General features: G+C 63.2%; 42 protein-coding genes and 4 pseudogenes. 16 read left to right on the forward strand and 30 right to left on the reverse strand.

All coding sequences use genetic code 11. The annotated features are described in order from the left end of the window. Window positions 1–1,094, forward strand: a 1,094-nt coding sequence (locus CG471_RS14095) for an ecdysteroid 22-kinase family protein (RefSeq protein WP_257211541.1), incomplete at its 5' end; no start/stop codon positions are given. Between the two features lie 55 nt (window positions 1,095–1,149). Here CG471_RS14095 and CG471_RS14100 read toward each other — a convergent pair. Further along, complete coding sequence (locus CG471_RS14100; RefSeq protein ID WP_099232239.1) at window positions 1,150–2,364, reverse strand: aromatic ring-hydroxylating dioxygenase subunit alpha; 1,215 nt, start codon at window positions 2,362–2,364, stop codon at window positions 1,150–1,152. A gap of 505 nt (window positions 2,365–2,869) precedes the next feature. On the opposite strand from CG471_RS14100, the gene CG471_RS14105 reads away from it, so the two are divergent. Then, on the forward strand, window positions 2,870–3,601 hold the full coding sequence (locus CG471_RS14105) for a phosphotransferase (RefSeq protein WP_257211542.1): 732 nt from the start codon (window positions 2,870–2,872) through the stop codon (window positions 3,599–3,601). Here the strand turns inward: CG471_RS14105 and CG471_RS14110 are convergent. From CG471_RS14110 to CG471_RS14120, 3 genes are read right to left on the reverse strand one after another with little or no spacing between them, the layout of a single operon-like run. After that, window positions 3,556–4,443, reverse strand: a complete 888-nt coding sequence (locus CG471_RS14110) for an SDR family NAD(P)-dependent oxidoreductase (RefSeq protein WP_099232240.1) — start codon at window positions 4,441–4,443, stop codon at window positions 3,556–3,558. The two genes, CG471_RS14105 and CG471_RS14110, sit on opposite strands and share 46 nt — an antisense overlap. Window positions 4,444–4,501: 58 nt before the next feature. Continuing rightward, entirely contained in the window at window positions 4,502–4,882 is a 381-nt protein-coding gene (locus CG471_RS14115) for a VOC family protein (RefSeq protein WP_099232241.1), read from the reverse strand. A gap of 16 nt (window positions 4,883–4,898) precedes the next feature. Next, the gene (locus CG471_RS14120) at window positions 4,899–5,711 is read right to left on the reverse strand and encodes an SDR family NAD(P)-dependent oxidoreductase (protein ID WP_257211543.1); all 813 of its coding nucleotides are present in this window, start codon (window positions 5,709–5,711) and stop codon (window positions 4,899–4,901) included. 159 nt (window positions 5,712–5,870) lie between these two features. On the opposite strand from CG471_RS14120, the gene CG471_RS14125 reads away from it, so the two are divergent. Then, entirely contained in the window at window positions 5,871–6,503 is a 633-nt protein-coding gene (locus CG471_RS14125; protein ID WP_099232243.1) for a glutathione S-transferase family protein, read from the forward strand. A gap of 4 nt (window positions 6,504–6,507) precedes the next feature. Here CG471_RS14125 and CG471_RS14130 read toward each other — a convergent pair whose 3' ends face one another. The 4 genes from CG471_RS14130 to CG471_RS14145 all read right to left on the reverse strand — a co-directional run bounded on the left by CG471_RS14130 (window position 6,508) and on the right by CG471_RS14145 (window position 10,003). Then, the gene (locus CG471_RS14130; RefSeq protein WP_099232244.1) at window positions 6,508–7,290 is read right to left on the reverse strand and encodes a hypothetical protein; all 783 of its coding nucleotides are present in this window, start codon (window positions 7,288–7,290) and stop codon (window positions 6,508–6,510) included. 33 nt (window positions 7,291–7,323) lie between these two features. Beyond that, the gene (locus CG471_RS14135) at window positions 7,324–8,166 is read right to left on the reverse strand and encodes an SDR family NAD(P)-dependent oxidoreductase (RefSeq protein WP_099232245.1); all 843 of its coding nucleotides are present in this window, start codon (window positions 8,164–8,166) and stop codon (window positions 7,324–7,326) included. Window positions 8,167–8,240: 74 nt separating this feature from the next. Next, window positions 8,241–9,614 carry a phosphotransferase gene (locus CG471_RS14140; protein ID WP_099232246.1) on the reverse strand — a complete coding sequence of 458 codons (1,374 nt, stop codon included), beginning with the start codon at window positions 9,612–9,614 and terminating at the stop codon, window positions 8,241–8,243. Further along, entirely contained in the window at window positions 9,611–10,003 is a 393-nt protein-coding gene (locus tag CG471_RS14145; RefSeq protein ID WP_099232247.1) for a nuclear transport factor 2 family protein, read from the reverse strand. The genes CG471_RS14140 and CG471_RS14145 overlap by 4 nt, the downstream gene beginning before the upstream one ends. Window positions 10,004–10,150: 147 nt before the next feature. On the opposite strand from CG471_RS14145, the gene CG471_RS14150 reads away from it, so the two are divergent. Genes CG471_RS14150 through CG471_RS14160 form a run of 3 tightly spaced genes read left to right on the forward strand, consistent with a single transcriptional unit; the run spans window position 10,151 to window position 11,703 of the window. Next, on the forward strand, window positions 10,151–10,852 hold the full coding sequence (locus tag CG471_RS14150) for a hypothetical protein (protein WP_099232248.1): 702 nt from the start codon (window positions 10,151–10,153) through the stop codon (window positions 10,850–10,852). Further along, window positions 10,852–11,433 (forward strand): cytochrome c oxidase subunit 3, encoded by a 582-nt coding sequence (locus CG471_RS14155; RefSeq protein ID WP_099232249.1) that lies wholly within the window; start codon window positions 10,852–10,854, stop codon window positions 11,431–11,433. The genes CG471_RS14150 and CG471_RS14155 overlap by 1 nt, the downstream gene beginning before the upstream one ends. Window positions 11,434–11,445: 12 nt before the next feature. After that, the gene (locus tag CG471_RS14160; protein WP_099232250.1) at window positions 11,446–11,703 is read left to right on the forward strand and encodes a cytochrome C oxidase subunit IV family protein; all 258 of its coding nucleotides are present in this window, start codon (window positions 11,446–11,448) and stop codon (window positions 11,701–11,703) included. A gap of 5 nt (window positions 11,704–11,708) precedes the next feature. On the opposite strand, the gene CG471_RS14165 is transcribed toward CG471_RS14160, so the two are convergent. The 5 genes from CG471_RS14165 to CG471_RS14185 are packed head-to-tail and all read right to left on the reverse strand — an operon-like array spanning window position 11,709 to window position 15,508. Then, complete coding sequence (locus CG471_RS14165; RefSeq protein WP_099232269.1) at window positions 11,709–12,149, reverse strand: nuclear transport factor 2 family protein; 441 nt, start codon at window positions 12,147–12,149, stop codon at window positions 11,709–11,711. Between the two features lie 41 nt (window positions 12,150–12,190). Further along, complete coding sequence (locus CG471_RS14170) at window positions 12,191–12,997, reverse strand: SDR family NAD(P)-dependent oxidoreductase (protein ID WP_099232251.1); 807 nt, start codon at window positions 12,995–12,997, stop codon at window positions 12,191–12,193. Window positions 12,998–13,048: 51 nt separating this feature from the next. Beyond that, on the reverse strand, window positions 13,049–14,107 hold the full coding sequence (locus CG471_RS14175) for a hypothetical protein (RefSeq protein WP_099232252.1): 1,059 nt from the start codon (window positions 14,105–14,107) through the stop codon (window positions 13,049–13,051). Next, window positions 14,100–15,122, reverse strand: a complete 1,023-nt coding sequence (locus tag CG471_RS14180) for an LLM class flavin-dependent oxidoreductase (RefSeq protein WP_099232253.1) — start codon at window positions 15,120–15,122, stop codon at window positions 14,100–14,102. The genes CG471_RS14175 and CG471_RS14180 overlap by 8 nt, the downstream gene beginning before the upstream one ends. An 11-nt stretch (window positions 15,123–15,133) precedes the next feature. Continuing rightward, window positions 15,134–15,508: a limonene-1,2-epoxide hydrolase family protein gene (locus CG471_RS14185; protein ID WP_257211544.1), complete on the reverse strand. Its 375-nt coding sequence runs from the start codon at window positions 15,506–15,508 to the stop codon at window positions 15,134–15,136. Between the two features lie 217 nt (window positions 15,509–15,725). Between CG471_RS14185 and CG471_RS14190 the strand changes: the two genes are divergently transcribed. Genes CG471_RS14190 through CG471_RS14200 form a run of 3 tightly spaced genes read left to right on the forward strand, consistent with a single transcriptional unit; the run spans window position 15,726 to window position 19,607 of the window. Continuing rightward, window positions 15,726–17,102: a hypothetical protein gene (locus CG471_RS14190; protein ID WP_099232254.1), complete on the forward strand. Its 1,377-nt coding sequence runs from the start codon at window positions 15,726–15,728 to the stop codon at window positions 17,100–17,102. 16 nt (window positions 17,103–17,118) lie between these two features. Continuing rightward, a complete protein-coding gene (locus tag CG471_RS14195; RefSeq protein WP_099232255.1) occupies window positions 17,119–18,531 on the forward strand; it encodes an acyl-CoA reductase in 1,413 nt (470 codons plus the stop codon). Window positions 18,532–18,539: 8 nt separating this feature from the next. Beyond that, a complete protein-coding gene (locus CG471_RS14200) occupies window positions 18,540–19,607 on the forward strand; it encodes an aldo/keto reductase (protein ID WP_257211545.1) in 1,068 nt (355 codons plus the stop codon). Here the strand turns inward: CG471_RS14200 and CG471_RS14205 are convergent, their stop codons facing one another. From CG471_RS14205 to CG471_RS14255, 12 genes and pseudogenes are all read right to left on the reverse strand, one after another. Further along, on the reverse strand, window positions 19,608–21,005 hold the full coding sequence (locus CG471_RS14205) for an amidohydrolase family protein (protein WP_257211546.1): 1,398 nt from the start codon (window positions 21,003–21,005) through the stop codon (window positions 19,608–19,610). It lies immediately after the preceding gene. A 218-nt stretch (window positions 21,006–21,223) separates the two neighbouring features. Then, window positions 21,224–22,267, reverse strand: a complete 1,044-nt coding sequence (locus CG471_RS14210) for an IS110-like element ISShsp1 family transposase (protein ID WP_010336579.1) — start codon at window positions 22,265–22,267, stop codon at window positions 21,224–21,226. A 79-nt stretch (window positions 22,268–22,346) separates the two neighbouring features. Beyond that, window positions 22,347–22,724, reverse strand: a pseudogene (locus tag CG471_RS14215) (amidohydrolase family protein); the annotation flags it as partial. Window positions 22,725–22,739: 15 nt separating this feature from the next. After that, on the reverse strand, window positions 22,740–24,197 hold the full coding sequence (locus tag CG471_RS14220) for an acyl-CoA reductase (RefSeq protein WP_099232257.1): 1,458 nt from the start codon (window positions 24,195–24,197) through the stop codon (window positions 22,740–22,742). Window positions 24,198–24,205: 8 nt separating this feature from the next. Next, window positions 24,206–25,621 (reverse strand): hypothetical protein, encoded by a 1,416-nt coding sequence (locus tag CG471_RS14225; protein ID WP_099232258.1) that lies wholly within the window; start codon window positions 25,619–25,621, stop codon window positions 24,206–24,208. Between the two features lie 157 nt (window positions 25,622–25,778). Continuing rightward, window positions 25,779–26,666, reverse strand: coding sequence for a helix-turn-helix domain-containing protein (locus tag CG471_RS14230; RefSeq protein WP_099232259.1), 888 nt, complete (start codon window positions 26,664–26,666; stop codon window positions 25,779–25,781). Window positions 26,667–26,750: 84 nt separating this feature from the next. Further along, a pseudogene (locus CG471_RS31810) lies at window positions 26,751–28,128 on the reverse strand (spinster family MFS transporter). Window positions 28,129–28,409: 281 nt separating this feature from the next. Further along, window positions 28,410–28,658 carry a hypothetical protein gene (locus CG471_RS14240; RefSeq protein ID WP_099232270.1) on the reverse strand — a complete coding sequence of 83 codons (249 nt, stop codon included), beginning with the start codon at window positions 28,656–28,658 and terminating at the stop codon, window positions 28,410–28,412. A 164-nt stretch (window positions 28,659–28,822) separates the two neighbouring features. Continuing rightward, window positions 28,823–30,640: a TonB-dependent receptor gene (locus tag CG471_RS14245; RefSeq protein ID WP_257211548.1), complete on the reverse strand. Its 1,818-nt coding sequence runs from the start codon at window positions 30,638–30,640 to the stop codon at window positions 28,823–28,825. 75 nt (window positions 30,641–30,715) lie between these two features. After that, entirely contained in the window at window positions 30,716–31,255 is a 540-nt protein-coding gene (locus tag CG471_RS31355; RefSeq protein WP_257211549.1) for a Plug domain-containing protein, read from the reverse strand. A 292-nt stretch (window positions 31,256–31,547) separates the two neighbouring features. Further along, on the reverse strand, window positions 31,548–32,942 hold the full coding sequence (locus CG471_RS14250) for a phosphotransferase (RefSeq protein WP_099232260.1): 1,395 nt from the start codon (window positions 32,940–32,942) through the stop codon (window positions 31,548–31,550). 116 nt (window positions 32,943–33,058) lie between these two features. After that, the gene (locus CG471_RS14255; RefSeq protein ID WP_099232261.1) at window positions 33,059–35,431 is read right to left on the reverse strand and encodes a TonB-dependent receptor; all 2,373 of its coding nucleotides are present in this window, start codon (window positions 35,429–35,431) and stop codon (window positions 33,059–33,061) included. 338 nt (window positions 35,432–35,769) lie between these two features. On the opposite strand from CG471_RS14255, the gene CG471_RS14260 reads away from it, so the two are divergent. From CG471_RS14260 to CG471_RS14270, 3 genes are all read left to right on the forward strand, one after another. Further along, window positions 35,770–36,681 carry an SMP-30/gluconolactonase/LRE family protein gene (locus CG471_RS14260; protein ID WP_099232262.1) on the forward strand — a complete coding sequence of 304 codons (912 nt, stop codon included), beginning with the start codon at window positions 35,770–35,772 and terminating at the stop codon, window positions 36,679–36,681. Between the two features lie 92 nt (window positions 36,682–36,773). Beyond that, window positions 36,774–38,396, forward strand: a complete 1,623-nt coding sequence (locus CG471_RS14265; RefSeq protein WP_099232271.1) for a GMC family oxidoreductase — start codon at window positions 36,774–36,776, stop codon at window positions 38,394–38,396. Next, on the forward strand, window positions 38,393–39,883 hold the full coding sequence (locus CG471_RS14270) for an aldehyde dehydrogenase family protein (protein WP_099232263.1): 1,491 nt from the start codon (window positions 38,393–38,395) through the stop codon (window positions 39,881–39,883). The genes CG471_RS14265 and CG471_RS14270 overlap by 4 nt, the downstream gene beginning before the upstream one ends. 9 nt (window positions 39,884–39,892) lie before the next feature. On the opposite strand, the gene CG471_RS14275 is transcribed toward CG471_RS14270, so the two are convergent. From CG471_RS14275 to CG471_RS31360, 4 genes are all read right to left on the reverse strand, one after another. Further along, window positions 39,893–40,642, reverse strand: a complete 750-nt coding sequence (locus CG471_RS14275; RefSeq protein WP_099232264.1) for an SDR family NAD(P)-dependent oxidoreductase — start codon at window positions 40,640–40,642, stop codon at window positions 39,893–39,895. A gap of 105 nt (window positions 40,643–40,747) precedes the next feature. Then, entirely contained in the window at window positions 40,748–41,926 is a 1,179-nt protein-coding gene (locus tag CG471_RS14280) for a hypothetical protein (RefSeq protein WP_257211550.1), read from the reverse strand. After that, the gene (locus CG471_RS14285; RefSeq protein ID WP_257211551.1) at window positions 41,913–43,058 is read right to left on the reverse strand and encodes a sulfotransferase; all 1,146 of its coding nucleotides are present in this window, start codon (window positions 43,056–43,058) and stop codon (window positions 41,913–41,915) included. The genes CG471_RS14280 and CG471_RS14285 overlap by 14 nt, the downstream gene beginning before the upstream one ends. Before the next feature lie 136 nt (window positions 43,059–43,194). Next, the gene (locus tag CG471_RS31360; protein WP_257211552.1) at window positions 43,195–44,106 is read right to left on the reverse strand and encodes an AraC family transcriptional regulator; all 912 of its coding nucleotides are present in this window, start codon (window positions 44,104–44,106) and stop codon (window positions 43,195–43,197) included. Between the two features lie 183 nt (window positions 44,107–44,289). On the opposite strand from CG471_RS31360, the gene cysD reads away from it, so the two are divergent. The 3 genes from cysD to CG471_RS14305 are packed head-to-tail and all read left to right on the forward strand — an operon-like array spanning window position 44,290 to window position 47,926. Continuing rightward, window positions 44,290–45,207, forward strand: coding sequence for a sulfate adenylyltransferase subunit CysD (gene cysD / locus CG471_RS14295; RefSeq protein WP_099232266.1), 918 nt, complete (start codon window positions 44,290–44,292; stop codon window positions 45,205–45,207). Further along, complete coding sequence (gene cysN / locus CG471_RS14300; protein ID WP_099232267.1) at window positions 45,207–47,126, forward strand: sulfate adenylyltransferase subunit CysN; 1,920 nt, start codon at window positions 45,207–45,209, stop codon at window positions 47,124–47,126. The genes cysD and cysN overlap by 1 nt, the downstream gene beginning before the upstream one ends. 23 nt (window positions 47,127–47,149) lie before the next feature. Further along, on the forward strand, window positions 47,150–47,926 hold the full coding sequence (locus tag CG471_RS14305; protein WP_099232274.1) for a 3'(2'),5'-bisphosphate nucleotidase CysQ: 777 nt from the start codon (window positions 47,150–47,152) through the stop codon (window positions 47,924–47,926). A 106-nt stretch (window positions 47,927–48,032) separates the two neighbouring features. On the opposite strand, the pseudogene CG471_RS31365 reads toward CG471_RS14305, so the two are convergent. Next, a pseudogene (locus tag CG471_RS31365) lies at window positions 48,033–48,203 on the reverse strand (integrase); the annotation flags it as partial. Between the two features lie 61 nt (window positions 48,204–48,264). Here CG471_RS31365 and CG471_RS14315 point away from each other — a divergent pair. Next, window positions 48,265–48,393: pseudogene (locus tag CG471_RS14315) on the forward strand (transposase); the annotation flags it as partial. Between the last annotated feature and the right edge of the window lie 105 nt (window positions 48,394–48,498).

The following is a 48,498-nucleotide window of genomic DNA, read 5'->3' on the forward strand; positions in this document are numbered from 1 at the left end:
GCCCCTATCCCGCCCGCACCGCGCCCCTGCCCCATGGCCGATTCACGCCCGACGCCGCATGGCTGGGATCGCTGCTGGCCAACAAATATCCTGGCGTCGTCGCGCAATCGCTGGAGGTCGTGCAGCTGTTCGACAGCCACACCACGAAATTGCGCGTCGCGGTGGACTGGAACGCGGCCGGACGGGCCGCCGGTTTGCCGCGCAACCTGTGCATCAAGTCGAACTGGTCGGGCATGTTCGACGACGTCGATATCCATGCGCTCGAAGCGCGCTTCTATCATTTCCTGACGAACAAGCTCACCGCCAACACGGCCACCTGCTATTATGCCGACTGGGATGATGACGGATCGGCGCACGGCGTCATCGTGCTGGAAGACCTCATCGATCGTGGCGGGAAATTCGGCCATTCGACCCAGCATGCCGGTGTCGACGGAGTCGCGAACGCGCTGGCGGACCTGGCAAAGCTGCATGCGGGCCTGTGGGAAAGCCCGTTGATCACGCCCGAAGCCGCGCCCTGGCTACCGACATCCATGGCGGTGCCGGTCGACTATGACCAGGTCCGCATCATGTGGCACTGGATCGAGGAAAATCTGAAAGACCCCAATTTCCGCGCTATCGCGCCCAGACATTATCTGGACGACGCGCGCCGGGTCGAGCGCGCCTATGACCGGCTGGTCACGTTCGAACGCGCCTTCGACGCGCCCTATTGCATCATCCTGGGCGACTGCCACCAGGGCAACACCTATATCGAGCCCAATGGCGAGCGCATGTGGGTGGACTGGCAACTGGGCCGGCGCGGCCGGCCATGGCGCGACCTCACCTATTTCACGGTCGGATCGCTGACGATCGAGGAGCGCCGGCAAAATCATCGCGACCTGATCGCCCATTATCGCGACTGCCTGATCCGGGAAGGCGCGACCAATGTCATCGATCTCGACACCATCTGGAATGAACAGGTGCCGCGCTGGGTGATGTACGGAATCCAGGCCTGGGTGGCGAACATGGACTATTGGGGCCAGAACGGCCTGCCGATGAACGAGCGCTTCTTCGCCGCCGGCGAGGATCTGGGTAGTTGGAAGCTGCTGGGCGAATGACGGCCAGCCCCCTCTGCCGCGCGCAGCCGCGGCAGAGGGGGCTGTTGCGGCACGATCAGGCGCTGCGCGGCGCCATGAAGGACCCGATGCGCGGCTGGACGCGCAAATCGGCCGGCACCCGATCCGGCCCGATGCGCCGATCGATTTCTTCCTCGAACCAGTACAGCGCGCGCTCCTGATAGCCCGCCCAGATCGACGGGATCGTCCCGTTGCGCAGCGACTGCTGGATATTTTCGAACAGGCACAGATCTTCCGACAGGATATGCTCGGTCGCCGTGCGCATCCCCTGCCAGTAGAGCTTGTCCTCCTCGCTGTCGGTCGCCCATCCCATCTGACGCACTTCCATCACAGACCGGTCGGACCCCATCGGCCAGAAACATTGCAGGTTGAATCCCACCGGATCGAGCGAGAAGAAGCTGTTGGGGAAGGTCGGCAGCGCGACCGTATTTTCCAGGAAGACCGGCGCGATGTCATCAGGCTTGACCGGCGGCGTCTTGAACAGCGACTCCCCGCCTTTCTTCCGCGTCCCGAACCGCATGTGGCCGCCCTCGTAAAGCGCGATAACGAAACTGCGTGAATCGAGATGCGGCGCCAATGTCTTGGGGTGGACCGTGTTGACATGGTAGATCTCAAGGAAATTATGGTATGCGATTTTCCAGTTGCACGCCATTTCGACGAAGAAATGATCCTTCACGACCATGCGTTCCAACGGATAGCCTTCCGTCAGCGCTACGAACTCTCCCAGGAAATCCTGCAACGGTTCTGCGTCATCGTCGAAATTGACGAAGATGAAACCGCGATAGGTCTCGCATTTCACTTCAATCAGGCCGTTTTCCGCCTTGTCGAGGCAAGCAAAATCATGCTGGCTGGGAACCGATTTGAGCGCGCCCTCCAGGTCGTAACCCCAGGCATGATAGGGGCAGATGAAGCGCATGGCGCGCCCCTGCGGCTCCAGCAGAAGCGGCGATCCCCGGTGCCGGCAGGCATTGTGAAAGGCCCGGATGCGGCCATCCTTGCCGTGGGAGAGAATGACCGAGCGGTCCAGATGCTGAAACAGCCGGTATGAACCCGGCGTGGGCAGGTCCGATGCAATGCCGGCCAGCAGCCAGGTGCGGTTCCACAGCCCGTCCTTTTCCAGCGCCTCGAAACGCGGATCGGTATAGCGACCGGCGGGGATCGGAGGGAGCGCGGGGAAATCGCTGGGATGTTCGGATCGCTTCAACTGCTCGTCCATCGTCCGGTTGAGCAATTCCAACGCAGCTTCACGCATCCTCGTCTCTCCTGCACCAAAGCCCATGGCTCTTCTTTCGGCCAGACTGGCAAGGTTCCGGATCAAGGAACCTGCAATTGGATAGGGTCTCTGCCGCCCGGCTACCGCCAAGCTGACCGCCCCCAGTCCCGACGAGTATGCCCATGGCCCTGACACATCCCACATCCACGGACGGCATCACGGTCGATTATATCAACCAGCTGCTGGCCACGGCGAGCACCGGCGCGACCGTCACCGACTTGCGCATCATCGACGCGAAGACCTATGGCGAGCAGATGGTATCGACCGCCGGACGCGTGGCGATCGAGGTCGACTATGGAGGCGCCACGCACCCTGACCTGCCCAATCGGCTGGTGCTCAAGCTCACCCGGGCTGTCGATGAGATCATGGCCCCCTTCTACGCCAATGAAGTAGCCTTCTACCGGGGCATCCGGCCGGACTCACGATCGAGGCGCCGCGCTGTTACGGCGGCGACTTTGATGCCGCCACCACGCATTTCGGCCTGTTGCTCGAAGATCTGGGCGTGCGGGGGGCGACCTTCCCCAATACGACCGTGCGGACCGGGCCGGACGATGTGCGGGCCTTGCTGGATCAACTGGCCCGGCTGCACGCCCGCTTCTGGCAGTCGCCCCGGTTCGGCGCGGATCTGGCTTGGGTCGAAACCCATGTCGAAGGCGCGGTCGCGACGATGATGAACGAACTGGCGCCCGCCTATATCGCGCATGAGGTCGAGGCCGAGAATTTCAAGCGGGAAATGGTGCAGCGGCTGCGCACCACGCCGGACAGGCTGCTGGCGGGCGTGCAGGCGGTGCAGCGCCATCAATCTACCCTGCCCCAGACACTGCTCCATGGCGACACGCATCTTGGCAACAGCTACCGCCTGCCCGACGGCACGGCCGGCCTGCTCGATTGGCAGCTGATGGTGCGCGGCTATGCGATGCACGACGTCAACTATATCGTGACCACCGGCCTTTCCATCGCCGACCGGCGGGCGCATGAGCGCGATCTGCTGGGCTATTATCTGGACCGCCTGGGGCAGGAAGGCGTCGCGCGTCCGCCCGCCTTCGACAGCGCCTGGGTCGAATATCGGCGGACCCTGATATGGGGCGTCTATATCGGCTGGCTGACCACCCCGGTCGTCAACTATGGCTGGGAGATCAACGTCATGAACCATCTGCGGCTGACCACCGCCTATGAGGATCTCGAAACCGCGAAGCTTGTCGACGCGTTCTTTTGACGGCGCGCCGACCGGCTATAGCTGATTGCTCCCCGATGCCGCAAACAGCCGCTGGAAATCACCATCGTGGGCTGGTGCGCGGTAAAGCCGCCGTCCACCGGGATCATCGCGCCGTTGATGAAACGGGACTCGTTCGACGCCAGGAAGGCGACGACATGGGCGATGTCGCGCGGGCTGCCCAGCTCCGGGTTGAGATGATGGTCGAGCAGCACGTCCTTGACCACCTGCGGCGTCGTTTCGACGGCCGTGTCGCTGAGGACGAAGCCGATCGCGATGACATTGGACCGGATGCCCTGCTTGCCATATTGGGTCGCGAGGAAGCGACTGAGGTTGATAAGCGCCGCCTTGGAGGCGCCATAGGCCGTCAGCGTCATTTCCCCCAGCAGGCCGAAACCGGACGCGGAATGGATGAGCGATCCGCCGCCGCCCGCGATCATCACCGGCAGCGCATGTTTGCACAGCAGCATCGGCCCCCGCGCATTGACGGCGAAGGCCTTGTCCCAGGCGCCGGTGTCGAGATGGATGACATCGCGATCGAGCCCGCGCTGCTCGACCGTCTGATAGGCGGCATTATTGTGGACGATGTCGATCCGGCCATGCCTGCTTGCGATCCGCGCGACAGCGGCAGAAACGCTGTCCTCGTCGGTCAGGTTGAACGCCTCAGCTTCGCCTTTGAGCCCTTTGCCGCGCAGCGAGGCCGCCGCCGTCTCCACCCGATCCGCCAATATGTCGGCGAGGATCACGGTCGCGCCCCTCTCGGCCAGCACGGTCGCGACCTCCAGCCCTATGCCCTGCGCCGCGCCCGTCACGATCGCCACGCGACCGTCCAAAGATCCCACCATTTCGCTTCCTTCTATCCACCTGATAAACGCTGGGCGCCGACCAGCGATACCTAGCCGCCTAGGGCGGATCGAAACAATAGGCGCAGATCTTGTTACCGTCGGGGTCCAGCAGATAGGCGCCATAGGCATGGGGCACCGCTCCACGGGGGCCCGGCGGCCCGGCATCTTCCCCGCCCGCCGCCAAACCCGCGCGATGAAAATCATCGACCGCACGGCGATCCGGCGCCTTCAAGCCCAATGTCGCACCATTGCCGCATGCTGTCGGGCCCTGGAGCGGGCGAAGGATCAGCAATTCGGGAGCCCGTCGCCCATAGCCGATGCCCTGATCCAGAAATGGGCCGAGGTTGACGATCCCCAGCGGCGCAAGCACCGCATCGTAGAAACGGGCGGACCGTTCCAGATCGTTGCTGCCAAGGCAGACATGCGTGAAGATGCCCATAGCGCCCTCTGTCCGGTCAGTGCGCCCGGCTCATGCCTTCCAGCATATCGGCGACATAGGGCGTGTGGTGAACGATCCCGCCATCCACGCCGATCACCTGCCCGGTGATGAAGGCCGCGCCATCCGACGCCAGGAACAGCACCGCACCGGCAATATCCTCCGGCACGCTCTCGCGCGGCAGCAGGACATGCCGCTGGATCATGGCGATCTGGTCGGGGGTCATCATCTCCCGGGCCAGCGGAGAGAGCACGAGGCCCGGCGCCACCGCATTGACCCGGATGTTGAACCGGCCGAACTGCACCGCTGCATTGCGGGTCAGCGCGTTCACCGCCGCCTTGGATGCGGAATAGGACGGATTGTTGATGTCGCCGGTCAACGCCACGCCGGTCGAGGTATTGATGATGGAGCCGCCACCGCCCGCAATCATGTGCGGCGCGACCGCCTTGATCATCAGCATCGTGCCCCGTGCATTGACATGGAAGGCGCGATCCCAGGTCGCGGCGTCGAGATCGAGAAGCGACCCATCGGCCGCCATCTGCTCCAGTCGCGTGTCGGCGGCATTGTTGTGGAGGATGTCGATGCGATGATGCTGCCGCATCACCTTTGCGACCAGCGCCGTGATGCTGTCCTCCTGCGCAAGATCGAGGGCCATCCCCTGTGCCTGCCCGCCCGACGCCTGGATAGACCGGGCGACGGCTTCTGCCCGTTCAGCCGCGATATCCGCCAGGATCACTGTCGCGCCCGCCTTTGCCAGGGCGCGCGCGCAAGCTTCCCCGATATTGGCGCCCGATCCGGTGACGATAGCGACGCGTCCCGATAGGTCCGTCATGGGCATCTTCTCTCCTGTCTCTCATGAATGCGGGGCCGCCAGGCTTCCACCACGGCGCAACGCTGCCACGACAGACGGTCGGCGATACCTAGATAAAGATAGGTTTGGCTGCATAGATTAGTGGCGCATCCATGGCGCTCCTCAAGCGGAGAGCCCTTCATGAGCGTCACCATCTTTCAACTTGACCGGTCCCGCTCCGAGCGCGCGGTCTGGCTGATGGAGGAGCTGGAGTGCCCCTATGACATCCGCTTCTATGCGCGTCTGGAAACACTCTCTGCCGAACCGGCCTACAAGGCCTTGCATCCGCTGGGCTCTTCGCCCGTGATCGAGGCCGATGGCCACCGCATCGCCGAAAGCGGGGCGGTCATGGACTATCTCGCCACGACGCAGGGAAACGGCGCGCTCCGCGCCGATGCCGGCGACGCGGACTATGCGGACTATCTTTTCTGGTTCCATTTCGCCGAATCCTCGTTGATGCCGGCGCTGGTGACGGAGATCATGGCCGAACGCGCCGGCATCGCGCAGGATCACCCTTCCCGCGTCGCAGGCCGGGCTCATGCGGCGCGCCTGCTGACCCTGGTCGATGATCGGCTGACGCATGCACCCTATATGGCGGGCGACCGGTTCACGGCGGCCGACATCATGATGACCTTTCCCTTCACCACCACGCGCCTGTTCATGTCCGTCGACGTGGAGGGACATCCAAACATCGCCGCCTATGTCGGGCGGATGGCGGCGCGTCCGGCCTATCGCCGGATGCGCGCCATCGTCGATCGCGTTCCGACCGCCTGAAGGATCAGGTCATAGCCAGCTTTTCCGCGCCGCCGGTGCGGACGCGGTCGCCCATATGGGCCCGGGCGCGCTCCTCCTCCGCCAAGCCGACGGCGGTCGGATGCTGGACATCGTCCTTGGTGAGGCGCGGTGTCACGCGATCCCATTGGGTGATACGCAACCCGTCCGGTTGCAATAGACCGCGGTTCGCCAGCAGGGCGTCGGCGCCTCTCCATGCGTCATGCGCCGCCGCCGGATCGTTGATCCTGTAGATCGCGACATAGCGATAGTCGGGCGTCATCGGGATCATCTGGCCAAAGGTGCGAAAGGTCAGGAAAGCGGCCGATTTGACGCCGGGTCGGGCGGCGGCCTCACGGAAATAGCGTTCCGCATAGGACCGTCTGAAATGATCGTCGCTGCCCGCAGGCGGATTGAGTTCCTCCAGGATGACGCCGCTGGAATGTGCGACGTCCGGATCATTGTCCTGAAACAGCAGCGGATAATAATGGAAGTCATAGAGCAGGCTGTCGTCGATGGCGTCCGACACCTGCATCCGTGACGTCAGCGCATTGTCCAGATGCTCGCGGCTGAAGCGCAACGGATCGAAGACGTCGTAGAAGGCGAGATACTGCCAGTCGAAGCCTTGGGGCGGACAGGGCTGCGCCCCGGCGAGCCGGAAGCGCTGCGCCGTGACCGATCCCCGGAAACGCAGCGCATCGCGAATATGGATGTTACTGTACCAATCCTCCATATCGGCCTCCCGGCCCGGAACGGCTTTGGTCAGCACGACCAGCACGGCATCGATCATCGCTCTTGCCTTCCTCTCCTGACGTCGATCCTCTCAGCCTTGCCGGACGGGCGACATGAAAGGCGTCGGCGCGCCCATCGTCGCCCGATAGGACAAAGGCTGTTTTCCGTCCGTATCCTTGATGCCGTAGCGCTCCCCCAGTTCCGCGCCGATCAGCGCCTGGCCCGACAGCGAAGCAAGTTCCGGGTCGTGCGCGAGGCGATCGAGGACGAGGCCGGAAAATTCCGGCGTCTCCCAATGGGGCATGGCGGCGCGCAGGTCTTCGGGGATCATGTCGGGCGGCATGGCCTTCACCGCATCGGTCAGGATGAAGCCCGGCCAGAAGGAAATGGCGGATACGCCGTGCGGCGCGAGATCGACGGCCATGTCGGCGGTCATCTTGTCCGTCCCCGCTTTGGCCGCGCCATAGGCCGGTCCATGAAAATAGGACACCGCGCCATAGAAGGAAATGCTGGCGATCAACCCCCTGCCCGCCGCGATCATCAACGGCGCGGCATGATAGGCCGCAACATAGCTGGAGCGCAGGCCGACCGCGATCATGTCCGCGAGCCTCAGCGGCTTTTCCCAGAAGCCGCACGGCGCGACCAGTTCCGGTCCGTAGACAGCGGCGACATTGTTGACGAGCAGGTCCAGCCTGCCGTCCGTCCGCTCCGCGAACTGCGCGAACGCCCTTTCGACCGCATCATCATCGCGGTGATCGCACAACAGCGCGATCCCCTTGCCGCCCGCCCGCTCGATTTCCTCCACGACCTCCGCGAGTTGCGCCTCGTCGCGGCCGGTAATCGCCACCACATGGCCGCGCGAGGCTAGGCCCCGCGCCATGCCGCGTCCCAGCCCGCGCGTCGCGCCCGTAACCAGCACTATCCTGTCGCTCATATCCCTCTCCTGTCCTCATTATCGGCATGACAGACAGGGACGTAACCTGTCCGACACCAAGAGCGCGGCGCCCGTCAGTCCGGAAGAGTCGCCGGCAGGACGACATGGCATGCCGCCTCGCCCAGCTTCGTCGGCCCGAACAGTTGCAGCCGCCGCTCCTCGATGGTCGCAAGCAAATTGATGAGCACGGCGTCCTCCTCCGGCCCCGCTTTGAGGATATGCGCCTCCAGCGCCTCGGCGGCGTCGGCCCAGCGATCGAAGCGGCGGCCGAGCAGCGCGGACACGTCCGCGATGTTGCGCGCGATCATCTCCGCCCCATGATCGTCGGCCCTCTGCACCCATTCGATCAGTTCGGCGACCTGCGCCTTGTGCGCTTCCGCCGCCTCCCCCGTCACCGGCAGCGACCCGAGCGTATCGACCAGCTTGGCCAGCAGGGGCGCATTGTCGCCGGTACGCTGCTCCAGCGGCGGCAGTTCGGGCAGCGGATCGCCGGTCAGGTGCGACAGCGCCAGCAGGATGGAGCGGCGCAGCGCAAGATCGAACATGAGATAGACCGAATGCGGATCGCCGGGGCATGGCCTGCCGACCGTGCCGGTGAACTGCATCGTGCCGAGCAGGGAGAATTGCAGGACGTGGAAAACCACCGCGTCATGATCGACCGGCTCGCCCGTCGCCTCCTCATAATAGCGCACCAGGTCCGGCAGCGGGGCGCCCAGCGGCTCATAGCTGTTGCGCATCCCCATGGTGGCGATGTCGACCAGCGGATCGCCGATCATGGAGAATTCGAAATCATAGAGCTTGGTCATCGCGCCCTGATCGACCAGATATTGGCCGGAATCGAACTGGATGAAGCTGGCGCGGTCGCGGTGTCGGGGCACGTTGCGGCGCAGCCAGCCGATGACGAATTCCAGCAACGGCTCGGGCCGGCTCTTCGTCCGCCGATAATGCGGCATATAGGCGTCGAGGCCGACCAGCGCGATCGCCTCGGCGCCCTCGGGCCGGTGCACGCCGGCGACCGCGAAAGGTTCGACCGGCAACCGGTGCATCGCGGCGACCGCCTGCATGTATACGCGGCCGATGGCGCTTTTCGTCGCGGCATCAAGCGCCGAGAAATCGCGCGTCCCCTCGATCGCCTCCATCACGATACAGGGCGGATCGGCGAGATAGCCGTAAATCTCCGGCACGGGCAGCCCTTGGCTATGCAACAGGGCGATGACGTCCGCCTCGCGCTTGAGGTCGGGGAAGATCGACACGTCGCCGCCCCGGTCGCCGCGCAGGTGCAAGCGGCGGACCGTCCCCTCGCTTTCGACGTCGACGAACCAGGAGGGGCGCCAGCGGACCAGGCGCTCCAGCGCGACGACCTTACCGCCGGTCAACTGTTCGACAAAGGCGGTGATCCGGCCGACCGCCTCGTCGTCATAATTGTTGAGCGGCGCGGCATTCGTCACTGGCCGCCCTCCGCCGCCGAAAAGGCCTCGGCCACGGCGCGCGTGTCCATATATTCCTTGCCGGAAACGATCTGCCCGTCCCGGATGATCAACAGATTATGATATTCGTTGCGATAGACCCGGTCCGGAAACACCATTTCACCCCGGACTTCCACCGCCACCCGATCCCCTTCGGCGGTGATCGCGATCACTTCGGCCGTGCGCTTGCGCGCACTCAGCAGTCCGCCCTTCACGCTGGCGATGAAGTCGGCCCGGCTCATGTCGCCATGGCCCAATATCCACCACTGGCAGTCGGGATGCTGAAGCGCCTCGATCGTGTCGACATCGCCTTCTTCCACGGCCCGCATATAGCGGCGGGCCACCGCCTTGTTCGCCTCGATATCGCTCATCACCCTCTCCGATGCTCCAAGGCCCATGGCCTTGGATTGCCCTTGTGCAGGCGAGATCGCCGTCAGGAACCCTATCCATGGGCGGGTGGCCTCGGCGCGATCGCTCCACAATCTCCGCTCGTACAAGAAAGCGGAGGGGGAGAGCGCATGACGACCAAGAGCATGACGATGAAGCTATGCACCTATATGGGCGCGATAGCCGGGACGATGATGTTCGTCGGCATATGGCCGGTCGCGCACATGTTTCCACCGTTGGACCCATCCATGCCCGTCACGGAGGTCGCTGCCTATTATCGCAGCCATCAGATCGGCATATTGGCAGGCGCCATCCTGATTGCCTCTTCCTCGGTGCTGTTCTTCCCCTTCCTCGCCGCGGTCGCGACGTTCATGAAGAAGATCGAAGGGCCGGTTTCGCCTTTGACCTGGGCCTTCGTGATGGTCGTGGCCTTCGGCTTCGTCACCCTGTTCTTCGCCGGGTTGATATTCACCGCCGCCGCCTATCGGCTTGATCGACCGGACGCCGTGATCGGCACGCTGAGCGATATCGCCTTTCTGCTGTTCGTCATGCCGGCCGTGCCTGCCTTCGTGCAGAATTTGCTGACCGGCTTCGTCATCCTGGGCGACCGCCGCCCGCAACCCATCCTGCCGCGCTGGCTGGGCTATATGAACCTGTGGACCGGCGTGCTGCTGCTGCCCGGATTCGCGATCGGCCTGTTCAAGACCGGCCCCTTCGCCTGGAACGGCGCGCTGGCTTTCTGGATGCCCGCCGTCGTGTTCGGCATCTGGTTCAACCTGATGATCTTCGCCATGCTGGGCGCGATCAAGCGCGACGCGCTGGGCGGCGAATAATGGCGGCCTCGCAAGCCGCCGCGTCGCCTCCGCGCGGCCATGTGCCGGGCGAGGAAGGCGTATGGGTGTTCATCGGCGGCGATCTCATCGTCTTTGCCGTCTTCTTCGTCACCTATGCGCTCGCCCGGCAGCAGGAACTGGCGCTGTTCGAAAGTGCGCAGGCGCTGCTCGACCGGCGCCTTGGCCTCCTCAACACGCTGCTGCTGCTGACCAGCAGTCTGTTCGTCGCGCAGGCCGTTGCGGCGGTTCGCCGGGGCGACGCCAGGGCGCGCCGGCTGCTGCTGGGGGCGATCCTGCTCGGCAGCGGCTTCGTGGTCGTCAAGGCGTTCGAATATTCGGCCAAGATCGCCCAGGGCTTCACGCTCAACAGCAACAGTTTTTCGATCTATTATTATATGTTTACCGGCATCCATCTGGTGCATGTGCTGATCGGGCTGGGCGTGCTGTGCTTCACCCTGTCGCGCTTCGACGGGACCGGCCGGATGCAGGGCGGCGTCGCCCTGATCGAGGGCAGCGGCGCCTTCTGGCATCTGGTGGACCTGCTCTGGATCATCCTCTTCGCCCTCCTCTACCTGCTTTAGGAAAGCTGTTTCATGGCCATGATCTGGCGTAGCCGCATCACATGGGTCTGGGCGATGCTGATCGCCGCGACCTTCCTGTCGTTCGAGACGATGGCGTTGGGCAATGCCTTTCTGCTGCGCTCAGTCATCCTCGTCATCGCCTTCACGAAGGTTCTGCTCGTCGGGCGCGAGTTCATGGAGTTGCGGCACGCGCCGCGCTGGCTGCTCTGGGGATTCCAGGGCTGGGCGATCCTGACCTGCCTGATCCTGATCGCCCTGTTCCGCACCTGAGGCGATCAGGCCGGCACTTGCGTCCCGCCGGCTGCGGCCTCGTCTATGCCCATCTTGCCCGTGAGGTCGGCCATATCGAGATATTCGCGCCAACGCGCAATCAGCCCGTCTTCGTCGAACTCGTAGATGGCGACCATCTGGTGCGGACAGGGCCGTCCCATGATGATGGCGGTGTCGGACCGTTCCTGCATCACCATCCGGTCGTTGGAGAGGATATTCACCTCGTTGCACTTGTTGTTGGTGGCGAAGGCCATCTGCCGCTGAATTTCTTCGCGCAATGCCGTCTTGCCCTTCACGACGGGACCGCCGGGAACCCAGAGCTGCCATTCGGCATCCTCCGCCATCATCGACAGGATCTTTTCGACATCGGGCCTGCTGGCATCGCTGCCGTCGCCCCAGGCATCGCAAAATTCCCGCACCTTCCGTTCCAGTTCGATGCCCATCATCCTCTCCTCTTCCTGTTTTTCGTCCTGCCTGATTTTGCCATTCATCCGGGGGACAGGGCCCGCGTGACGCTGATGAACGGCACGGTGCAGCTCTGCCCGCCATCGACCGGATAGAGCATGCCGTTGACGTAGCGGGACTCGTCGGACGCGAGAAACAGCGCCATGGCGGCAATGTCTTCCGGCTCGCCGATGAAGGGGGTGTTGAGCACCTCCAGGAACAGCCGGTCCATTTCGGGCGTCGACCATTGCAGTTTGGCGGGCGTCTGCGTGGGGCCGGGCAGGATCGCATTGCTGCGGATGCCTCGTTTGCCATAGGTGGCGGCGATCGCCTGTACGAACCAGTTGAGCGCGGCCTTGGACGATCCATAGCTGTAGGCGGTGATATCCCCGCCCATGGAGCTGCCGGACGAGGTGGAGATGATCGACCCCGCGCCACGCTCCAGCATATGCGGAATGGCAAGCTTGCTCGCCAGGACCGCGCCCAGCACATTCACCCTCAGATTGGCGAGGAAGATGTCCGGGTCGAAGGCCAGGAAATCCATGTCGCGCAGGGCATGCTCCTGATTGACGTACAGGGCATTGTTGAACAGCACGTCGATGCGACCGAAGTCGGCGAACGTCTGGCTGACCATCTTCTCCAGATCGGCCTGTTCGCCGACATCGACGGTCATCGCACGCGCCGATCCGCCGGCGTCGACAATGGCCTGCGCGGTCGCCTCGGAGGCTTCGGCGCGGATGTCCGCGACGATTACCGTCGCCCCTTCCCGCGCAAACATCAGCGCGCTGGCGCGTCCGATGCCGCTCCCGCTGCCGGTGATGATGCAGATCTTGTCGGCCAGGCGGGTCATATTGTTTCCTTTCGCATTTTGCGCATGACCGGCTGCTGCCGTGCGCTGGGATCAGCGCAGATCACATTTCCGGATCGACAGGATCAGGATGAAGGCATGGCTGCGCTGCGGATCGGCCTCGACCCGGTTCGCCACCCGCTGCACCAGACTGGCCAGCAAGGCGTCCCGGTCCCGGGACGCATCGACCCGTGCCAGGAAGTTGGGGCCGTTGGCCGCGCCCATCATTGTCGCCCATTGTCGGCCCAGTTCGGCCGCATCGCCGCTCCGCTGATAGGCGTCCCAATAGGGATCGGGGGACGGGATCGCGGCGAGATGCTCCAGTTCCAGTTCGGGCACCAACTCGGCATCGAAAGGCGCGCGTATCTGATCGGTCGAACGCCCCGCCGAGGGCGCCGTCATCCTGAGCGTCTCGTTAGCGCTGAGCAGTCCTTTCTTTTCCATGTCGACGATCGATTGCCAGAAATTTCCGGCCATCCATTCGAACCCGTGGCTGTCGGGGCCCCGACCCATGAACTGGCAGATCAGGCGCCCGCCCGGCCGCAATTCGACGGCGCGCGCCTTCAGGAAGGCCAGCCAGTCCTCCGCCAGCACCGTCTCGACGGCGGCCCGTGCCTGCGCCGAGCGGCTGAAGATCCCCCAGCCATGATCCGCGACGTCGATCGGATTGCGGCTCATCCAGTGCAGCGCGTTGGACGACCAGCCCAGATCGACGCTGCCAGGCGGCAGGATCGCATCGAAATAGGATCGACCGATAGCGGATGGAAAAACATTCTGCCGGCCGTTCAGATAGCTGACCGGATCCTGGTCCAGCAGGCCGAACAGCGAGGTGAAGTCGTTGGAGGGCAGGTCTGTATGCACGACCTGCACCGGCAGCTGGGCGTCATCCGCGCGCACCAGATCGATGGCCGTCGCCATGGGCGCCATCGAATTGCGCCCCTGCGACGCGCCATAGTCGACGATGGTGACAGGACCGGCAGAGGCATCGCCAATGGCCCGCGCCGCCGCCTCCAGCAGGGGAAGCGCGGATTGCAGATTGGCCTGTTGCAGGCCCGAATGCCGGTTGTAGAGCCCGTCCCCCGCCATGGCCGCGACAGCAGTGGGATCAGCCATAGAACGTCTCCGCGATGCGCTGCGTGTAGATCGCGCTCTTTTCGGGCGACAGGCCATAATGTGGGATCACAGGTGTGATCGCGTCGGCTAGGGCGGCGCGCCGTGCGACCCGGCTGCGCACCTGGTCTGCCGTACCCACCACGGCGATGCTCTCCACCATCTCGTCGGTGCAGGCCGCCGCCATGCCGGCCATGTCGCCCTGCGCGAAGGCGGCCTGGATCGCCGAGGCCTCGCGCCCGAAACCGATTTCCTCGAAATAGCGCAGATATTGGGGCGACTGGCTGTAGTAGGCGACGGTCCCCCGACAATCCTCGATCGCTTCATGCCTGTCGTCGGAGATCGCCGTGAAGATCGAAATGTTGAGCGAGAAATCCTTGCGGGCCCGGCCGGCACGATCCAGCCCTGCCTTCACATGGGCAGCCACTTCACGCTCGATCCAGGCATCGTTCCACAGCGGGTGCCCGAGCAGGCCGTCGGCGATTTCCGCCGCCTGCGCGCAGGCCTTCTGGAACACCGCCGGCAAGACGATGGGAATGTCGCCGCGCACCGGCTTGTGCAGCAGGCGGAAGTGCGACAGGTCGAGCCGGTGATAGTCGCCCGCCAGTTCGGTCAACTCGCCCGTGTGCCCGCGCGCGACGATCGCGCGGATCATGCCCACGATCTCGCGCATATGGGCGAGCGGCTTGCCATAGGCGCTGCCGAACGATCCCTCGATCTGGCTCTGCGCGCTCGATCCCAGCCCCAGCACCACCCGGCCGCTGCTGATGAGGTCGAGGTCGATGGCGCTGCACGCGGTTTCCAGCGGGCTGCGCACGAACGCCAGCGCGATGCCGGTCCCCAGCTTGAGGCGCTGCGTGGCGGTCGCGACGGCGGCCAGCGTCGTGAAGGGCGCGCCGAACATCTGCGGCGCCCACACCCCTTCGACGCCGGCCGCCTCATAGCCCTGCGCCAGCGCAGACAGATCGGCGCCCGGCATCGGAACGATCTGCGCCCAGACGGCCTTGCGATCGGTCATGATGTCCCCCTTCAAAAGCCGCTTGTGTCGAAATAGTCGCGCCAGGCGACGATATGGGGCCCGTCCATTTCCAGCGCGCCCATCAGCCGCAGCGACAGCATTTCCTGCCCGTCCGACCCGTAGAAAATATCGCTGCGCTCGGTCAGCACGACATTGCCCGCAGCCGCCGCATGATGGATCACGACTGCGCAGCGTTCGAAGTTAATCCGGCCCAGAAACGCCTCGACGAACGCCCTTGCCTGATCGATCCCGACGGTCGTCGCTACGCCGACATTTTCCCAGTGCGTCTCCGCCGTAAACCGGCGCTCCATGGCGGACAGCATGTCTTCGCGCGACCCGCTGCTTTCCTGAAAAAACGCCAATGCTTCGTCCAGTGGACCGGGCATGTCATCCCCTGCTCCTGAGTTGTGCGAACATCATGGCGCGGGCAATCGGCCTTCTGCCCTGCCGAAAGATAGCAGACTGATTTTGGCAGGGATCGTCACGCCATCGGTCTGAAAGGTCATGCTGAGAATAGTATGTCCTCCCCATAACAGTGAATCGAGCGGCCAAATATCGGGCGTTGCCTATACTCACCGGCAAAGCTGAGAGGAGTTTTCATTGATGAGCGCCGTCGACGAATTGATCGCCCTTGCCAGATCGCCCGATCCTTTCCGGAACGCCCCGGACAATCTGGCCGAATTGCAACTGGAAGCGGCGCGCGAGCGCTTCTCGGAGCGCCGCCAGCAGATCAGGGTTCTCGACAAGCGGGCGAAAGAAGCCGGTATCGACAACATCGACAGCCTGGCCGACCTCGTCCCGCTCCTGTTCGCTCACACCAATTATAAGAGCTATCCCGAGGCGTTCGTCGACAACGGCCAGTGGAAGCATATGAACATGTGGCTCGGCACGCTGAGCAGCCATCCGACCGACAATATCGACGTTGCGGAGGTGCGCGACATCGACGAATGGCTGGATCGCGCCAGGGCGGCGGGCCACCATGTATTCGCGTCGAGCGGGACGTCGGGCAAATCCTCCTTCCTCAACCAGTCGACGCAGGACCGCGACCTGTCGGTGGCCGCCTGTCTGGCGGCCGCCGACCTGTCGACGCCGGCCTATGTGCCCGATCATGGCCGTTCGGTTTTCACCATGATGCCGCCGCGCGGCACCCACAAGATGATCGACTTCTGCAACGTCCATTTCCCGCGCTGGGCTGCGCCGGGCGAATTTCATCGCCTGAGCGACTATCCGATGCGCGCCTTCGACGCCATGCGCCCCGCCCAGTTGCGCCGCCTGCTGGCGGCCGGCAAGGTCGGTCCCGGCGAGATCGCCGCCTATGAGGCGGAGGTCGAGGCGCGCCAGCAAACGCGGGTCGGCGAGTTCGACGCCTGGATGGACCTGCTCGTCAGCCGCCGGGATCGCCCGCTCTATATCGGCGTCATGTATGGCGTCGCCTGGCAGATCGTGCAGGCGCTGCGCGCGCGCGGGATCAAGGACGGCGATTTCCATCCCGAAACGCTGATGAGCTTTGGCGGCGGCACCAAGGGGGCGGCTGTCCCTGCCGACTATAGGGAACAGATTATGGGCTTTTTCGGCATCACGCCGGACCGCATCACCAGTTCCTATGCCATGGTCGAAATGAGCGGCTTCTGCGCCAAGATCCAGCCGACCGAATCCTATGCGGTGCCGCCATGGATCATTCCCCTCATCCTCGACAAGCCGGGCGAAAAGCTGCTGGGCACGACCAGGGATATCGGCCGGGTCGAAGGCCGGATGGCATTTTTCGACATATTGGCCGACGGCCGCTGGGGCGGCATCATCTCCGGCGACAAGGTACAGGTGGAGTTCGGCTCCGGCCTGGAAGGCGTGAAGACGCCGATCGTCCATGCGATCGCCCGTTACGCCGATCTGGAGGAGGGCGAGGACAAGCTGAGCTGCGCCGGATCGATCGATTCCTATGTGCGCGGATCGATCACCGCACCTCAGCCGGTCGCGGCCTGAACGACAGGAGGCAGACATGCTGCATGAAATCATCGCCGATAATGACCGGCTGCTCGTTCCCCATGTGATCAAGGGCGTGGTCCAGCTCGACGGCGCCGTCGAGCATCGTTCGCGGGCCAGCGGCTCGACGGTCATGAACCCGTCGATCGATCTGGACTCGTTGATCTGGCCGCGAAGCCAGCCTGGTCCCGCCTTCGACACGCCGCTTGCGGAGATCGTGGATTTTCTCGTCGAAGTCGGCAAGGCGCTCGATTTCGACCGGAACATCTATCTCCAGGAAGCAGCGGCCTATAATCTGCGCTGCAACAGCCTGGGCGCGCGCATCCTGGAGAATTGCTATCGCGACATCGCCTGGTTCTTCACCCGCGACGCGGTCGAGGCGGAAGCCGAACAGTCGCTGGGATCGCTCGACTTCCTGGATGGCTGGGCGCGGCGCGACATTCAGGGCACGGCCTTCGACATCCGCGCCTTCCCGCCGCGCATGGTGCATGTTCTGGCGGGCAACGCCCCGATCGTGCCCCCGGTCACAATCGTTCGAGGGGCGATCAGCAAGGGCGTCCATCTGCTGAAAATGCCGTCCAACGACATGTTCACCGCTACCGCCCTGCTGCGGACGATGGCGGATGTCGGTCCCAACCATCCTGTGACGCGCTCCTTCTCCGCCGCCTACTGGCGCGGCGGCGATGTCAGCATCGAAAATCACATCCTGCGCTCGCAATATTTCGACAAGCTCGCCGTCTGGGGCGGCGAGGCGGCGGTGCGCCACGCCATGCAATATGCTGCGCCGGGCTTCGAGATCATGTCCTTCGATCCCAAGGTGTCCATCTCGCTGATCGGTCGCGAAGCGTTCGACGGCGTGCCCCTCGCGACCATCGCCGAGAGGAGCGCGGCCGATATCATCGCCTTCAACCAGGATGCGTGCAGTTGCGCCCGCTTCCAGTTCATCGAGGGATCGGACGAAGAGGTCGACCGCTATTGCGAAGCGCTGGTGGAGGCGATGGGCCAGGACATCCGCTATGGCGCCGGCCCCGACGGCCCGCTGCCGCCCGCCATGCTGATCGACGAACTGGACATGCTGGGCAATCTGGAGCCCATCTACCGCCTGTTCGGACATCCCGATGGCCGGGGCATGGTCATCCGCTCCAGCGAACCGGTGTCGTTCAATCCGGGCGGCAAACTCGTCAACGTCGTCGCAGTGGACCGGCTGTCCGATGCGATCCAGCATGTTACCGTCGCGACCCAGTCGGTCGGCGTCTATCCCCCCTTCCGCATTGCCGAAGTGCGCGACGGGCTGTCCTCGGCGGGCGCCCAGCGCATCGTCGGTCTCGGCAACATCAATACCGGAAAATTCGGCGGCCTGCCGCACGATGGGGGATGGCCAGTGCACAAGATGATGCACTGGGTCGTCACGGAAGCAGCGAAAGATTGAATCAGATCATGATACAGACGACCACTCAGCCGCTGTCGCTCGACAGCTATCGCCTGCTCGGCCGCTCGGGCCTGCGTGTTTCGCCGCTGGCGCTGGGCACCATGACCTTTGGCGAGGAATGGGGCGCGGGCGAAGAGGAATCCCGCCGGATTTTCGACAGCTATATCGACCAGGGCGGCAACTTCATCGACACGGCGGGCTATTATGCCGACGGCGCGTCGGAGATATTGACGGGCAAGTTTGCAGAGGCGAAGCGCGAACGGCTGGTCCTTTCCACCAAATATTCGCTGACCCATTCGGTCGGCGATCCCAATGCCGCCGGCAACAGCCGCCGCGCCATGATGCAGACGGTGGAAACGAGCCTCAAGCGGCTGAAGACGGACCGGATCGACCTGTTCTTCCTCCATGTCTGGGACGACACCACGCCCGCAGACGAGATATTGCGCGCGTTCGACGACCTCGTGACGCAGGGCAAAATCCTTTACTTGGGCCTGTCGGACACCCCCGCCTGGCAGATGGCCCGGTTGCAGACCATGGCGGAATTGCGTGGCTGGAGCCAGTTGGTGGCTTTGCAATCCGAATATAATCTGGTGGAGCGCACGGCCGAGCGTGACCTTATCCCCGCCGCCAAGGCGCTGGGTATCGGCGTCATGCCCTGGTCGCCGCTGGCGAGCGGCATGTTGTCGGGCAAATATGCGACGGGCGGCAGCGCGCATGCGGGCGAAACGGGTGGTCGCGGCTTCCTGCTCGAAGCGGGGGGCCGCGTCGATGCGCGCGTTGTGACCATCGCGGATGCGGTGAAGGCCGTCGCCGACGAGATGGGCGTCACCTCGGCGCAAGTAGCGATCGCCTGGACCTTGGCCAATCCGGCGGTCATATCGCCGCTGGTAGGCGCGCGGACAATGCGGCAATATACGGACAATGTCGCGGCACTCGGCGTCACGCTGGAGCCCGCACAGCTGGAACAGCTGGATGCGGTGAGCCGGACCCCGCTCGGCTTCCCACATGATTTCCTTGCCTCGCCCTTCATCCGCCATGGATTGACGGGCGGCATGAACATCCGGCCGCGCGCCTGATCAGGCGGCGCGGACCAGCCTTCCGGGACGCGCGCCGGTGTCGGCGCCGTCCCGCCGGGTGATGATCCCGCTGACCATCGTGGCGCGATAGCCGGCGGCGGGCTGCGCCAGGCGACGCCCGCCGCCCGGCAGGTCGTGCACGACATAGGGGGCATGCAGGCGCAGCGCGCCATGATCGATCAGGTTGATGTCGGCCTTCAGCCCCGGTTTCAGCCGCCCACGGTCGCGCAGTCCCAGGAAGTCGGCATTGTCGGCGCTCAGCGCCTTGACCGCCGCCGGGATCGTCAACTGCTCGCCGACGCGATCGCGGGTCCAGTAGGCCAGCATCGTCGTCGGATAGCTGGCATCGCAGATGATGCCATAATGCGCGCCCCCGTCACCCAGTCCCACGATGCTGTAGGGATCGCGCATCATGGCCAGGGCAGGATCGAGCGACTTTTCCGCATAGTTGGAAAAGGGCATCAGGATCAGCGCATGTCCGTCCTGCTCCAGCATCAGGTCATAGACCAGCTCGACCGGACTGACGCCCCGCTGCGCGGCCAGCGCGGCGATGCTCTGGTCTGGTGACGGTTCATAGTCCGGCTCGGTGCCGAGTGGATAGATATTGTCCCAGGCGCGCAGCAAGCGATGCAGCGGCGTCGGCGTCTCGTCCGGCTCCTCCGCGATCAGTCGCGCGCGGAAAGCGGGATCGCGCATGATGGCGACCTTTTCCGCCAACGGCCTGTCGGCGATCGCGCGATAACTCGCACAATGGCTGAACGCGTTGGCCGATGTAGACAGGCCGCACATCGCGCCCATCGGCCGGGGGAACACCTGCGCCAGCACCGGCCCCGCACCGCTGCGATTATGCTCGGCCAGCGCATCCATGGTCCGTCGCCAGCCCTGCGGATCGGTCGACCATTGGGCCAGCGAATAGGTCAGCGGACGCCCCGAGGCGCTGGTCATGCGCTTCATCAGGTCAAGATCGCTGGCCCAGTCGGCGGTATCGAGATTGGGGATCATCTGCAGCACGCCGCGCCCCGCATCCCCGACCGATCGGGCGATCGCCACCAGTTCGTCGCTATCTGCCTGGAAGGAAGGGATGAACGCGCCGTCACCGCGCCGGTGCACCAGCGATCGCGACGTCGCGAAACCGAGCGCGCCGGCCGCCATCCCCTCCGCTACCAGTTGCGCCATCCGCGCGACATCGGCCGCGGTGGCCGGCTCACGGTCCAGCCCGCGCTGGCCCATCGCATAGACGCGCAGGGGCGAATGGGGAATATAGGCGCCGACATCGGCGTCCCAGGCGCGCGCCTCCAGGGATTTCAGATAGTCGGGGAAGCTCTCCCAGTTCCATATGTGGACGGCTCCCTCTTGCAAGGGCTGAACGGAAAATTTGATCGGATCGCTTGCTTCCATATGTCCGGCCTTTCGGTGCGGTCGCACGTGACCGCTGGCCAAGATGGTTTCCGCGGTGTGTGTTCCCAACACGGCAGCGGCCTGTGATGGCCACTGGAACTGACGGAGTGTCACACGCCTCGGATCGATCGATCGCACCATCTGCTCTCTTCATGCAAGATCACGGATCAGCTCAGTACGATAGCATTGATATTCTGCTCATCGCTCCTGGCTAATTCTTATGCTGCTACCGCAGTAAGGGCGGGCGGCGCGACGCATTGGTATCGCTCGCCGCTCACCATGAGTTTCCACGCGACACGTGCGGCTTTGTTAGCAACGGCAACCGCAACGAGCTTAGGTGATTTTCGTCCAATCAAGCCGATAAGCCATGGTGTGAGATTCCTACCTCGCCCATTGCGGGCGTGCTGAACGACTGCGGTAGCTCCGACCACGAGCGTGCTTCTGAGAAGCTCATCACCAGCGCGAGTGATAACGCCGTGTCTTGTCTTGCCGGCGGTCGAGTGATCTTTAGGGGTCAGGCCCATCCATGCCGCAAAATCCCGACCGGATTTGAATAGATGCGGATCGGGCGTTTTCATCATGAGCAAGGTCGCGCCGATAGGCCCAACGCCGGGAATTTTGGCCAGTCGCTGACTACATTCGTCGTTGCGATGCCATTCCATCAGCTTCGCGTCGATCCGTTCGATCTCGCACTGGAGCTGCGCATATTCCTTTCCCTGCAGGGCAAAAAGTTCGCGCGCTAATTCGGGTATCGTTTCATCTGCCGCGATGCGCTCGAGAAGCGGTACGACGCGACATGCACCCGTCGCCGCAGTGATGCCGAACTCCGCGCCATAACCTCGTATAGCGTTGACGAGCTGGGTGCGCTTCTGGATGAGCCTTTCGCGCACCCCGACCAACATGAGCGCCGCCTGTTGTTCTGCAGTCTTTACTGGAACGAAGCGCATTGTTGGGCGGCTCACCGCTTCGCAGAGAGCTTCGGCATCCGCCGCGTCGTTCTTGCCGCGCTTGACGTAGGGCTTCGCTAATTGCGGCGCGATCAACCTTACGTCATGCCCGAGCGATCCGAGAAGACGAGCCCAATGATGTGAACTGCCGCATGCCTCGATAGCGACGACGGTGGGTGGCAGCTTTTCGAAAAACCGAACCATTTCCCGGCGCGTCAACTTCTTGCGCAGCACTGCCTTCTCCGCTGCATCGACGCCATGCAGTTGAAAAACGTTCTTTGACGTATCCATGCCTATGCGGGTAATTTGCTCCACGGGCGGCTCCCTTGATTGAGTCTTGCAACGCACTCACTCTGGCACATTGCGATGCCGTTGGGAGCCGTCCACCCCAACAGGGCAGCCCCTTGGCCATCACCGCTTCGGGAATGTCCTCCACCCCCTCCATGACATTGACCAGCGCCTCGCGGTCCTCCGGCCGGCACGGGGCGAAGCCGACCCCGCAATTGCCGATGACGACGGTGGTGACGCCGTGGTCGGCGGACGGCACCAGACTGTCAGACCAGGTGACCTGCCCGTCATAATGGGTATGGACATCGACGAAGCCGGGCGTGACGAGCAGGTCGCGGGCATCGATCTCCTCGCGGCCCCGTCCGAAATCGGCACCGATCGCCGCGATCCTGCCATCCACGACGGCGATATCCGCCTCGAACGGATCGCCGCCGCATCCGTCGACGATCGTTCCGCCCCGGATCACCAGATCAGCTTCCACCATGTCCTCGGCTCCCCTTCAGCCTGCGAGCGCGGCCAGCATCTCGCCCGATGCCTGTTCTTCCGTCACCCATTTCAGCATGCGGCGGACCGGTTCGATCGCGTCCTGCCGTTCCATATTATGCTGCATCGTCGCAGCGCCGCCCAGCGACACGATCCGCTGCGCGCCTTGGAAGGCGAGGCGGTCGCGCAGCTCGTCCTTGAGGCTTTCGGGAAAGATGCCGATCGTCTGGGTATAGGCGTTGACCGCGCTGACGGCCGTTTCCCGGCTGTCGATCGGCACGATATTGCCCACCCGGCAGGCGAGCGTGCGGGAGAAATCGACCGGATATTCTTCCTGGCTGACGATGACCGCGCCTTCGTTGGCGCGGCCGCCAAAGATGCGATAATCCTCGTCATTGAGACGGATGCCGTCGATCTCGGCCTTGAGCGCGCCGTCGAAAGCCTTGTGCGGCGTGCTCAGATGATCGGGCAGGCGTTGGAGCGCGTCGAAGGTCATCTGCCCCAATCGGTTGGCCCGCTCCAGCCCGACGTCGTCCGTGCCGCATTCGACATAGATGACGCGCGCGGACACGCAGCCTTCCTGATTCTGCGCGCCGATGTCGAGCGCCAGACGGCGCGCCACCTGCCCCAGCGTCGCGTCATCGGCGAAGGCCTCGCGACCGATGATCGTTCCCGACAGCTTGGGATCCTGAGTAATAAGGTCGATCCCTGGTTGCAGATAGCGGGTGATATGCTTGACCGAATCGAACCCGCCCCAGGCGACGATCTTTTCGACTCCGCGCGGATCGTAGATCGCCGATTCCACCTGATCGTCGCCGCCCTTCCAATAGGCGACGGAGACATGTTTCGACAGCGGATGGTCGGGGTCCATCTCGACCATGGTTCGCACCAGCGCAGCGGCCGTCAGCGGATCGTTGGACGGCAACTTGATGATCGCGTCCGACCGGGTCAGCGCATTGCGGATCACCGTCAGGATCGACACGATGGGCGCATTTCCGGCGATGACATGGACCGTCCGCGCGCCGAAGGCGCGGGTGCGGGCGGTCAGGCCCGGAAATCTGCCGGCCCCCTGATCGACCCAGCCTTCCAGATAATCGACGCCGCAGGAGCGTTCCATCATCCGGCGCATTTCGGTGCGATCGAAGGCCGCGCCGATATGCTGGAAATGGACGCGCAATATGCTCTCGGACAGGCCGGAGGTCTGGCAGGACAGGCGAAACGCTTCCTGCAAATGCCGGTTCTGACCGAAATCGAGCCGCTGACCCAGGGCGACGAGGAAATCGAGTATCTCGTCAAAGCTCAGCGCATAGAGGTCGGCCATGGCCGAAGGGGTGCGCAGCGGCAGGCGCGCCACATGTTTGGCAATGTCGGGCGCAGAGAAACTAACGCCGCCCCGGCGGCCGCCATAGTCGACCTCGGCATCATCGATAATCTGGCCCCGGATGATCAGGGGCACGCGGAATGGATCGGTCATGGTTCTACTCACATCGACAGTTCGGCAAGAAATTCGAGGGCGCGGTCATGCGCTTCGGGGGCGCCGGCACACACGATGCGGTCATCGCCGCCTTCCTGCTCGCTGTAGCGGCGCACCGGCGGAATGACGTACGGCCCGGTGCGACCGCAGGCGCAGGGCTTTTCCCAGCCGGCCAGCGTGATCTCGTCCCCCGTCACCAGCCCGGCCCAATAGGTGTTGGGCATCAGGTCGAACGAGGCATAGCGGCCGGTCAGGCCATCCTTGCGCGGCAGGGGCTTTCCGGTCGCCGGATCGAGCAGGAACGGGATCTGGATGGGTGGGACGTGATAATGGCCATGCTCGCACATCATCGACAGACCCATCTGCTCTGATGTGGCGTACATTTCATAGATGGTGTCGAAACCCAGAAATTCGATCACGCGCTCGCGCCAGTCGTCGGGTAGTTCCTTGCCCTTCTTGCCGCCCCCGGTCAGCAGCACGCTGCCCTTGCCGAAGACGTTCTTGAGGCCGCGTTTCAGCCCCTCCTCCGCCCAGTCGTAGAGGATGGCCCACATCGCCGTCACATAGACGTCGCGTCCACCGAAGCGCCGCTGCGCCTCGCTGAAGAAATGCTTGAGGTCGTCGGGCCGGCGGCGCTCCAGTTCCAGCAGCGCCTCCCGCCGTTCCAGCAGGACCGGCGGAATGTCGATCATGCCGGCCTCGCCCCGCGCCTCCGCCGCGCGCAGGCGACCGCCCAGCGAGGCGATGTCCGCGCTGAACCGGGCGTTGGGGTAGAGGAACAGGGTGTTTTCCTCGCCCTTGGCATAGAGGTCGACCTGGATGCCGTTGCCGCGCTGCATCGCAGCAGCGCCGTAGCGATAGCCCGGAATGATGATCGGCATCCCGTCCTTCACGATGTCCGGACCGCGGTCCGGCCACCAGTCGCGGATGATGACCCCCGAATGGACGATGGTTTCACGCCACTGCTTCTTGCTGCGAGGGACGAAGCTCAGCTTGCCGGTGGTGCCGGACGTATGCTGGACGGTCAGGTCGGTTTGCGCGTCGAGCAGGTCGACCCAGTCGTCGATCGTCTCGATACCGCTGGCATCGACGTGGGAAATGTCGCTGGTCGTCAGGCCCGCGAGCCATTTGGTCAGCTTGTCGAAGCGGCTCCGTTCCAGATAGCTGATCGGATAGGATTTATAGACGGTGTGGGGAAACAGCAGCGGCGCCAGATCGTCGATCGTCTCGATCGCGTCGATGCCCTGCTCGCGCGCCAACTTGTCCAGCACGGACAGGCCGGGCCGCAACTCGGCAAAGCGCTTGCGCGCGCCTTCCAGATGCAGCCGGTCGATCTCCTCGCGACTGAGCGTGAAGGCCTGCGCATAGGGCGCGTCGTGGAAACTGGTGGGATCGGCGATCAGTCGATCGAGATAGCTGCTCATAAGAAAATCCGTCCTTCTTGATGGGACGGATTGTGGCGGCGGCGGGGCGTTCCCCGCAATGCCGATGCCTACAGCCGGAACGCTCAAACATCGTCAGGCGGACATGAAGCGCGATGCTTCACATCATATCGGATCGGCCATCCAACGCAGAACTGGTTCAGCGCGATGCACCACGCTCTTCGCGATATTCGCGCGGCGTCATGCCGGTCGCCTTCCGGAACGCCGCCGAGAAAGCGGCAGCGCTTTGGAAGCCGCAATTGCCGGCGATCACCTTGATCATCGCCTCGCCACGGACAAGCAGGTCTTGCGCACGCGCGATCCGGCGGCTGGCGATATAGTCGGTCAAGGTGATGCCAGTGGTGGCCCGGAAAGTCCGGATCAAGTGACGCGGGCTGGTGCGGATTTCGGCGGCCAGATCGGCCACCGAAAGCATTTCGGCCAGATCGGCCTCTATTTTATCCTTGATGCGACGCAAGCGCCAGCCGGGCATCTGTCCATGTACGCTGCGGTCATCATATTGGGCTTGGCGAAAATGCCGGCATAGTTCGACGACGAGCATCAGTGCCATGCTTTCGAGCAATATATCCTGTCCAAAGCCTGGATTGCGCAATTCCTCCACCAGCCGGGCAAGGCCTTGGCGCACCCGACCGATCTGAACATCCTGACATGCCGCCAGATCGGCGACGCTGTCATCCTCGAATAATTGCATCGCCCGGTCGTTTTCAAATGTCAGGCACAGCAGGCTGTGCTCACCCGGTTCGCTCAGGGTCGCAAATGCGCCACCCTTGGGCAGAAAGACGACATCGCCTGGCGGATCCGCCAGTTGGCGTTCGCTGTTGAAGAAACGAGCGCTGGGACAGCGCGGGCCGATGGAAAAATCCAGATAGTAGGAATCGGGTCGAAAAACCGATCGGCTGCTCTGGGTCCATCCGAAGTGACGGATATCAGCGAAAATACCGTTCGTATGGAACCGCCGTTCGACATGGAAATGCGACGCAGTGTGCGGGGCACAGAGCGGCAGACCAAGGTCGGCTTCAAGTCGCATCCTCAACCTCCTCGCCATCGATCGAATCTTGGCTCGATCCTAAAGCGCAGGACCATTATTTCCCTGTAGATCGCGAATGGCAAGTCAGTGCCGATCATGATCATGCACATCGGCGACAACCCATCGGCTTGCCAATGCAAACAGGCCGGCGGCCAGGATGAAGAAGCAGGATCCCAGGCTGAGCGATAGGCGCAGCCCCTGTGCGCTTGCCGCCTCACAGGCCGCGACGGCCCGCTTGGCGCATTCGGCCAGGCTGAGGCCTGCCGACACCCGGGCACTTTCCCCCAATATGTCGCTGGCAAGACCGATCAGCGGCGGACCCAATCCATAGCCCAATATGGAACTGGTAGCGATAATCACGGCGGAGGCCATGGCGCGCATATGCGGCGGCGCCACATCCTGTCCGTGCGCATACATGGCTGGCATGTAGAAATGCTGCCCCATGGATCCGAGCACCATCAACGCCACCGCAAGGCCAACTGTCGGAATTTGAAAAGCGGCGGCATATAGCGCGCCGCACCAGAGCAAGCCGAAGGAAGGCAGCCAAGCCTTGATCCGCGGGTAGCGACGCGCACCCAGGTCCATCATCGGGCCGCCCAACAGCGTGAAAACGATGCCGACGCCGCCGATCACAAGCCCCATCAGCACCGACGCATTGGCCAGGGACAGACCGTGCCCGCGCATGAGGAAGGACACCATATATTGTTGATTGGCATAGCTGCCGATCCCGGCGACGCCCCCCGCAACGGCCACCAGAGCAAAGCTGCGCCGGGCCAGCAACTGGCGGACGGTGGCGATGAAAGACGCGGCATGGTGCGATCGGGGCTGGCTGCGCGGCGGTTCCGGCACGGTGGCGCGGAACAGCAGAGCCATGACGATGCCGGCCATTCCGCAGATGAGGAAAGCCGTGCGCCAACCATAAGCGGCGATCAAAGCGCCCCCGCCCACCGCTGCGACGATGGCGCCGAAGGGGCCGGCGACCGAAGATAGCGATGGCGGTAGTTCGACGTTGCGCGGGGAATGCGTCGGAGATGAGCGAATGCGAGGCCGGCGTGCATCCCGCTTCGCCAATGCTGACGGCGGCTCGCCCGACGAGCATCTGGACGAAATTGGCTGCAATTCCGCAAAAGGCCGTCATGGCGCTCCACAATGTCAGCGAAATGGCGATGATCCCCACCCGGCGACCGCGGTCCGCCGCGCGCGCGATCGGGAAACTGAAGACCGTGTAGAGTATGGCGAATGCGGGTCCACCAATCAGGCCGAGCTGAAAATCGCTGAGATGGAGATCGACCTTGATCATTTCCTGGGCGACCGAGAAGAGCAGTCGATCAATATAGTTGAGGCAGTTGAGCAGAAACAGCGCGACAATCGTCCACGATAGCAACGATCGCCCATCGGCAGAAAGCGATGCGTCGTCCGGCATCGGTTGCGGACCTGCATCCACTATTGACGGATTGTGCATCACTCATCCTATTTCATTTTTATCGACTGTGACGAAGGCTATGCCAACAGCGCATCCCATGCCCCCGCCACGACTATCGCCGGGACGACAGATGTCGCGCAGGAGACATATTCCTTCCCCTATGCCTCCCCCGTCTATTCCCCGAATATTGCACAACAAACACAGGCAAAGCGGACGATTGACAATGATCGCAGCCCCCAGCCCGCTATTTCAGTCTGCGGGCCGCCGTTTGGCAAAATCGCGTAACGCAGCACCCCATCATGACCCTGTCGAGCAGTGTCTTACAGGCAGCGACGCCGTTTCCCGCCATATCGCTTCCCGCAATATTCGCCCAGGTCGCGCATATCCTTCGCTGCTGCCGCAGCCTGGTGTTGATCGCAGGGAAATTCCTTTTCGCGCGCCTCGACGCGCTCGCACAATTCCTCGATATCGCATCGTGAAAGAATGTTCTTTTCGCGCAAATAGCAGACTAGGCTCTGCAATATGATCAAAGCCTTGTCGCCGCTCTCCACCGATTGACTGATTTCCATTTTTCGACCCTCGACCTTGAAATACGACATAACTGCCCGTCTCTTGAACGGGCAGTTATGCAGCAAATCAACGACGGAACCCCTGACGAAAGATAGGATCTTTCACGCAGGCCGTATCAGGCCAATGGGTGAAGTGGGCGACGCCACCTCACCCATCCCCTATGTCAGAAGCGATAGGAAACCGTTGCGCCCCATGTACGCGGCGCTGCGGTAAAGCCGATCGCGGTGCCGAAGGTGCCATACCCATTGAATATGGCGTTGTAATATTTCTCCTGTGTCAGGTTGCGGCCCCAAAGGGTGAACTCCATTCCGCTGTCGAGCTTGAAATTCACGCTTCCGTTCAACACACCATAGGCCTTGATCCGACTGAAGCTGTTCTGCGTATCGATGAAGCTGATCGCCGCCGCACGTTCCGCCGCGTCGTTGACTCCGTCGTTGAACGCTGGCGTCGTCAAATCCGCGGTGGCATAGTCTTGGTAGACAGCAGATGTGTAGGCATAGTCGGCATGTAGCGCGATTTCGCCCCCTTTCACCGGGAAGCGCTGCGTTGCGCCGATATTCCATGTCCATCGTGGCGCGCGCGGAACGACCTCGCCGCTCCGATCCACCGTGCCGCCCAGGCCCGCCGCAGTGAATGATCCCGCAGCATATTTCGCCTTCAGCCAGGACAAGGCGCCACTTAATTCCATGCCCTGCCACGGAATGAGCGTGCCTTCAAACTCGACACCATAAGCCTTCACATCGCCTGCATTCTGAACGAACTGGGTCAGATTGACGCCAACCAGCGCATTGACGACATTCTGGGCGCCGTTCCGCCAAATATAGAAGCCCGCGAAATTGGTCCGCAGATGACGATCGAAGAAATCGCCCTTGAAGCCGATCTCGGCGTCCTTCACCTTTTCCGGCGCGAAGGAACTGGCGTCGGGCGGGGTCGGGCGCGAATTGAGACCGCCAGCCAGTGCGGCGCCACCCGTCTTTGCATAGATGAGCTTGCCGTCGCCCAACTCATAGTCGATGCTGGCGAGCCAGGCGGGATAATCAAATTTGGCAGTGACGGGATCAACGCAATTGGGACCGGGGGCGACCAAATTCGCATTAGCCCCCACGGCGCATAGTCCCGTAGCGGGCAGTGTGACCAATTGGCCGTTGGAGAGAAACGAACCAGAAAAACCTGGAATTCCGCCGATATAACCCATGCGGTTGATCGAACGCTTGTCCCAGGTATAGCGGAAGCCGCCGGTCGCGCGCAACCGTTCGGTCAGGCTGTAGTTGACCTGCGCGAACAAGGCCTTCGATTCCGATTTGTACGTGGCCAGGTTGGTATTGGCCGGGGCAAGGTTGAAGCCGAAATCGGTATCCTGGAAGACGAGCGACTGGGACTGCTCATCGCCCATTTCCTTGAAATAGAAACCGCCGAAAATGAATTCCAATTTCCCGAGGTTGCCGGAGAATTGCAGTTCCTCGCTACGCTGCTTTTGTGAATAGTCGCTCGCATAGGATGCGATCTTGGCAGGCGTGCCGTCAAGATCGGTACCATCCCCGGTGTCCGCCTCGCGATAGGCCGTTATCGATTTGATCTTAACGTCGCCCAGATCATATTCGATGGTCGCACGGACACCCCATGTCTTGTTATAATTATAGGGCGTATCGATATTGGCATTGCCCGTGTTGGGATCATTATAGGTTCTATAGAAGCGGCTCTTGCTCTGGAGGAAGCTAGCAATGTCGAATTGGCCGGAATAGAGTGCCAAGGCCGGTCCTGTCGGATTGATACCGCGCAGAGCGACATTATTGTACGTATCCTTGATATTGGCATAGTCGGCCGACAGGGATACAGTCATCGGGATCGCCGACGGCTCCCAGTTCAGCGTGCCACGGGCCGCGATGTCGTGATCGATACGAGCCGCATCAACCCCTCTTATGGGGTTGTCGCCAAAGCCCTTGCCCCTCTCGCCATAGCGCCCCGCCAAGCGCAGGGACAATTCGTCGCCCGAAATCGGCAGGGTCAGCGCGGATTCGATCGACCAGCTTTCATAGTTGCCGATACGTCCCGTGACCTAGCCGCCGAAATTGCCGTCCGGCTGCACGGTCGTCATGTTCAGAGCGCCACCCGTCGTATTGCGTCCGAACAAGGTTCCCTGGGTTCCGCGCAAGACCTCGACCGAAGCCAGATCGAGGAGCCCGAGATTTCCGGCGATGGGTCGCCCATAATAGACGCCATCGACATAAATGCCGACGGCAGGATCGGAGAATGAATTGGGGCTATTTTGCGCATTGCCGCGGATGGCGAGATATATCAGCGATGCGTTGCCGGTGCCGCCGGATTGCACCGACAAACCCGGCGCCGCGCGGCCCACATCCGCCACTTCGACAATCTGCCGTTCCAGCAGCGCGGTCGGATCGAGCGCCGTGACCGCCACGGGGACAGTCTGAAGATTTTCCGACGTGCGGCGAGCCGTCACGATGATATCGCGAACACCGCTATTGTCATCACTGCTCGCACTTTGCTCGACTGCTTCTGCCGCATGGCTTGCGCCTGCGCCACCGACACCCAATGCCGTGCCAGCCAGCAAGATTGCGCGAAATATTTTGATCATTTTATCCCCTCCACTATTAATATTATTAAATAACGGAATTTGATTTTGTTATTATGATTTCCGATATTATTTTTTTTATGATTTTAATAGAAGAAATACTGTATATTCATGATATATTTATCACCAGTACCAAAAATGCGATCTTAATAACTAGATCATCACGATATCAGGCAGTATATTAAACACCCTCCTGTTTTGCAGTTTCCGGGCATTTATACTCACCAGTTTTATCGTTTCATGCGGGGAGGACACATATCGTTGGATAGGTATCCTGACCCGGGGACCCACGCTTTTACCCCCGTAGCAAAGGCTCCATCGGCACCAGAACAAGATGATCGGCAGGCGCATCGGGACCCGCGATCACCAGGCACTGCCGCAGCATCCGTCGATGAAAGAAGCGTGTCAGGGCAGCGTCGTCGGCGGGCACGCTCTTTTCGATGAAGCGCATCAATGCGGCTTCACCCTCGGCGGCATCGACATGGACCGTACCCAGTAGCGCCTCGATATCCTTGCCATCCTCTTCTCGCAGCCAATCGCGGTAGCGCAACTGGTTGCGGAGATAGTGAGGGATCGAGGCAAGGATATTGCGTTGCCAGTTCTGTAGCGAGCCGCTTTCGGGCAGGCGTTCGATCTCCGCCTGCAATTTATCAAGTGCCAGATCATTCTGGTCCGCCGCGGCGGGCAGCGGAAGCGCGATGTCGTCGAGGGACACGCCCAATATTTCGGCCAAAGCTTCCATGCATCGCCGTCCTATCATCGACACTTGTACCGCTGCCTCGACCCAGTCGCCGCCGCGCCCCTTTTCGTGCACCCCAAACAGGGGACCGTAAATGGCTTCGGCCAGGAAGGACACGGTATGATAGGCGATCGCGTCAAAATCGAGCGGCACGCCGATCGCCGTTTCATAATGGCGGAACAGGGCGGCGACGTCGCCCATATTCTCGATCGGGTGACGGCCCCTGAAACAGGCCAGATCGCGCATGGGATCCGCCAGATGACCGATTTCCACGTCCAATATGCCGGTGACCTGGGCGCCCTCCGAAAGAAACTGGCCGCAGTCGCCCGTGACGAAGGAAATGGATTCCCGATGTCGGGGATAGTTGCGACGCAGCCAGCGTGCGCAAAATTCCAGCAGCGGATCGGTGATGCCCTGCTCGGCCGTCATGGCATGGAAGCGTTCGAAATTATGCAGGGCGATCTCGCGCGCGCCCTGCGGCAAATGGGCTCCGCCTTCAACGAAAGCCTGGCTTGGCAAGCGGTGGATGTCTGCCAATATCTCCATATAGCGCAGCGATGCGGCCCATCGATCGTCGGTCATGACCGACGCGCTTTCGATCGCCTGCTGGACCAGGCCGGGATCCCGCCCGCCTTCTATCCATTCCATCACGATGGTGTTGGGCTGGTCGCACATGCCCAATATGGCGGGTATGGGAATGCCATTTTCATGCAGCGCGCGCTGCATGCGCATTTCATACACGAGCGGATAGGGATGGGTCGGCCAGGTGCGATCGCCCTTCAGCAGAAAATCACGCTTCACGCTATTTTGCTGTGCCGTAGCGCGCCATACCGGACGCCAGCGCCGTTGCTTTTCGAGCTTGACCTCGGAACAACCCAGCCCATCCTCAAGCCATCGGCTGAGTTGTTCGCGGCTTTCCGCCTGATCCTGATCGGCTTCGGTCTGCGCCATCGACAGTCCTCCCTATCATTTTTCTATTCATTGCGATCGGTGCGTCACCGCCCCATCCCCAGGCCGGTTAGCCGCATCGACGGGAGGGAACCGACGCACCGCTCTCATTCTTGCTGTCAGTCGCCGAACCGATAGCGGACCTCCACGCCATAGGTGCGCGGCGCGCCGTAGAATCCGCTGAAGATCCCGAGCGCCGCCGATCCGACATTGCTCGACGCCAGATATTTCTTGTCGAACAGATTACGTACGAAGAAACTGACATCCGCCTTGCTGCCACCGACGCCATTCAGGTCCAGCCGTCCATTGACCAGGTCATAAGCGGGCAGCACCTGGTCGGAAGAGCGCACCTTGCTGGAATGATAATAGTCCAGGCTAAACACGGTTTCCGCCAGCGAGGGCGGCACCGGCAACGTCCAGCGCGCGCCGGCCGTGACCGTCGTCTTCGCGACCAGATTGAACGGCACTTTGAGCGCTGCAAGATAGGATTGGAGATCGGCAGGCACCGTCAGCGAGCGCGACTTGAGGTCGAGGAAGGTCGCACCGGCGTTGAAGGACAATGTCGACGTCGGCTGGATGCGGGTCGAAAGGTCGATACCCGCGACCCGGGTCTTGCCCGCATTGACCAGCAGCGTCCCGCCGCTCGGATCATTGCTGGCGTCGCAATCGCCGTCCGGTGATTTCGGCGGATTGGTTCCGCCCGGCGTAGTCGTACTGCAACTCGCCTGCGTATTGAGGCCCGAAATGGGCACCTGCACATTATTGTACCAGCCGACAAAGGGCGACGCATTGAACTGCAATTTGACGTCGCCCATGGTGAAGTCGGAGCGGATACCGACCTCTACATCCGTCACCTTTTCCGGCGCGAACGACTGGAAGGGCGTGAGCCGCCCGGCCAGCGTCGGGCTGTTGATCCCGCCCGCACGATAGCCCCGGCGCGTCACCGCATAGAGGAAGATCGCATCCGACGCCTTCCAGTCGACGCCTGCCTGCCAGGTCAGCGCCTTGGACGAGGTCTTGTTGACGCTCGAATTGCGGATGGTTGCCGCGCCGTCCGCGCATTCTTCCGGCGAAACGACGGGCTGGTTGTTCAGGCCGCCGCCGACGCAGGCCTCGATCTTGTCCCAGGTATGGCGCACGCCCAGATTGACGTGCAGCCCGTCCGCAATCTCATAATTGACATTGCCGAACAGCGCCCGGCTCTTTTCGCTGTAGAAGCTGTAGTTGAACCGCGCGTCCGTGATGCCGGGCAGGATGAAGACGGGGATGTAGGTGCCAGACGGCCCGAGCGGCTTGCTGTCCAGATAGAAGGCGCCGACCAGCCAGTCTAGGCGATTGCCGAGCGCCGACCCCTTCAACTGCACTTCGTCGCTGATCTGCCGGACGTCGGATGTCTGGCGCCCGCCCACAATCGTCACCGGAAGCCCGGCAGGAATCGCGCCGCTGCCATCGGCGATCAAGGTAGGCAGCCCATCCACGCTGGAATAATAGTCGACCTTGGTGCGCCGATAGCCGAAGATATTGACGAAGGTGATGTCGTCGGACAGATCGAACTCGGTCCGGCTGGTGATGCCAAAACGCTTGACCTTTTCAAACGCGTCGACGTCCGAATTGATCACGCGCGGCCCGCGCGCGCGCTGCAAGGCCAGTTGCGCCAGAGCCGCCGCCGCCGTGCCCGTCGCCGTCAGCCCGTTGGGACCGGGCAGCACATTCGTCAACACCGACGCGCCGCCGACTGCATCATTATGGTAATAATCGACGATGAGCGTGTTGCGGAACGCGGCGCTCGGCTCGAACAGGATAGACCCGCGGATCGCTTGCGAATTGAGGTCGTCGGGGTCGCCGCCGATGCCGATATTCTTGGTCCAGCCATCGCGCTTCTGGATCTGGCCGGCGATGCGGATGGCCAGCGTGTCGGACATCAGCGGTATATTTACGGCGGCTTCCAGCAGCCGGGCGTCGTAATTGCCGTAGGACGCCTTGGCATATCCCCCCAGCTTATAGTCCGGCGCCGTCGGATAATACAGGATCGCGCCGCCAGTGGTGTTACGGCCGAACAGCGTCCCCTGCGGCCCCTTGAGCACTTGAACGGACGAGAGATCATAGGTCGGAATGCTGGACCCGACCGTAGGAGACGGCACTTCGGCGAAATAGCTGATGACGCCGGGCGCGCTGTTGCCGGCCAGCGCCTTGGACTGGCCACGAATGGAGAAATTGCTGTTCTCGCGCCCGCCCGAACCCGCCAGGAATACGCCCGGCGTCTTGATCAGCAGATCCTGCGTATCGCGGATATTGGCCTGCCGCAGCGAATCCGCGCCGAACGCCACGACAGAAACCGGCGTCTCCTGGATATTCTCGGCAGTGCGGCGCGCCGTCACCACGATGTCGCTGCTGTCCACCTCTTGCGGCGCGGCGGGGGATGATTGCGCCAAAGCCACCTGGGACGTCGTCAGCAACAGCCCCAAGGGCAGGATGAAACCGGATGTCTTCATTCTTCTTCTCCCTGATGGCCAGATATGACCTTTGTCTTTGAGAGCCGGTCTGTTGCCGGCCTTTCCTGTTCATGGGATCGAGGATGGATGGCCGTCGCCCCGCGCCGCGTGCCAATTTCCGTCGATCGCGTTTTCGCGGCGGCTGAATATGCCGGTCTGCCTGCGCACTATGTCGCCATCCCCTCCGCATTCCCCCGATGGATCGGGTGTGCGGCGGATAAGACGCCAATCCGCGCCTTCAATTACCTCTCGAAAGGAGGGTCCGATGGCGGTTCATGCCGATATCCACCGGATGACGTACGGTCGGGAAAGGCTGACGGCCCATGGGAGAGGAAGAGATGACCCATTTTGCAAGCGGACTGTTGATGCCCGAAGGGCCGATCGCGCAGCCCGATGGAGGCCTGATATTGGTCGAGGTACTGGGCGGACGACTGTCGCGCTTGGGACCGGACGGCGTGCGCTCCACCATAGCCAATCTGGGCGGCGGCCCGAACGGAGCGGCGATCGGGCCTGACGGGCGAATCTATGTCTGCAACAATGGCGGCTTCGACAAGCTGATCCTGCCCGACGGCGGCCTTATGCCGATCGAGGCCCCTCTCGACACGCCCCCCGGCGCGATCCAGGTCGTCGATCCCGCCAGCGGTGCTTTTGAAACTCTGTACGCCTCCACCGACGCGACTCCTTTCTGGGGACCGAACGATCTCGTGTTCGATGAAGCGGGCGGCTTCTGGTTCACCGATTTCGGCAGGGATCGCGGCGCGGCGCGCATGCGTGGCGGGCTCTATTATGCCAAGGCCGACGGGTCGGAGATTCGGCGCGCTGCCGGACCGTTGGATGGGGCGAACGGCGTCGGCCTCTCGCCCGATGGACGCACCCTATACGTCGCACTCACCTATGAAGCGCATCTGCTGCGCTATCGATTGTCGGCGCCCGGCGTGATCGACACGACGGCGTCTCCGACCCCGGACGGACACAGCATCGTCGGGCGGGCCGGGCCCGGTCAATTTCTCGACAGCCTGGCCGTAGACAGCTCCGGTCGCATATGCTGCGCCTCGCCCGGCCAAGGCGCTATATTGATCTTCCCGCCCGAGGGGGGAACGCCTCTGCAGATCGAGACCGGGGATTTCCTCACGACCAACATCTGCTTTGGCGGCAAGGACGGGCGGGTGGCCTTCGTCACGTTGGGCAGTTCCGGGAAGGTCATATGCATCGATTGGGACGTACCCGGCCTGCCTCTGGCATTCGGCTGACGCCCATCGTCGACAGCACCACCCTGCCCGCCGACAGGTCAAGCAGACAGCCATTGCTGTTCCATCGCGCCATGCCCCAGAAAAGAGCGACCATGCCGGCTGATAGCTATGACTATATCATCGTGGGAGCAGGCTCTTCCGGCTGCGTATTGGCCAATCGGCTGTCGGCCGACCCCAATGTCACGGTTCTGCTGGTGGAGGCGGGACCGGACGACAGCAGCCCGCTGATCGCCATGCCCCGCGGCATCGGCAAGCTGCTGGCGCCGGGCAATCCCCATGTCTGGGACTATGCCGTCTCGCCCGGCGGCAACGCACCGCAGGAAATATGGCTGAAGGGCCGCGCGGTGGGCGGGTCCAGTTCGGTCAACGGCATGGTCTATGTGCGCGGCGCACCGGCCGATTATGACGGCTGGGAAGCGGCGGGCTGCACCGGCTGGGGCTGGCAGACCATGGGTCGGCACTTCGTCGCGCTGGAAGATCATGCGCTGGGCGCCAAGGCGTGGCGAGGCATCGGCGGCCCACTCAAGATCAGCGTCCATCCTGCGGGCGACCCGCTGTGCGAAGCCTTCCTGATTGCCGCCGGTCAGGCCGGGACGCAACGGGTGGACGACATGAACGACATGCCGGCCGTGACCGAGGGCGGCATGGGCTATCAGCCGACATCCACCTATCGCGGCAAACGCTTCTCCGCCTCCCGCGCTTTTCTGAAGCCTGTGCGAGGCCGACCGAATCTGGATGTTTTGCCGCAGACCGACGCTCTGCGTATCCTGTTCGATGGGCAACGGGCGAGCGGCATCCTGCTGCGCAACAAGGATGGCGAGCATGAGGTCGCCGCCCGGCGGGAGATCATCCTGTCCGCAGGCGCGGTGCAGAGCCCCAAGTTGCTGCAATTGTCCGGCATCGGTCCCCGTGCCCTGCTCGAATCGCTCGGCATTCCGATCGTTGTCGATGCGCCCGGCGTCGGCGCCAACCTTCGCGAACATCGCTATCTGGGCTTCAACTACCGAGTCCGGGGGAACAGCCTGAACCAGAAACTGTCCGGCCTGGGCCTCATCATGTCGGCTTTGCGCTATGCTTTCGGATCGAAAGGCCCACTGACCCATGCAGCGCATGAAGTGGGCGGTTTCGTCAAGACCGATGCCACGCTCGACCGGCCGGATGCGCAGGTTGGCATGGGCCTCTATTCCTTCCGCACGGACGACAAGGGGGCGGTGGCGCTCGATCCTTATCCCGGCATGACCGTCATCGCCTATTATATGCGGCCCGACAGCCAGGGCCATGTCCGGATCAGTTCGGCCGATCCGGACGTGCCGCCGGTTATCGACGCCAATCATCTGGCCGCCGATGCCGACCGACGCCATTTCGTCGCCCTGTTCCGCTGGCTCCGGCGCCTCGCGCAACAGCCCGCGCTCAAGGACTGGATCGTCGAGGAAACGGGCAAGACCGTCGGCATAGAGGCGGACGAGGATATTCTGGCCAACGCGATTACCCTTGGCGGCACATCCTTCCACATTTGCGGGACGTGCCGCATGGGCGCGGATGACGCCTCCGTCGTCGACCCGCAGCTTCGCGTGCGCGGCGTCACCGGCCTGCGGGTCGTCGACACGTCCATCATGCCGACGATCGTGTCGGGCAACACCAATGCGCCGGCCATGGCCATCGCGCTCAACGCCGCGGACATGATCCTGCGGCCCGATCAGGAACCTGTGATATGACCGTGCCATTCACCACCCTCGACAGGCTCTACATCGATGGCGTCTGGGTCGATGGCGGCAGCGAACGCGACGCCATCATCAATCCCGCCACCGAAGCGGTGATCGGCCACGCGCCCGTCGGCAATGCCGCCACAATGGACGCCGCGATCGCCGCCGCGCGCGATGCGTTCGACACGGGCATCTGGCCGCGCATGGCCATGTCCGAACGCGCAACCTACCTGCGCCGGATGCATGGCGCGCTGGATGCCCGCAGGCAGCAGATCGCGGCGCTGATCGTCGCGGAAGTCGGCTGTTCGCAGGGCATCACCCACGGTATGCAGGTCGCCAATCCGCTCGACCATCTGCTGGCCGCGCTCGACCATTCGACGCGCGACGACAGCGTCCGCCTACCGATCGACATCACCCCCGATCCCTTCAACCCCGACGGACCCAAGAAGATCGGCGGGACGACCGTGGTGCGCGAACCGGTGGGCGTCGTCGCGGCCATCACCGGCTATAATTTCCCCTTCCTCATCAATCTGGCGAAGATCGTGCCCGCGCTGCTCGCCGGCAATACGCTGGTCTTGAAGCCGTCGCCCTTCACCCCTTTTTCCGCGCTGCTGTTCGGCGAGATCGCCGAGGAAATCGGCCTGCCCAGGGGCGTGCTGAATGTCGTCACCGGCGGGCCGGAGGTCGGCACGAGCCTGACCAGCGATCCGCGCGTCGACCTCGTCACCTTCACCGGGTCCGAAGGCGTGGGCGCCGCGATCATGGCGCAGGCAGCGCCCACGTTGAAGCGCGTGCACCTGGAACTGGGCGGCAAGTCCGCGCTGATCGTCCGTCATGACGCCGACGTCGCCCGCGCCGCCAGCATGGCGGTCGCGGTCCTTTCGGTCAATGCGGGCCAGGGCTGCGCCCTGCTGACGCGCCTCGTCGTCCATAACAGCATCCGCAAGACCTTCGTCGAAACCGCTTGCGCCATCGCCAGCCAGTTCAGGATCGGCGATCCTGCCGATCCAACCGTGGCGATGGGTCCGCTGATCCGCGAATCCCAGCGGGAAAAGGTCGAAAGGCTGATCGCCATCGGCCGCGACGAAGGCGCACGGATCGTGCATGGTGGCGGGCGTCCGGCGGGCCTCGACAAGGGCTTCTTCACCGACATCACCATCTTCGACGATGTCGACAACAGGATGACGATCGCCCAGGAAGAGGTGTTCGGCCCGGTCGGCACCGTCATCGGCTTCGATACCGACGAAGAGGCGATCCGCATCGCCAACGACAGCCGCTATGGCCTGAACGGCGGCATCGAAACCGCCGACGCCGCCAAAGGCTATGAGATGGCGATGCAGATCCGCGCCGGCAGCGTCATGCTCAACGGCGGCACGGGGCGCATGACCTATGCGCCGATCGGCGGCTACAAGCGGTCCGGCGTCGGACGGGAATATGGTCCCGACTGGCTGCACGAATATCAAAATCAGAAGTCGGTCTTCTACCCCGTCGGCCGATAGAGAAGCCGCCTAGCCGGCGGTGATGCCGCCATCGACCGCCCAGCAGGCGCCATGCACATGGCGCGCGCGATCGGACGCGAGGAACAGGAGCGGTTCGGCCACATCCTCGGGCGGGCATGGCGGGCGCAGGCCCGTATAGCGCGCGAGCAGCCGGGGATCGGCGAAATCGGGGAAGGCCATGCCCTGCGTCATTTCCGTCCGCATCGGGCCGGGCGAGAGGATGTTGATCCGCACGGGACTGTCCATCATCTCCATCGCGAGCGACAGAGTCAGACCGACCAGTCCGAATTTGGAGGCGGCATAGGGCGCCAGATAGGCCTGTCCCATGAAACCGGCGGTCGATGCGACGCAGACGATATTGCCCCTGCTCTCGATAAGGTGCGGCATAGCCGCCTGCATGAGGAAAAAGGGTCCGGACAGGTTGGAGGCGATGGTCCGGTGCCATTCCTCCTCCCGAATGTCGGACAGGCGGTCGAACATGACGTCGGCGGCGATATTGCACAGCACGTCCAGCCTGCCGAAGGCCGTCATCGCGCCTTCGATCACCTTAACGCAGCCGCGCGGTTCGCCCAGGTCGCAAGCCAGTTCGACACATCGGCCGCCCGCATCGCGGATCAGACGCCCGGTCTCTTCCAGCTTCGCCCGCCTGCGCCCAACCAGGCACAGCGCCGCGCCTTCCCGCGCGAACGCTAGGCTCGCAGCCCGGCCCAGCCCCGATCCGGCGCCGGTGACCAGTACGACCTTGCCCGCAAAGTCCATGCGCTCCCCCCTTCCCAAAACGCGGCCGGGAAAATGCCGGGCCCTGTGTTCGTCATAGCGGGGCGGGCGTAGCGACCATCCTTTCGCCCGACGGGGTCGATCCCGTCACCAGCGCCGTCGCCATTGCGCGCCCCGCCGGCGGTGACGGATCACCTCGTCCCGCTCGTCCGGCGTGACCAGTGGCGTGTCGTCGGGAAGATGCGACCGAAGCTCTGAGGCCGGCACGATCCTGAGCGTCGGTTCCGGCCCGGAACTCGCGCCGGTCCAGCGCAGCATCAACGATCCTTCCCGGCGGCCGGCGGGATCGAGCCAGTTGGGCACGCCCGGATCGTCCAGGGCGATGACGGCGCGGAAGCGGCCGTCACTGTCCAGTCGCGCCTGCACGGCGTTGAGGCTGCTCTGATGGTTGATCCAGTCGATCGTGTTCCAAAGCGGATCGTTGAGCTGCACGTTCCAGTAGCGCACCGGGTCGGGCACCGCCGTATCGATGATCATCGCCTCGCCGGGTTCCAGCCGGAAGATGCCCTGATAATAATGCTGCCCGGCCACGCCGCCGCGACCGGCCCAGTCGTCATATTCCAGCCTGTTGACGAAACCCTGCGCCCGCTGCCGCTGGCCATAGCCCAGGGCAAATGTCGCATAGCGTTCGACGAAGGCCGACAGGCGGTCGAGCCGGTGGGTGATCTCGGCTGCTGGCACCGGGCCGCCGCCCACGCGCCGGTCGACCCGTTCGATCGCGATGCGCAGATCGCGCCCCGCGCCCCAGTCATAATAGGCATGGCGCAGGCCGATGGTGACGGCGCGCGGGTCGAGCGCGAACCAGTCGCCCGCATGACCCTCCGGCCGCTCCCCGCCCAACAGAATGTCGAAGCTGCCGTCCGGGCCCAATGTGCAGGCATCCAGATCGATCATGCCCACCGAAGGCCCCAGATCTTCCATCGGTCCCAGGCCGCCCGCGACCAGATCGAGGAACACGAACACCCCGTCCCCGCGCGTGCCGGACAGCCTGTAGACGCCGCCGCCGTCGATCCGCGCCGCGCCATAGATGAAGTCGGGATTGACCCCGACCGTGTTGAGGATGCTGCTGACCGACGGCGCGAAATCGGGATGGTCGGGATCGGAGAAGGCCGTCTGATAGCCGGTGGCCAGGATGGCGAACAACAGCCGATGCGCCTCCGCCCGGGCCTGCGGATCGCCGGGATCGGCCAGCCTGTCCAGCACGCCTTCCGCCCCGGCGATCCGCTCCAGCCAGGCGCGCCATTGCGACGGTTCAAAGATAGGCATGGTAGGTCTCGATATATTCCGCGAACCGGTCGCGCACCTGGTCGGCGGTCAGGCCATAATCGGCCAGCGTATAGCTGCGCGGCCCATGCTTGCCCGCCGGATTCTCCCGCAGCCAGCCCACTATGCCGGCCTCCGAGTCCGGCGTGAAATCCCAGCCGAAATGATCATAGGCGGCCCGGATGGTCGAGACCGGGTCCGCGACCAGATCCTTGTAGCGCATGTCGTAGATCGGCAGGTCCGGATGCGCCTTGCGATAGTCCATGCAGCATTTCACCCCGTCCCACCAGAGTTGCAGGAATTCGGCGCCCAGTGCGTGCAGGTCGAGCCGGTCGTAGGACGGCCCCCGGATGACACTGATCAGTTGCGAGATGGACGCGATGACGGTGGTCGGGTCGCGATGCGGCTGGATGAAGAGCGCATCGGGATAGACGCTGCGCAGCGCCGGGAGCTTGTACATATGCTCCTGTATCTTGAGCACCCAATGCCGGCCGGGATGGCGCCAGCCCAGATGCTGAAGCCACATCTTGTGGACATCGTAGCGGAAGGTCGCGTCGATGCCCTTGAACCAGTCGTAGAAGCGGGGAAGATGCTGGAACATGCAGGGATTGCTGCTCTGAAACGAGGTCGTCATGAACGACCCGCATTCCTGCGGTATCCTGGCGCCCAGCGGATGGGCCTTGAGCAGTTCGTCGGCACACCCGCCCAGTTGCGCGCGCAGATGTTCGTCGAAACGGGCGATGCGCGGGTCCGTATCGGCGGTAGCCGCTTCGGGCGGCGGCGATGGCTCGGCCACTTCCCACATCAGCGGCGTGCGCACCTGCGGGTCACCCTCCATCAGCGCGTGCAGGAAACTGGTACCGCACCGGGGCAGGCCGAGGATGAAGAGCGGCTGCCGGATTTCGACGTCGGCGATTTCGGGATAGCGCGCCCGGTCGTCGGCGATCGCCTTCAGCCGGGACAGGTCGTCGGCGATGATGTGCAGCGCCCGGGCATGCCCATTCGCGTTGAGCGCCCGGTCTTCCGCCATCGAAGCGAGCAGTTGCTTCAGCCCGGGCCGCACATTGTCGCGCAGATAATCGGGCAGCGGATATTGCGCTAGGAGCGCGTCCGCGTCCGGAAATCCAAATGTCATTGCCATCCTCTCTCAAACCGGTCTTACGACCATTTTCGCCAGGATGAGCGGTTCGTACACAGATGCAAAGCGCGGGTGGCGCGGATGTCGCCTATCGAAAACAGATGTCGGAAATTGCGGTCACATCGATCGGCGCTCAGTGAATCAAAAGCCGGTCACGGAACTGCTGCGGCGAGCAGCCTTCCATCTGGCGAAAGGCCACGCTAAAACTTGCCGTATTGGCGAACCCGCAACGATAGGCGATCTCCTTGACCAGAAGCGACCGGTTCATCAGCAGGTCCTTCGCCAGGGCCAGCATATGACGACGGCAAAAGGCCGCGGGACTTTCGCCCGCCGCGGCGCGGAACAGGCGTTCATAGTGCCGGACGCTGACCCCTCTTTCCATCGCTAGCTGCGCTATCTCGACCTTGCCGGGCTGCTCTCGGATATGGGCGACAAGGCTGGCCAGATAGCGCTGGTCCAACGCTGGACCCCTGGAGAAGTCCGATCGCGTTTCCGGGCCGAATTGCTGCACTATTTCGGCGGCCAATCCCATGCTGATCGAATCCAGGATGAGCTGCGAACATAGCCCTGGCGCCATCATTTCCTGCTGTGCCCGCAGCAAGAGCGCCCTGACATGGGGATTGCGCATATCGATGGTATCGCGCAGTTGTCGGTCGGACAGTTCCATCGACAATCCGGTAAGCGCGCAGACATCTATTCGACAAAAAAGCGATCTCTGTTCGCGCTCCTCCCAATGCATCTGGAACGGCCGCGCCCAGGGATAGAAGCGCACTTCTCCCTGGGCACAAAAGTCGGCTGCGGAAGCGAGGTAACGGCCCATGGAGGGAAAGCGTGTCACCTCGAAATAGCTGCACGGCGGCGTGAAAGCGATCTCCCTACGCTCCCGCCAGAAAAAACGGCGCACTTCAAAGCGCGCGCCCATCGCCGCGACGGCGGCATCGAGCGACGTCTCGAACTCCTGCGGAAATAGGAAATCCAGGCTTGCGCGATCCGCAGGACCGGAAGCCTCGAAAGATTCCGTCGGCATATCGACTTTCTCCTGCATCCCCGTCCTTGATGATCTCGATCATACGCAACCCATCCATTCTGGGAAGGCCGACGATCAACGCACGACCTGCATGACGGGATCGCTATTCATTTGGCGTTTTCCATGCTGATCCAGCAAATGAATTGCCGCGCTTATATTGCTACCGAGCAGACACTATCAATTGCTATCGGCAGGAACGTCATGACCAAGTCGCCGCAAGTGGCGCTCACGCATCTCGAGCGTTTGGAGTCGGAGAGCATACACATATTGCGGGAGGTTGTGGCGGAGGCTGAGAAGCCTGTGATGCTTTACTCTGTGGGCAAGGATTCGGCGGTGATGCTGCATCTGGCGCGCAAGGCTTTTTATCCTTCGCCGCCGCCTTTTCCGCTGCTGCATGTCGACACGACCTGGAAGTTTCAGGCGATGTACGAGTTGCGCGACCGGATGGCGCGGGAGAGCGGCATGGAGTTGCTGGTCTATCAGAACCCCGAAGCGGCCGAGCGGGGGATCAACCCGTTCGATCATGGCGCGCTGCACACCGACATGTGGAAGACGGAGGGCCTGAAGCAGGCGCTCAATCTCTATGGCTTCGACGCGGCGTTCGGCGGCGCGCGGCGGGACGAGGAGAAGAGCCGGGCCAAGGAGCGCATCTTCTCCTTCCGCACCGCGTCGCACGGCTGGGACCCCAAGAACCAGCGGCCCGAACTGTGGAACCTCTACAACGCCCGCAAGAATAAGGGCGAGAGCATCCGGGTGTTCCCGATCAGCAACTGGACCGAGCTGGACATCTGGCAATATATCCATTTGAACGACGTGCCGATCGTGCCGCTCTATTTCGCCGACCAGCGCCCGACCGTGAAGCGCGACGGCATGTTGCTGATGGTCGATGACGAACGCTTTCCGTTACAGCCGGGCGAGGAGCCGGTGATGCGCTCGATCCGCTTCCGCACCTTGGGCTGCTATCCGCTGACCGGCGCGGTCGAGAGCGAGGCGAAGACATTGCCGGACGTAATCCAGGAGACGCTGCTGACCACCACGAGCGAGCGGCAGGGCCGCGCGATCGACAAGGATGCCGGCGGCGCGGGGATGGAGAAGAAGAAGCAGGAGGGTTACTTCTGATGTCGGACCAGGATGTCATTTACAAGACCGACGCGCTGATCGCGCAGGACATCGACCAATATCTCAAAGTGCATGAGCATAAGACGATGCTGCGCTTCATCACCTGCGGGTCGGTGGACGACGGCAAGTCGACGCTGATCGGCCGGCTGCTCTATGACAGCAAGATGATCTTCGAGGATCAGCTGGCCGCGCTGGAAGCCGACAGCAAGAAGGTCGGCACGCAAGGAGGCGAGATCGACTTCGCCCTGCTGGTCGACGGTCTCGCCGCCGAGCGTGAACAGGGCATCACCATCGACGTCGCCTATCGCTTCTTCGCCACCGAAAAGCGCAAGTTCATCGTCGCCGACACCCCCGGCCACGAACAATATACCCGCAACATGGTGACCGGCGCCTCGACCGCCGACCTTGCCGTCATCCTGATCGACGCGCGCAAGGGGGTGCTGACCCAGACCCGGCGGCACAGCTATCTGGCGCATCTGATCGGCATCCAGAATATCGTGCTGGCCATCAACAAGATGGATCTGGTCGATTATGACCAGGCGGTCTATGACGGCATCCTCAAGGATTATAGCGAGTTCGCCCGCTCGATCGGCATCGCGACCTTCACGCCGATCCCGATTTCGGGGTTCAAGGGCGACAATATTACCGGCCCGTCGGACAATATGCCCTGGTATAAGGGACCGGCGCTGATCGCGCATCTGGAGAGCGTCGAGGTCAACAGCGCCACCGACGCGGGCAAGCCCTTCCGTATGCCGGTGCAATGGGTGAACCGCCCGAACCTGGACTTTCGCGGCTTTTCCGGCCTGATCGCCACTGGTGCGGTCCGGCCGGGCGACGCGGTCCGCGTGCTGCCTTCGGGCAAGACCAGCACGATCAGCCGGATCGTCACGCTGGATGGCGATCTGGACGTCGCGGTGGCGGGTCAGTCGGTGACGCTCTGCTTCGCCGATGAGGTCGACTGCTCGCGCGGCGACGTGATCGCGCTGGCGGACAATCCGCCGCAGGCCGCGGACCAGTTCGAAGCCAGCATCGTCTGGATGGCGGATGAGGCGATGCTGCCCGGCCGGCCCTATTGGCTCAAGATCGGCACGCAGACCGTCACCGCCACGATCCAGCAGCCCAAATATCAGGTCAACGTCAACGATGCCGGGGGGGTGGGGTCACATCTGGCGGCCAAGACGCTGGAACTGAACGCGATCGGCGTCGCCAACCTGTCGACCGACAGGCAGATCGTGTTCGAACCCTATGCGGCGAACCGCACGCTGGGCGGCTTCGTGGTTGTAGACAAGATCAGCAACGCCACGGTGGCGGCGGGGATGCTGCACTTCTCGCTGCGGCGGGCGCAAAATGTCCATGGGCGGGCGCCCGCCGTCGGCCGCGACTTCCAGGCGGGCCTCAAGAACCAGAGGCCGGCCGTGCTGTGGTTCACCGGCCTGTGGGGGGCGGGCAAGTCGACCATCGCCAATCTGGTGGAGAAGAAGCTCGCCAGAATGAACCGCCACACCTTCCTGCTCGACGGCGACAATGTCCGCCATGGGCTGAACAAGGATCTGGGCTTCACCGATGCCGACCGGGTGGAGAATATCCGCCGCGTGGGCGAAGTGGCCAAGCTGATGACCGATGCGGGGCTGATCGTGATCACCGCCTTCATCTCGCCCTTCCGCGCCGAGCGCGACATGGTGCGGCAGATGATGCAGCCGGGCGAATTTGTCGAGGTGCATATCGACACGCCGCTGGCCGATGCCGAGGCGCGCGACGTCAAGGGCCTCTACAAGAAGGCACGATCGGGGGAGTTGAAGAACTTCACCGGCATCGACAGCCCCTATGAAGCGCCCGAAGACCCCGAAATCCGCGTCGACACCACGAAGCTGACGGCGGAAGAGGCGGCCGACGCCATCGTCGCGAGGCTGATCCCATGAGCGCGCAGATCGACCTGTCGGCGATGACCGACGCCGATCTGGCCGCCCATCTGGCGCAGGTCGCCGGGCGCATCCTGCAAGAGGTGCGCGGGTCCGGCCTGTTCAGCGCCAGGGCGCTGGGCAAGGCCGGGGACCAGACCGCCAACCAGTTCCTCTGCGACGCGCTGCGCGAAGTGCGGCCCGACGACGGGCTGCTCTCCGAAGAGGAGAAGGACAATGAAGCGCGGCTCGCCAAAAGCCGGGTGTGGATCGTCGACCCGGTCGACGGCACGCGCGAATATGGCGAGGCGCGGGCCGACTGGGCGGTGCATGTGGGTCTGGCCATCGACGGCCAGCCCGCCATCGGCGCGGTGGCGCTGCCCGATCATTACGGCGGCACGGTGCTGCGCTCCGACCAGCCGCGCGCGGTGCCGCCCGCGCCCGAAACGCTGCGCATGGTGGTCAGCCGCACCCGCCCCGCGAAGGAAGCGGTCGCGGTCGCGGAGAAACTGGGCGCCGAACTGGTCCCCATGGGCAGCGCAGGGGCCAAGGCCATGGCCGTCATCCTGGGCCAAGCCGACATCTATCTCCACTCCGGCGGCCAATATGAATGGGACTCCATGGCCCCCGTCGCCGTCGCCGCAGCCCACGGCCTCCACTGCTCCCGCATCGACGGAGCACCGCTCCTCTATAACCAACGCGACGTCTACCTCCCTGACCTCCTCATCTGCCGAAAGGACATGGCCGGGCGTATCCTGGAACTGGTCGCCGAAGGGGGGAAGGAAGCAGGAGGTAGGATTCCAGCACCCCGTACTCCCTAGTTTTAACCGTTCCGAATGCGGGCGGCAGACACACCCAATACCCGCACCTGGATGATCGATCTACCCTGAAAAGACCTGGCCCCTGTAGCCTTACGCGGCCACTCCGTCATTTTCTGATTCCTTTCAGCATGCGCGCCGCTGCGTTGGAGGACGGCGCGAGCTTGCGACCGTAGCGAAGCGCGGTCGCGGTCGCGGTCCATCGCAGCGCCTACGCGATCGGCCCTGCATCCTCGCCGCTGGCAAACAAATCTTGAGTCAGCCCCACCCGCAGGGAATGATCTGCCCCCTGCTGAGTGGCCCAGAGACTATGATAGTCTGGACCACGAAAGGGACGACAGATGCCATTCAAGAAGCACAAGCCGGAAGAGATCATCGGCAAGCTGCGTGAAGTTGAGATCGTGCTGGCGCAGGGGGCTTCGACCGCCGAAGCCTGCCGTCGGATCGGGGTCAGCGAGCAGACCTATTATCTCTATGGACGGCTCTCCCTTTGCAAGCGGCATTGAAACGTTCTGCGTGGATCAGTTGCAAACATCTATCCGGCGTCAGCTGGTTGTCCAGAGCGCCCAAATGGG

The organism is Sphingobium sp. IP1 (genome assembly GCF_002708645.1).
GTDB lineage: Bacteria > Pseudomonadota > Alphaproteobacteria > Sphingomonadales > Sphingomonadaceae > Sphingobium > Sphingobium yanoikuyae.

Bases quoted from the DNA above. Each gene is read 5' to 3' on its own strand.
- CG471_RS14100 (WP_099232239.1), bottom strand. From the start codon at position 2,364: ATGCGTGAAGCTGCGTTGGAATTGCTCAACCGGACGATGGACGAGCAG.
- CG471_RS14110 (WP_099232240.1), bottom strand. From the start codon at position 4,443: ATGGTGGGATCTTTGGACGGTCGCGTGGCGATCGTGACGGGCGCGGCG.
- CG471_RS14115 (WP_099232241.1), bottom strand. From the start codon at position 4,882: ATGGGCATCTTCACGCATGTCTGCCTTGGCAGCAACGATCTGGAACGG.
- CG471_RS14120 (WP_257211543.1), bottom strand. From the start codon at position 5,711: ATGACGGACCTATCGGGACGCGTCGCTATCGTCACCGGATCGGGCGCC.
- CG471_RS14125 (WP_099232243.1), top strand. From the start codon at position 5,871: ATGAGCGTCACCATCTTTCAACTTGACCGGTCCCGCTCCGAGCGCGCG.
- CG471_RS14130 (WP_099232244.1), bottom strand. From the start codon at position 7,290: ATGATCGATGCCGTGCTGGTCGTGCTGACCAAAGCCGTTCCGGGCCGG.
- CG471_RS14135 (WP_099232245.1), bottom strand. From the start codon at position 8,166: ATGAGCGACAGGATAGTGCTGGTTACGGGCGCGACGCGCGGGCTGGGA.
- CG471_RS14145 (WP_099232247.1), bottom strand. From the start codon at position 10,003: ATGAGCGATATCGAGGCGAACAAGGCGGTGGCCCGCCGCTATATGCGG.
- CG471_RS14150 (WP_099232248.1), top strand. From the start codon at position 10,151: ATGACGACCAAGAGCATGACGATGAAGCTATGCACCTATATGGGCGCG.
- CG471_RS14155 (WP_099232249.1), top strand. From the start codon at position 10,852: ATGGCGGCCTCGCAAGCCGCCGCGTCGCCTCCGCGCGGCCATGTGCCG.
- CG471_RS14160 (WP_099232250.1), top strand. From the start codon at position 11,446: ATGGCCATGATCTGGCGTAGCCGCATCACATGGGTCTGGGCGATGCTG.
- CG471_RS14165 (WP_099232269.1), bottom strand. From the start codon at position 12,149: ATGATGGGCATCGAACTGGAACGGAAGGTGCGGGAATTTTGCGATGCC.
- CG471_RS14170 (WP_099232251.1), bottom strand. From the start codon at position 12,997: ATGACCCGCCTGGCCGACAAGATCTGCATCATCACCGGCAGCGGGAGC.
- CG471_RS14175 (WP_099232252.1), bottom strand. From the start codon at position 14,107: ATGGCTGATCCCACTGCTGTCGCGGCCATGGCGGGGGACGGGCTCTAC.
- CG471_RS14180 (WP_099232253.1), bottom strand. From the start codon at position 15,122: ATGACCGATCGCAAGGCCGTCTGGGCGCAGATCGTTCCGATGCCGGGC.
- CG471_RS14185 (WP_257211544.1), bottom strand. From the start codon at position 15,508: ATGCCCGGTCCACTGGACGAAGCATTGGCGTTTTTTCAGGAAAGCAGC.
- CG471_RS14190 (WP_099232254.1), top strand. From the start codon at position 15,726: ATGAGCGCCGTCGACGAATTGATCGCCCTTGCCAGATCGCCCGATCCT.
- CG471_RS14195 (WP_099232255.1), top strand. From the start codon at position 17,119: ATGCTGCATGAAATCATCGCCGATAATGACCGGCTGCTCGTTCCCCAT.
- CG471_RS14200 (WP_257211545.1), top strand. From the start codon at position 18,540: ATGATACAGACGACCACTCAGCCGCTGTCGCTCGACAGCTATCGCCTG.
- CG471_RS14205 (WP_257211546.1), bottom strand. From the start codon at position 21,005: ATGGAAGCAAGCGATCCGATCAAATTTTCCGTTCAGCCCTTGCAAGAG.
- CG471_RS14220 (WP_099232257.1), bottom strand. From the start codon at position 24,197: ATGACCGATCCATTCCGCGTGCCCCTGATCATCCGGGGCCAGATTATC.
- CG471_RS14225 (WP_099232258.1), bottom strand. From the start codon at position 25,621: ATGAGCAGCTATCTCGATCGACTGATCGCCGATCCCACCAGTTTCCAC.
- CG471_RS14230 (WP_099232259.1), bottom strand. From the start codon at position 26,666: ATGCGACTTGAAGCCGACCTTGGTCTGCCGCTCTGTGCCCCGCACACT.
- CG471_RS14240 (WP_099232270.1), bottom strand. From the start codon at position 28,658: ATGGAAATCAGTCAATCGGTGGAGAGCGGCGACAAGGCTTTGATCATA.
- CG471_RS31355 (WP_257211549.1), bottom strand. From the start codon at position 31,255: ATGATCAAAATATTTCGCGCAATCTTGCTGGCTGGCACGGCATTGGGT.
- CG471_RS14250 (WP_099232260.1), bottom strand. From the start codon at position 32,942: ATGGCGCAGACCGAAGCCGATCAGGATCAGGCGGAAAGCCGCGAACAA.
- CG471_RS14255 (WP_099232261.1), bottom strand. From the start codon at position 35,431: ATGAAGACATCCGGTTTCATCCTGCCCTTGGGGCTGTTGCTGACGACG.
- CG471_RS14260 (WP_099232262.1), top strand. From the start codon at position 35,770: ATGACCCATTTTGCAAGCGGACTGTTGATGCCCGAAGGGCCGATCGCG.
- CG471_RS14265 (WP_099232271.1), top strand. From the start codon at position 36,774: ATGCCGGCTGATAGCTATGACTATATCATCGTGGGAGCAGGCTCTTCC.
- CG471_RS14270 (WP_099232263.1), top strand. From the start codon at position 38,393: ATGACCGTGCCATTCACCACCCTCGACAGGCTCTACATCGATGGCGTC.
- CG471_RS14275 (WP_099232264.1), bottom strand. From the start codon at position 40,642: ATGGACTTTGCGGGCAAGGTCGTACTGGTCACCGGCGCCGGATCGGGG.
- CG471_RS14280 (WP_257211550.1), bottom strand. From the start codon at position 41,926: ATGCCTATCTTTGAACCGTCGCAATGGCGCGCCTGGCTGGAGCGGATC.
- CG471_RS14285 (WP_257211551.1), bottom strand. From the start codon at position 43,058: ATGACATTTGGATTTCCGGACGCGGACGCGCTCCTAGCGCAATATCCG.
- CG471_RS31360 (WP_257211552.1), bottom strand. From the start codon at position 44,106: ATGCAGGAGAAAGTCGATATGCCGACGGAATCTTTCGAGGCTTCCGGT.
- cysD (WP_099232266.1), top strand. From the start codon at position 44,290: ATGACCAAGTCGCCGCAAGTGGCGCTCACGCATCTCGAGCGTTTGGAG.
- cysN (WP_099232267.1), top strand. From the start codon at position 45,207: ATGTCGGACCAGGATGTCATTTACAAGACCGACGCGCTGATCGCGCAG.
- CG471_RS14305 (WP_099232274.1), top strand. From the start codon at position 47,150: ATGACCGACGCCGATCTGGCCGCCCATCTGGCGCAGGTCGCCGGGCGC.